The 57671-nt window shown below is 56.1% G+C and carries 53 protein-coding genes and 1 riboswitch (1 of these 54 running past the window's edge); of the genes, 30 read left to right on the top strand and 23 right to left on the bottom strand.

Annotated features, from left to right (window positions below):
* From DOU50_RS16595 to araB, 4 genes are all read right to left on the bottom strand, one after another.
* Window positions 1-1279 (bottom strand): DNA polymerase II (locus DOU50_RS16595; protein ID WP_148769764.1); only part of this gene is annotated, 1279 nt, incomplete at its 3' end.
* 74 nt (window positions 1280-1353) lie between these two features.
* Window positions 1354-2049, bottom strand: coding sequence for an L-ribulose-5-phosphate 4-epimerase (gene araD / locus DOU50_RS16600; protein WP_024907438.1), 696 nt, complete (start codon window positions 2047-2049; stop codon window positions 1354-1356).
* Between the two features lie 86 nt (window positions 2050-2135).
* Window positions 2136-3638, bottom strand: coding sequence for an L-arabinose isomerase (gene araA, locus DOU50_RS16605; protein ID WP_032649842.1), 1503 nt, complete (start codon window positions 3636-3638; stop codon window positions 2136-2138).
* 10 nt (window positions 3639-3648) lie between these two features.
* The gene (araB, locus tag DOU50_RS16610; RefSeq protein ID WP_148769765.1) at window positions 3649-5358 is read right to left on the bottom strand and encodes a ribulokinase; all 1710 of its coding nucleotides are present in this window, start codon (window positions 5356-5358) and stop codon (window positions 3649-3651) included.
* A 337-nt stretch (window positions 5359-5695) separates the two neighbouring features.
* Here araB and araC point away from each other — a divergent pair, with 337 nt between their 5' ends.
* Together araC and DOU50_RS16620 are read left to right on the top strand one after the other, a co-directional pair.
* The gene (gene araC / locus DOU50_RS16615) at window positions 5696-6541 is read left to right on the top strand and encodes an arabinose operon transcriptional regulator AraC (protein ID WP_023310373.1); all 846 of its coding nucleotides are present in this window, start codon (window positions 5696-5698) and stop codon (window positions 6539-6541) included.
* Between the two features lie 128 nt (window positions 6542-6669).
* Window positions 6670-7437 carry a DedA family protein gene (locus tag DOU50_RS16620; RefSeq protein WP_148769766.1) on the top strand — a complete coding sequence of 256 codons (768 nt, stop codon included), beginning with the start codon at window positions 6670-6672 and terminating at the stop codon, window positions 7435-7437.
* 32 nt (window positions 7438-7469) lie between these two features.
* Here the strand turns inward: DOU50_RS16620 and thiQ are convergent, their stop codons facing one another.
* The 4 genes from thiQ to sgrR form a co-directional block, all read right to left on the bottom strand.
* Window positions 7470-8171, bottom strand: a complete 702-nt coding sequence (gene thiQ, locus DOU50_RS16625; protein ID WP_024907442.1) for a thiamine ABC transporter ATP-binding protein ThiQ — start codon at window positions 8169-8171, stop codon at window positions 7470-7472.
* Window positions 8155-9765: a thiamine/thiamine pyrophosphate ABC transporter permease ThiP gene (gene thiP / locus DOU50_RS16630; protein WP_148769767.1), complete on the bottom strand. Its 1611-nt coding sequence runs from the start codon at window positions 9763-9765 to the stop codon at window positions 8155-8157. Before thiP ends, thiQ begins: the two co-directional genes overlap by 17 nt.
* Window positions 9741-10724, bottom strand: a complete 984-nt coding sequence (gene thiB, locus DOU50_RS16635) for a thiamine ABC transporter substrate binding subunit (RefSeq protein ID WP_048989660.1) — start codon at window positions 10722-10724, stop codon at window positions 9741-9743. Before thiB ends, thiP begins: the two co-directional genes overlap by 25 nt.
* Window positions 10725-10755: 31 nt before the next feature.
* A riboswitch (TPP riboswitch) is annotated at window positions 10756-10856 on the bottom strand.
* 36 nt (window positions 10857-10892) lie between these two features.
* Entirely contained in the window at window positions 10893-12548 is a 1656-nt protein-coding gene (gene sgrR, locus DOU50_RS16640; protein WP_024907445.1) for an HTH-type transcriptional regulator SgrR, read from the bottom strand.
* A gap of 88 nt (window positions 12549-12636) precedes the next feature.
* On the opposite strand from sgrR, the gene sgrT reads away from it, so the two are divergent.
* Entirely contained in the window at window positions 12637-12789 is a 153-nt protein-coding gene (gene sgrT, locus DOU50_RS16645) for a glucose uptake inhibitor SgrT (protein ID WP_032644049.1), read from the top strand.
* A 120-nt stretch (window positions 12790-12909) separates the two neighbouring features.
* On the top strand, window positions 12910-14088 hold the full coding sequence (locus DOU50_RS16650) for a sugar efflux transporter (RefSeq protein WP_148769768.1): 1179 nt from the start codon (window positions 12910-12912) through the stop codon (window positions 14086-14088).
* 48 nt (window positions 14089-14136) lie between these two features.
* On the opposite strand, the gene DOU50_RS16655 is transcribed toward DOU50_RS16650, so the two are convergent.
* The 7 genes from DOU50_RS16655 to leuL all read right to left on the bottom strand — a co-directional run bounded on the left by DOU50_RS16655 (window position 14137) and on the right by leuL (window position 20738).
* Window positions 14137-14718 (bottom strand): cytochrome b/b6 domain-containing protein, encoded by a 582-nt coding sequence (locus tag DOU50_RS16655; RefSeq protein WP_148769769.1) that lies wholly within the window; start codon window positions 14716-14718, stop codon window positions 14137-14139.
* Window positions 14719-14824: 106 nt separating this feature from the next.
* Complete coding sequence (locus DOU50_RS16660) at window positions 14825-15715, bottom strand: cation diffusion facilitator family transporter (RefSeq protein ID WP_148769770.1); 891 nt, start codon at window positions 15713-15715, stop codon at window positions 14825-14827.
* 163 nt (window positions 15716-15878) lie between these two features.
* The gene (gene leuD, locus DOU50_RS16665; RefSeq protein WP_032649823.1) at window positions 15879-16484 is read right to left on the bottom strand and encodes a 3-isopropylmalate dehydratase small subunit; all 606 of its coding nucleotides are present in this window, start codon (window positions 16482-16484) and stop codon (window positions 15879-15881) included.
* Between the two features lie 10 nt (window positions 16485-16494).
* Entirely contained in the window at window positions 16495-17895 is a 1401-nt protein-coding gene (gene leuC, locus DOU50_RS16670) for a 3-isopropylmalate dehydratase large subunit (RefSeq protein WP_032649821.1), read from the bottom strand.
* Window positions 17896-17897: 2 nt separating this feature from the next.
* Window positions 17898-18989 carry a 3-isopropylmalate dehydrogenase gene (gene leuB / locus DOU50_RS16675; RefSeq protein ID WP_024907450.1) on the bottom strand — a complete coding sequence of 364 codons (1092 nt, stop codon included), beginning with the start codon at window positions 18987-18989 and terminating at the stop codon, window positions 17898-17900.
* Window positions 18989-20560, bottom strand: a complete 1572-nt coding sequence (gene leuA, locus DOU50_RS16680; protein WP_024907451.1) for a 2-isopropylmalate synthase — start codon at window positions 20558-20560, stop codon at window positions 18989-18991. The genes leuB and leuA overlap by 1 nt, the downstream gene beginning before the upstream one ends.
* Window positions 20561-20651: 91 nt before the next feature.
* Window positions 20652-20738, bottom strand: coding sequence for a leu operon leader peptide (gene leuL / locus DOU50_RS24015; protein ID WP_071787438.1), 87 nt, complete (start codon window positions 20736-20738; stop codon window positions 20652-20654).
* A 606-nt stretch (window positions 20739-21344) separates the two neighbouring features.
* On the opposite strand from leuL, the gene leuO reads away from it, so the two are divergent.
* The 23 genes from leuO (at window position 21345) to mutT (ending at window position 48523) form a co-directional block, all read left to right on the top strand.
* A complete protein-coding gene (gene leuO / locus DOU50_RS16690; RefSeq protein ID WP_050597746.1) occupies window positions 21345-22289 on the top strand; it encodes a transcriptional regulator LeuO in 945 nt (314 codons plus the stop codon).
* A 380-nt stretch (window positions 22290-22669) separates the two neighbouring features.
* Window positions 22670-24394 (top strand): acetolactate synthase 3 large subunit, encoded by a 1725-nt coding sequence (ilvI, locus tag DOU50_RS16695; protein ID WP_061715972.1) that lies wholly within the window; start codon window positions 22670-22672, stop codon window positions 24392-24394.
* Window position 24395: 1 nt separating this feature from the next.
* Window positions 24396-24887: an acetolactate synthase small subunit gene (ilvN, locus tag DOU50_RS16700; protein ID WP_008501994.1), complete on the top strand. Its 492-nt coding sequence runs from the start codon at window positions 24396-24398 to the stop codon at window positions 24885-24887.
* A 179-nt stretch (window positions 24888-25066) separates the two neighbouring features.
* Entirely contained in the window at window positions 25067-26074 is a 1008-nt protein-coding gene (gene cra / locus DOU50_RS16705; RefSeq protein WP_008501993.1) for a catabolite repressor/activator, read from the top strand.
* 601 nt (window positions 26075-26675) lie between these two features.
* The gene (gene mraZ / locus DOU50_RS16710; RefSeq protein WP_021240528.1) at window positions 26676-27134 is read left to right on the top strand and encodes a division/cell wall cluster transcriptional repressor MraZ; all 459 of its coding nucleotides are present in this window, start codon (window positions 26676-26678) and stop codon (window positions 27132-27134) included.
* 2 nt (window positions 27135-27136) lie between these two features.
* Window positions 27137-28078: a 16S rRNA (cytosine(1402)-N(4))-methyltransferase RsmH gene (gene rsmH / locus DOU50_RS16715; protein WP_021240527.1), complete on the top strand. Its 942-nt coding sequence runs from the start codon at window positions 27137-27139 to the stop codon at window positions 28076-28078.
* A complete protein-coding gene (ftsL, locus tag DOU50_RS16720) occupies window positions 28075-28440 on the top strand; it encodes a cell division protein FtsL (protein ID WP_008501989.1) in 366 nt (121 codons plus the stop codon). The genes rsmH and ftsL overlap by 4 nt, the downstream gene beginning before the upstream one ends.
* A 15-nt stretch (window positions 28441-28455) precedes the next feature.
* Window positions 28456-30222 carry a peptidoglycan glycosyltransferase FtsI gene (locus DOU50_RS16725; RefSeq protein WP_024907454.1) on the top strand — a complete coding sequence of 589 codons (1767 nt, stop codon included), beginning with the start codon at window positions 28456-28458 and terminating at the stop codon, window positions 30220-30222.
* Complete coding sequence (gene murE, locus DOU50_RS16730; RefSeq protein WP_032649816.1) at window positions 30209-31696, top strand: UDP-N-acetylmuramoyl-L-alanyl-D-glutamate--2,6-diaminopimelate ligase; 1488 nt, start codon at window positions 30209-30211, stop codon at window positions 31694-31696. The genes DOU50_RS16725 and murE overlap by 14 nt, the downstream gene beginning before the upstream one ends.
* Window positions 31693-33051 carry a UDP-N-acetylmuramoyl-tripeptide--D-alanyl-D-alanine ligase gene (gene murF, locus DOU50_RS16735; protein ID WP_148769771.1) on the top strand — a complete coding sequence of 453 codons (1359 nt, stop codon included), beginning with the start codon at window positions 31693-31695 and terminating at the stop codon, window positions 33049-33051. The genes murE and murF overlap by 4 nt, the downstream gene beginning before the upstream one ends.
* Window positions 33045-34127 (top strand): phospho-N-acetylmuramoyl-pentapeptide-transferase, encoded by a 1083-nt coding sequence (mraY, locus tag DOU50_RS16740; protein WP_008501985.1) that lies wholly within the window; start codon window positions 33045-33047, stop codon window positions 34125-34127. Before murF ends, mraY begins: the two co-directional genes overlap by 7 nt.
* Before the next feature lie 2 nt (window positions 34128-34129).
* Window positions 34130-35446, top strand: a complete 1317-nt coding sequence (gene murD / locus DOU50_RS16745; protein ID WP_148769772.1) for a UDP-N-acetylmuramoyl-L-alanine--D-glutamate ligase — start codon at window positions 34130-34132, stop codon at window positions 35444-35446.
* Complete coding sequence (gene ftsW / locus DOU50_RS16750; protein WP_024907458.1) at window positions 35446-36690, top strand: cell division protein FtsW; 1245 nt, start codon at window positions 35446-35448, stop codon at window positions 36688-36690. Before murD ends, ftsW begins: the two co-directional genes overlap by 1 nt.
* Window positions 36687-37751: an undecaprenyldiphospho-muramoylpentapeptide beta-N-acetylglucosaminyltransferase gene (gene murG, locus DOU50_RS16755; RefSeq protein WP_023334504.1), complete on the top strand. Its 1065-nt coding sequence runs from the start codon at window positions 36687-36689 to the stop codon at window positions 37749-37751. Before ftsW ends, murG begins: the two co-directional genes overlap by 4 nt.
* A gap of 56 nt (window positions 37752-37807) precedes the next feature.
* Window positions 37808-39283 carry a UDP-N-acetylmuramate--L-alanine ligase gene (murC, locus tag DOU50_RS16760; protein ID WP_148769773.1) on the top strand — a complete coding sequence of 492 codons (1476 nt, stop codon included), beginning with the start codon at window positions 37808-37810 and terminating at the stop codon, window positions 39281-39283.
* Window positions 39276-40196: a D-alanine--D-alanine ligase gene (locus tag DOU50_RS16765; RefSeq protein ID WP_032649808.1), complete on the top strand. Its 921-nt coding sequence runs from the start codon at window positions 39276-39278 to the stop codon at window positions 40194-40196. The genes murC and DOU50_RS16765 overlap by 8 nt, the downstream gene beginning before the upstream one ends.
* Window position 40197: 1 nt before the next feature.
* On the top strand, window positions 40198-41040 hold the full coding sequence (gene ftsQ, locus DOU50_RS16770) for a cell division protein FtsQ (protein WP_024907461.1): 843 nt from the start codon (window positions 40198-40200) through the stop codon (window positions 41038-41040).
* Window positions 41037-42293: a cell division protein FtsA gene (gene ftsA, locus DOU50_RS16775; protein ID WP_023334508.1), complete on the top strand. Its 1257-nt coding sequence runs from the start codon at window positions 41037-41039 to the stop codon at window positions 42291-42293. The genes ftsQ and ftsA overlap by 4 nt, the downstream gene beginning before the upstream one ends.
* Window positions 42294-42356: 63 nt before the next feature.
* Window positions 42357-43508, top strand: coding sequence for a cell division protein FtsZ (gene ftsZ, locus DOU50_RS16780; protein WP_008501978.1), 1152 nt, complete (start codon window positions 42357-42359; stop codon window positions 43506-43508).
* 101 nt (window positions 43509-43609) lie between these two features.
* Entirely contained in the window at window positions 43610-44527 is a 918-nt protein-coding gene (gene lpxC, locus DOU50_RS16785; RefSeq protein WP_008501977.1) for a UDP-3-O-acyl-N-acetylglucosamine deacetylase, read from the top strand.
* Between the two features lie 279 nt (window positions 44528-44806).
* Window positions 44807-45310, top strand: coding sequence for a secA translation cis-regulator SecM (gene secM, locus DOU50_RS16790; protein WP_073961640.1), 504 nt, complete (start codon window positions 44807-44809; stop codon window positions 45308-45310).
* Between the two features lie 58 nt (window positions 45311-45368).
* The gene (secA, locus tag DOU50_RS16795) at window positions 45369-48074 is read left to right on the top strand and encodes a preprotein translocase subunit SecA (RefSeq protein WP_024907463.1); all 2706 of its coding nucleotides are present in this window, start codon (window positions 45369-45371) and stop codon (window positions 48072-48074) included.
* Between the two features lie 56 nt (window positions 48075-48130).
* Complete coding sequence (gene mutT / locus DOU50_RS16800) at window positions 48131-48523, top strand: 8-oxo-dGTP diphosphatase MutT (protein WP_024907464.1); 393 nt, start codon at window positions 48131-48133, stop codon at window positions 48521-48523.
* Window positions 48524-48557: 34 nt separating this feature from the next.
* On the opposite strand, the gene yacG is transcribed toward mutT, so the two are convergent.
* The 3 genes from yacG to coaE are packed head-to-tail and all read right to left on the bottom strand — an operon-like array spanning window position 48558 to window position 50125.
* Window positions 48558-48752: a DNA gyrase inhibitor YacG gene (gene yacG, locus DOU50_RS16805; protein WP_024907465.1), complete on the bottom strand. Its 195-nt coding sequence runs from the start codon at window positions 48750-48752 to the stop codon at window positions 48558-48560.
* A 9-nt stretch (window positions 48753-48761) separates the two neighbouring features.
* Window positions 48762-49505 carry a cell division protein ZapD gene (gene zapD / locus DOU50_RS16810; protein ID WP_024907466.1) on the bottom strand — a complete coding sequence of 248 codons (744 nt, stop codon included), beginning with the start codon at window positions 49503-49505 and terminating at the stop codon, window positions 48762-48764.
* The gene (coaE, locus tag DOU50_RS16815; RefSeq protein WP_048989643.1) at window positions 49505-50125 is read right to left on the bottom strand and encodes a dephospho-CoA kinase; all 621 of its coding nucleotides are present in this window, start codon (window positions 50123-50125) and stop codon (window positions 49505-49507) included. The genes zapD and coaE overlap by 1 nt, the downstream gene beginning before the upstream one ends.
* Window positions 50126-50353: 228 nt before the next feature.
* Between coaE and DOU50_RS16820 the strand changes: the two genes are divergently transcribed.
* Window positions 50354-51397 (top strand): GMP reductase, encoded by a 1044-nt coding sequence (locus DOU50_RS16820; protein ID WP_024907468.1) that lies wholly within the window; start codon window positions 50354-50356, stop codon window positions 51395-51397.
* A 43-nt stretch (window positions 51398-51440) separates the two neighbouring features.
* Here the strand turns inward: DOU50_RS16820 and hofC are convergent, their stop codons facing one another.
* From hofC to nadC, 4 genes are all read right to left on the bottom strand, one after another.
* Window positions 51441-52625: a protein transport protein HofC gene (gene hofC / locus DOU50_RS16825; RefSeq protein WP_148769774.1), complete on the bottom strand. Its 1185-nt coding sequence runs from the start codon at window positions 52623-52625 to the stop codon at window positions 51441-51443.
* Window positions 52615-53997: a type II secretion system protein GspE gene (gene gspE, locus DOU50_RS16830; RefSeq protein ID WP_148769775.1), complete on the bottom strand. Its 1383-nt coding sequence runs from the start codon at window positions 53995-53997 to the stop codon at window positions 52615-52617. The genes hofC and gspE overlap by 11 nt, the downstream gene beginning before the upstream one ends.
* A 10-nt stretch (window positions 53998-54007) precedes the next feature.
* Window positions 54008-54445 (bottom strand): prepilin peptidase-dependent pilin, encoded by a 438-nt coding sequence (gene ppdD / locus DOU50_RS16835; RefSeq protein WP_024907471.1) that lies wholly within the window; start codon window positions 54443-54445, stop codon window positions 54008-54010.
* 174 nt (window positions 54446-54619) lie between these two features.
* On the bottom strand, window positions 54620-55513 hold the full coding sequence (nadC, locus tag DOU50_RS16840; protein ID WP_024907472.1) for a carboxylating nicotinate-nucleotide diphosphorylase: 894 nt from the start codon (window positions 55511-55513) through the stop codon (window positions 54620-54622).
* Window positions 55514-55600: 87 nt separating this feature from the next.
* Here nadC and ampD point away from each other — a divergent pair, with 87 nt between their 5' ends.
* Window positions 55601-56152 (top strand): 1,6-anhydro-N-acetylmuramyl-L-alanine amidase AmpD, encoded by a 552-nt coding sequence (gene ampD, locus DOU50_RS16845; RefSeq protein WP_024907473.1) that lies wholly within the window; start codon window positions 55601-55603, stop codon window positions 56150-56152.
* A 9-nt stretch (window positions 56153-56161) separates the two neighbouring features.
* Window positions 56162-57016, top strand: coding sequence for a beta-lactamase regulator AmpE (gene ampE, locus DOU50_RS16850; RefSeq protein ID WP_048989638.1), 855 nt, complete (start codon window positions 56162-56164; stop codon window positions 57014-57016).
* A gap of 18 nt (window positions 57017-57034) precedes the next feature.
* On the opposite strand, the gene DOU50_RS16855 is transcribed toward ampE, so the two are convergent.
* Window positions 57035-57671, bottom strand: partial view of a family 43 glycosylhydrolase gene (locus DOU50_RS16855; RefSeq protein WP_048989637.1) — the 3' portion only. Its footprint extends 314 nt past the window's final position; only the last 637 of its 951 coding nucleotides appear in the window; its start codon lies beyond the right edge, outside the window; its stop codon occupies window positions 57035-57037.

Here is a 57671-nt window from a genome sequence, read left to right on the forward strand (position 1 = left end):
GGTACAGGCTTTTGTAGTCCAGGACCAGAACGGAGTCATACAATCCTGGCCGGGAATCCATGACGTAGCCGCCGGGGCTGGCCTGCGGCGGCACCTCCCCGAGGTTAGGGGCGACATATCCTGCCCGGTGCATTCGGGGAAAATAGAGGTGGCTAAAGGCGGCAACCGAGCCACCGTGCCTGTCGACCGCCAGGCCGTTAACCGTCGCGCGCTCCAGCAGGAACGGCATAATCTCGGTTTTGTGGAATATCTGCGTGACCAGCTCGCAGTCTTTCAGGTTATAGGTGGCGAGCGCGGGCTTGTCTTCGTTAAAGCGCCGGTCGATCTCGTCCATCCTGTCCCAGGGGTTATCGATGGATTTACCTTCGCCAAGCAGCTCCTGCGCCACTGCTTCAAGGGAGAAGGAAGAGAAGCTCCAGAAGGCGGATTTGAGCGCCTCGATGCCGTCAATAATCAGGCGGCCGTTCGCCTGTGCGAAGAAAACGCCGTTCTTAAAACCGTGTTCGCGCCATTCCAGCTCGCTGTTGCCGCGCCCGAGCGTCAGCGGGATGCGGTAGCGCTCGGCGTGTTTTTGCAGCACGCGCAGGTCAAACTGCACCACGTTCCAGCCGATCAGAACATCGGGATCGTAGTCGGCAAACCACTGGTTAAGCTTCTCCAGCAGCTGCGGGCGGCTGTTGACGTACTCAAGCCGGAAATCCAGCGCGGACGCATCGCCATTCGGCGGCCCGAGCATATAGACAACCCGATCGCCGCAGCCTTCCAGGCCAATGCAGTACAGTTCGCCGTGACGGGTAGTTTCGATATCCATGGAGACCCACTTCAGCGGTGGGCGATAGTGCGGATTCGGCTTCAGGCGCGCGTTAACGACGCCGCCGTTTTGTTCGATGCCATCAACCCAGACGGGGGCGGTAATGAACCGCTCCATCAGAAAGCGTTCCGGCGGGCGGATATCGGCTTCGTAGAGCGTCACGCCCGCCTCGCGGAGCAGTTTTTCATAGCGCATCAGCTGGCGATGGGCGCGACAGTAGAGGCCGTAAACCGGCTGGCGGTGGAAATCCTTCAGTTCAAGCGGGGTAATGCGCCAGCCGTTTTCGCCGCGCAGCAGCTGTTTCACCTTCTCGACGTGGACTTCAGGAATAAAGGCCACGGATTCCTGCGGCGGGAGCGTAACGTGCAGCGGACCGTTATCGGTTGCCAGCCAGAACGCGACCTCGGTGCCCTGAGGGGTATCCCGCCAGTGTCGGGTCAGTAAAAAACCTTCTTGCGCCTGCGCCACGCCGTTATCCCAGAAAACAAAACCAGGCCTGATTATAGCCTGGTTAAGATTTTAATGCTGGGTTTATATACAGCTTACTGCCCGTAGTAGGCCTTCGCGCCGTGCTTGCGCAGGTAATGCTTATCCAGCAGGGTTTGCTGCATATCCGGCAGCTGCGGTGCCAGCTGGCGACAGAAGATCCCCATATAGGCGATCTCTTCGAGCACGATGGCGTTATGCACCGCGTCCTCCGCGTTTTTCCCCCAGGCAAACGGGCCGTGGGAGTGCACCAGCACGCCGGGCATCTGCGCCGCGTCGATCCCCTGTTTTTCGAAGGTTTCGACAATCACGTTGCCGGTTTCCCACTCATACTCACCGTTGATTTCTGCATCGGTCATCAGACGCGTGCAGGGAATGGTGCCGTAAAAGTAGTCCGCGTGGGTGGTACCGGTCGCCGGGATGGACTGGCCCGCCTGCGCCCAGATGGTGGCATGGCGCGAATGGGTATGCACGATGCCGCCGATGGTCGGGAATGACCGATAGAGCAGGCGGTGAGTGGGCGTATCGGAGGACGGTTTTTTGTTGCCTTCCACCACTTCGCCGGTCTCGAGGCTGACAACCACCATATCGTCTGCGGTCATCACCGTGTAATCCACGCCGGAAGGCTTAATCACGAACACGCCTTTTTCCCGATCAACGGCGCTGACGTTGCCCCAGGTCAGGGTCACCAGATTATGTTTCGGCAGCGCCAGGTTGGCTTCGAGCACCTGACGTTTGAGATCGTCTAACATAGTTGTCTCCTGCCGGATGGCGCTTCGCTTATCCGGCCTACGAAACCGTAGGCCCGGTAAACGCAGTGCCACCGGGCATTCAGGGCTTAGCGTTTTGAACCGTAATAGACTTCATTCCAGCGCAGCGCGTCTTTGAAGGCGGGCAGGCGGGTATCGTTATCAATCACGGTAAGCTCGATGTCGTGCAGCTCGGCGAACTGACGCATGTCGTTCAGATCCAGCGCGTGGCTGAACACCGTGTGGTGCGCGCCGCCGGCCAGGATCCAGGCCTCTGAGGCGGTTGGCAGGTCAGGCTGTGCTTTCCACAGGGCGTTGGCGACCGGCAGTTTCGGCAGAGAATGTGGCGTTTCAACCGCATCGACGCAGTTCACCAGCAGGCGGAAACGATCGCCAAGGTCGATCAGGCTGGCGTTGATGGCCGGGCCCGTGCGGGTGTTGAAGATCAGACGCGCCGGATCGGCTTTACCGCCGATGCCGAGGTACTGCACGTCGAGGATCGGTTTTTCCTCTACCGCGATGGAAGGACACACTTCCAGCATGTGCGAGCCGAGCACCAGGTCGTTGCCGTTTTCGAAGTGGTAGGTGTAGTCTTCCATAAAGGAGGTGCCGCCCTGCAGACCGGTCGACATCACCTTCATGATGCGAAGCAGAGCGGCAGTTTTCCAGTCGCCTTCGCCCGCAAAGCCATAGCCCTGCTGCATCAGACGTTGTACCGCCAGACCCGGCAGCTGTTTCAGACCGTGGAGATCTTCAAAGGTGGTGGTAAAGGCGTGGAAGCCGCCCTGCTCCAGGAAGCGCTTCATGCCCAGCTCGATGCGCGCCGCGTCCAGCACGTTCTGGCGCTTGTCGCCGTTAATTTGTGCCGCAGGCGTCAGGCGGTAGCTGCTTTCGTACTCGTCTACCAGCGCGCTCACGTCGCCGTCGCTGATTTCATTCACCACCTGCACCAGGTCGCCCACGGCCCAGGTATTCACGGAGAAGCCGAACTTGATCTGCGCGGCCACTTTGTCGCCGTCGGTGACCGCCACTTCACGCATGTTGTCCCCGAAACGTACCACTTTCAGGTGGCGGGTGTCCTGTTTAGAGACCGCCTGACGCATCCAGGAGCCGATACGCTGTTGCGCTTTGCCGTCCTGCCAGTGGCCGGTGACCACCGCGTGCTGCTGACGCATACGCGCGCCGATGAAGCCGAACTCGCGGCCGCCGTGCGCGGTCTGGTTCAGGTTCATAAAGTCCATGTCGATGCTGTCCCACGGCAGGGAGGCGTTGAACTGGGTATGGAACTGCAGCAGCGGTTTGTTGAGGATAGACAGGCCGTTGATCCACATTTTGGCGGGTGAGAAGGTGTGCAGCCACACCACCAGGCCGGCGCATTTATCGTCGTAGTTGGCGTCGCGGCAGATGTGGGTAATTTCATCCGGCGTCGTGCCCAGCGGTTTCAGCACCAGTTTGCACGGCAGTTTGGCTTCCGCGTTCAGCGCGTTAACGACGTGCTCCGCATGTTTCGTCACCTGCTGCAGCGCTTCCGGTCCGTACAGATGCTGGCTGCCAATCACAAACCACACTTCATAATTATTAAAAATGGTCATCATCGTGTCCTTAATGGGTCAGGGTTGCCGTAGTGTCCGCGGTGCTTTTGGCCGGGGCGGCGACAGGGAGATAGTGAAGTTCGGCGCTTTTTGCCCACTGCTGGTAGCGCTGATAAAGCTGTTCAAAGCGTTGTGCCTGCTGGGCTCGCGGCTGAAGGGTGTTTTCGACGGCGCTCGCCATATGCTGCTGCGCGGTCGGAATGTCGGCGTGGACACCAGCGGCCACGGCGGCGAAAATCGCCGCGCCCAGCGCGCAGCACTGATCGGAGGCCACAATCTGCAGCGGACGGTTCAGCACGTCGCAGCAGGCCTGCATGATCACCGGGTTTTTACGGGCGATGCCGCCCAGCGCCATCACGTTGTTCACGTCAATGCCCTGCTCGGTGAAGCACTCCATAATGGCGCGGGCACCGAAGGCCGTTGCGGCAATCAGTCCGCCGAACAGCGCAGGCGCGTCGGTCGCCAGATTGAGATCCGCGATCACCCCTTTCAGGCGCTGGTTGGCAAACGGCGTGCGGCGGCCGTTAAACCAGTCCAGCACCACCGGCAGGTGTTCGAGAGACGGATTTTTGGCCCAGGCTTCGGTGAGCTGCGGCAGAAGCTGCTTTTTGCTCTCTGCTATCTGGGTTTTCAGTTCAGGATGCGCCGCCGCCAGCCGATCCAGCGGCCAGCCCAGCACGCGGCCAAACCAGGCGTAGATATCGCCAAACGCGGACTGACCGGCCTCCAGACCGATGAAGTCCGGCACCACGCTGCCGTCAACCTGGCCACAGATGCCTTTCACCGCGCGGTCGCCGACGGTGGCTTTATCCGCCGTCAGGATGTCGCAGGTGGAGGTCCCGATGACTTTGACCAGCGTGTTTGGCTGCGCGCCCGCGCCCACGGCGCCCATATGGCAGTCAAACGCGCCGCCGGAGATCGCCACATTTTGCGGCAGACCGAGACGCGTCGCCCACTCCTCACATAGGGTGCCAACGGGAATATCGGCGGTAAAGGTGTCGGTAAACAGCGGGTATGTCAGGCTCTTGTTGATGATCGGGTCGAGCTCATCGAAGAACGCGGCCGGAGGCAGGCCGCCCCAGCTTTCATGCCACAGGGATTTATGCCCGGCGCTGCAGCGACCGCGGCGGATATCCTGTGGACGCGTGGTGCCGGAGAGCAGGGCAGGCACCCAGTCGCACAGCTCAACCCATGACGCCGCAGCCTGCGCAACGGTTGCGTCGGCACGGGTGACGTGGAGGATCTTGGCCCAGAACCATTCGCTGGAATAAATCCCGCCGATGTAGCGCGAGTAGTCCGTTTTGCCCGGCTGATGGCACAGGCGGGTAATGGCTTCGGCCTCTTCCACGGCGGTATGGTCTTTCCACAGCACGAACATGGCGTTCGGGTTGTCGGCAAACTCTGGACGCAGCGCCAGCACGCGGCCTTCGGCATCCACAGGGGCTGGCGTGGAGCCGGTGCTGTCGACGCCAATGCCGACAATCTCAGCCCGCTGGGCGTCCGTCAGTTCAGCCAGGACGGTTTTGATCGCCGCTTCCATCGACTCGATATAGTCACGCGGGTGGTGGCGGAACTGGTTGTTTGGCGCATCGCAGTAGCGCCCCTCTTGCCAGCGCGGGTACCACTCAACGCTGGTTGCTATCTCCTGGCCGGACGTACAGTCCACTGCCAGCGCGCGAACCGAGTCGCTGCCAAAATCGAGGCCAATCGCAATTGCCATGGTGTTGCTCCATCGAAAAAAGAGGTATGGAAGAACATTAGAGACTGGGGACAAAAGTCGTCAGGCAGGATCCGCTAATCTTATGGACTAAATTGCTGTTACAACGGAAAGTGTGACGCCGTGCAAATATTCAATGTGGACATTTCTGCCGCACTTATAGACACTTTTGTTACTGCTTATCTGCCTGCTCAGGCGGAGAAATCAGGGGGAAAGGCTGAAACATGGCGGACGTAAAAGCGGCGTGATGCTTTTTGGATCTTTTCGCGGGCCATTTTTAAGCTGCTTTTAATGATATGGACAATTGGTTTCCTTCAGGACCCTTGGGAGAACTGAATCTATGGCCGAAACGCAAAACGATCCCCTGCTGCCGGGATACTCGTTTAACGCGCACCTTGTGGCGGGACTGACCCCTATCGAGGCTGAGGGATATCTCGACTTTTACGTCGACCGACCGCTTGGGATGAAAGGATATATCCTCAACCTGACCGTACGAGGGGAAGGGATCATCAAGAACGGTGACCAGCAGTTTGTCTGCCGTCCCGGCGATATCCTGCTGTTCCCGCCGGGGGAGATCCACCACTATGGCCGTCATCCGGATGCCAAAGAGTGGTATCACCAGTGGGTCTATTTCCGTCCGCGCGCCTACTGGCAGGAGTGGCTTTCCTGGCCGGCTATTTTTGCGCACACCGGTTTTTATCGCCCGGATGAGGTTCATCTGGCGCAGTTTCGCGAGCTTTTTGCGCAGATTATCGAGGCGGGACAGGCCGGTGGTCGTTACGCTGAACTGCTGGCCATTAACCTGCTCGAACAGCTGCTGCTGCGCCGCATGGAAGCGATTAACGAGTCGCTTAATCCCCCGCTGGATAACCGCGTGCGCGACGCCTGCCAGTACATCAGCGACCACCTTGCTGACAGCCAGTTTGATATCGCCAGCGTTGCCCAGCACGTCTGCCTTTCGCCGTCGCGTCTGTCGCATCTGTTTCGCCAGCAGCTGGGCGTCAGCGTGTTGAGCTGGCGCGAGGACCAGCGGATCAGCCAGGCGAAGCTGCTGCTCAGCACCACCCGGATGCCCATCGCCACCGTGGGGCGCAACGTGGGCTTTGAGGATCAGCTCTATTTCTCCCGGGTATTTAAAAAATGTACCGGTGCCAGCCCGAGTGAATTCCGCGCGGGATGTGAATAAACGGTAAAAAAAGATAAACAAACAGGTGAATGCGGGAAGCAACCTGTAAACTATTCAGACAATTGTTGCCTTGACGCGGTGCGGGGCGCTAAGCAGAATCGCTGATTCGTTTTCTGACCGGAATAGTTATGCAGGCATTGCTGGAACATTTTATTACCCAGTCCGTTATGTACTCACTCATCGCCGTGGCGCTGGTGGCGTTTCTGGAGTCGCTGGCGCTGGTTGGGCTGATCCTGCCCGGCACCGTGATGATGGCGGGGCTTGGCGCGCTGATCGGCAGCGGCGAGGTCAATTTCTGGCAGGCGTGGCTGGCCGGGATTATCGGCTGCCTGCTGGGCGACTGGATCTCCTTCTGGCTGGGCTGGCGCTTTAAGAAGCCGCTGCACCGCTGGTCGTTCATGAAAAAGAACAAAGCCTTGTTGGATAAGACCGAGCATGCGCTGCACCAGCACAGCATGTTTACCATCCTCGTCGGCCGCTTCGTTGGGCCAACGCGTCCGCTGGTGCCGATGGTGGCGGGGATGCTGGATCTGCCCGTCGCGAAATTCGTGGTACCGAACATTATCGGCTGCGTCTTCTGGCCGCCGTTCTACTTCCTGCCGGGGATCCTCGCGGGTGCTGCCATTGATATTCCTGACGGTATGCAAAGCGGTGAGTTTAAATGGCTGCTGCTGGGCACGGCGCTGCTGCTTTGGCTGGCGGCATGGCTCTGCTGGCGGCTGTGGCGCAGCGGGAAAGCAAATATCGATCGCCTGACGCGCTACCTCCCGCGTACTCGCCTGCGCTGGCTTGCCCCGCTGACGCTGGGCGTGGCGGCGGTGGCGCTGGTTGCGCTGATTCGTCACCCGCTGATGCCGGTGTACGGTGAGATTTTATTGAAAGTGGTCAGTCGTTAAGGACTATTTCCCTCTCCCCGTGGGAGAGGGCATCAGACCGCGCGAATGCCCAACAGTGAAGACGCCCCCGCTTGACCACTGAGCAGCTCTTCCGTCTTCCCATCCCACGCAATTCGCCCTTCAGCAACGACCACCGATCGCGGCGCAATCCGTGCGGCATCCTCAATACTGTGCGAAACCATCAGCATCGTCAGCTGCTGGCGCTGACAGACCTCCTGCACCAGGGCCAGCATCTCCTGACGCAGCGCGGGATCGAGCGCCGAGAACGGCTCATCCAGCAGCAGTATTGGCTGTTCGCGCACCAGACAACGTGCCAGCGCCACGCGCTGACGCTGGCCGCCGGAGAGCTCGCCCGGCAGCCTGTCGATAAACCCGGTGATCCCCATCTGTGCGGCAATGATCTCCAGCTTATGGCGCTGGTCATCGTTCAGCCTGAGTCCCGGGTGCATTCCCAGCGCGATGTTTTGCCGCACCGTCAGGTGGGTAAACAGGTTGTTTTCCTGAAACAGCATTGAGACAGGACGTTTTGCGGGCGGCGTGTGGGTATGATCCCGGTTATCTATGACGATCGAGCCGCTTGCCGGCTGCAGAAAACCTGCAACCAGATTAAGCAGCGTGCTTTTTCCTGCGCCGCTTGGGCCAAGCACGGCGATCATCTCTCCCTGGCGCACGGAGAGCGTGAAGCGCATCGGCAGATGCTGATAAAGCCAGGTTACATCAGTCAGTTTTAACATCACGCCCCGGAAGTTTCTCGATAACGGTAAATAAGGCAAAGCACAGCAGCAGCAGTAACAGCGCGGTGACCGCGCCGTCCTGACTGCGGTAAGAGCCGATTTGCTGATAGAGCCAGTAGGGCAGCGTGCGGAAATCGTCATTGCCGAACAGCGCCACGACCCCAAAGTCTCCAATAGAGAGCACGCAGGCAAACGCCAGCGCCTGTGCCAGCGGACGTTTTAGCGCGCGCAGTTCGACCACCTTCAGCCGCTGCCAGCCCTGCATGCCCAGCGACTGGCACAGCAAACCGTAGCGGCTGTTGACGTCGCGCATCGGGTTTTCCAGCACCTTGAGCGCATAAGGGATGGCCATTAAGGCGTTGGTAAAGATCACGATGCCGTCGGCGCTTTCCGGCAGGCCGATGGTGCTGTTGAACAGCAAAAAGAAGCCCGTCGCCAGCACGATCCCCGGCATCGCCAGAATCAGCATGCCCGTCAGCTCCAGCATTTGTCCGGCTTTTTGCGCCTGGCGGGCGTAAAGCTCACGGCTGCTCCACAGCAGCATCATGGTCAGGATGACGCACAGTAATCCGGCAGCCAGCGCGATACGCAGTGAGGTCCAGGTGGCCTGCCAGAGGACGGGCTGTTGCAGGACAGACAGGAGATTGAGGTTCAGTCCGTCAACGATAACGGCCAGCAGCGGCGGCAACAGCAGCAGGAGCGCCAGCCCGATCAGGACAAAATCGCTGACGCGGCTGTGCAGGCTGTCCTGCGGATCGCGCCAGCCGGTTATTTGATGACTGCCAGCGGGAATGGCTTTACTCAGCCGCTGGCTCAACAGCACCAGTGCAAGGCAGCATGCCATCTGGACTATCGCCAGCAGCGCGGCGCGACCGGGATCGTAGTCGTAACTCAGCGCCTGGTAAATCGCCAGCTCAATGGTGGTGGCCTGCGGCCCGCCGCCGAGCGACAGCACGGTGGCAAAGCTGGCAAAGCAGAGCATGAAGATTAATGCCGCCACGGGCGGGATCTGGCGGCGCAGCCACGGCCATTCGACAAAGCGGAAGAACGACACGCCGCGCATGCCGAGCTGGGCGGCAACCTGGCGCTGCTCGCCGGGAATGTTCTCCAGCGCCTGCAAGAAGAGGCGCGTTGCCATCGGCATATTGAAAAAGACGTGTGCCAGCAGGATGCCCTGCAGTCCGTAAGGCGAGAATGACCATTCCAGACCAAGCTGGCCGAACAGCGATGCCAGCCAGCCCTGGCGACCGTAAACGCTCAAAATGCCGAATACCGCCACCAGCACGGGCAGTATCAGCGTCATGGCGCACAGGCGCAGCAGGGCCTGCCTGCCGGGAAAACGCCGCCGATACAGGGCGCGCGCCAGAAAAATGGCCGGGATCACCGAGAGCAGGGCAGAAAGAAACGCCTGCCAGAAGGAGAACCGGATCACGTGCCAGAGGTAACTGTCGTGCCAGAGGGCGAGCAGATCGCTCTCTGGCGCGTTGAACCACAGTGCAAGAAAAGCCCCCAGGCTGACCACCACCATCACTATGGCGGCGAGCAGCCCGGGAAGTAGCCAGCCGGGAATCAACGGCTGACGGCGCGTTGCCATTCACTTACCCATGCGGCACGCTGCGCGGCGACCTGCTGCGGCGTAAACTCCAGCGAGGTTGTTGGTTTGGTCAGCTGCTCAAAACCTGCTGGCAGCGCAACGTTAGTGACCGGATACATCCAGTTGCCTGCGGGAATCGCATTCTGGAACGCCGGTGAAACCATGAACTTCAGGAACTTCTCGGCCAGCTCCGGCTGTTTGCTGGCGGCGGTACGCGCGGCCACTTCCACCTGCAGATAGTGCCCTTCAGCGAAATTCGCCGCAGCGTAGTTGTCTTTCTTCTCGGCGATGATGTGGTAGGCCGGAGAGGTGGTGTAGCTCAGCACCAGGTCGCTTTCACCTTTCAGGAACAGACCATAGGCTTCGCTCCAGCCCTTGGTCACGGTGACGGTTTTGGCGGCCAGCTTCTGCCACGCTTCCGGTGCTTTATCCCCGTAGACCTTTTGCATCCACAGCAGCAGACCGAGGCCCGGCGTGCTGGTCCGCGGATCTTCATAAATCACGCGCCATTTCTGGTCACTTTCCACCAGTTCTTTCAGGCTCTTCGGCGGGTTTTTCAGCTTATTTTTGTCATAAACAAAAGCAAAGTAGCCGTAATCGAACGGCACAAAGGTGTCGTTCTTCCAGCCGCCAGGCACGTTAACGGCATCGGCCGCGACGCCGCTTTTGGCAAACAGTTTGGTTTGCGAGGCGGCTTCCAGCAGGTTGTTATCCAGCCCGAGCACCACGTCGGCCTTGCTGTTTTTCCCTTCCATGCGCAGACGGTTGAGTAGCGAAACGCCATCTTCCAGCGCCACGAACTTCAGCTCGCAGTTGCAGTCGGCTTCAAAGGCTTTTTTGACTACCGGGCCAGGGCCCCAGTCGGCAGAGAAGGAGTCATAGGTGTAGACCGTCAGGACGGGCTTCGCAAAAGCAGGCAGCGCAAACAGCGCCAGCAGGGGGAGAACTTTTTTTAACACTTTGCACCTCAAAGTTGAGTGGCAAAGGATTTTGAGCGACAGCCTCAAATCCCTTCGCCGGCGTTATCCGGATCAGGTTCGACGGGTATTATCTCAGCGCACATCAGTGATGCAGCACCCCGTTGAGAACGGCGCTATTGTAATGATTTGGTGAATATTACGAAAGCGTTATGGCTCCGGCGGTGCAAACCAGGCGGATTTAAAATCAAACCAGCCCAGGGTATTCATCCGCAGGCCGCGCATGCTGCGCTGGCCCTGGATCATCAGCCAGTGGTGGATCAACGGGACGATGGTCTGTTCGGCCAGTAGCTGCTGGCACCACACGGCAAGATTCATCTCGCCCGCGCGCCACTGGGCGGCATCCTGCTGCCAGTCACGGTCGATGCAGTGCTGGATCAGTGGGACTTCATACAGGTGCGAGAAGAGCGAGAAATCGAGCGGCAGGGTGAAGTTGGCGCTGTTAAGCCAGATATCACTGGTGATATCCCCCTGGTGCCACTCGTCATAGTCAACTTCCCTGACCTCCAGCGTTACTCCTTCGGCTGCCAGCAGTCGGGTCATGATTCTGGCGATAAAACGATGCTCCACGTGCTCGCGGTAGTAGGTTAGGGTGATGGACTCCAGCCCTGCGGGCTTGTCGCAGTGCGACGGGCGGGCGTGGTGCCAGCGCGGAAGCAGGCCGTAGGCCGGGAACCAGTATGTCTGGTACTGCGCTTCCGCATGGTAGATCAGATTGGCAGGGGACAACACGTGGCTGATCCACTTGCGGACGGCCTGGTTTGCCCCGCGGTGGGTGCGGCGGTCAAAGAGGAGATAGTAGCATCCCTCCTCCAGGCGACTCTCCACGGCTTTTTCTCCCGTGGTGGGGCCTTCAAGCGTCAGCCCGCAGCTCAGGTCTTCATTGAGATCCGGCAATACCCACACGTTGACTTCGTCGATCAGCGCCCGATAGCCAAAGTAGTCATCGAACGCGCGGATTTTCAGCTGGTTGCTGTTATTGCGGGACACGGAGTAGGGCCCGGTGCCAATCGGCAGGCTGGCAAAATTGTTCATCGATTCCCACTCGCCGGGCAAAATCATCGACGGCACGTAGCCCAGCAGCCAGGGAAGCCACTTATCCTGCTGCGACAGCTCGATATCCAGCGTCCAGGCCGTGGGGGAGTGGATACGCGAAATATGCGAGTAGAGCGGCAGCCTTCGGACACGTTCCAGAGAGGCGATGACGTCGTGCATCTCCAGCTCGCGACCATGGTGAAAGTGAATGCCGGGGCGTAAAAAGAAGCGCCAGTGAAGCGGAGAAAGTTGCTGCCAGTGGTGCGCGATATCCGCTTCCAGTTCCCCGTTTTCCTCATTTATCCGCGTCAGACCGCTGAAGATTTGCCGGGCCATATGGGTTTCTGAGCGGCGTAACGCCGTGCCGGGCAGCAGATTTTTCATTGGACGATAGTAGAGCACCCGCAGGATGTGCCGCCCCTGACGAAAACTGCGTCCGAGATGGGAAACCAGCATCTGGCGCACGGCGGCTTTGTCGCCCACCAGCTGGACCAGCTGATCGATGCGGTCCTGCTCGAGCAGGTCTTCCGCGCGCTGCTGCTGTAGCGCCAGCCCGGTATAGAGAAAGGTCAACCGCGAACGTTTGCCGCGTCCCGCCTCAGCTTCCCAGCTTAACCAACCCTGTTGCTGCATGGTGTTGAGCAGCGTGCGCATATGACGGCGGGAACAGCTAAGCAGGTCAGCCAGCTCGTTGAGCGTGGTCTCCTGCGATTGCCCCTCGCAGCACTGCCAGAGGCGGATAAACTGTTGTTGCAGACGACCGGAAGGCATAAAAGAGGAACTCCTGACAAAAAACCAGCAATTTATTTATCCCTATATTAGGCCAATAATTCTCCTCGATGAAGTGAGGAGGTAAATTATGAAGAGGTCTACCGCACGTCAGTTTTATCAGCAGTACTTTTCAGCGACAAAAGGATCGTCCTGGCTGGCCCGCCAGTGTGCAGAGCAACGGCTGAAAACGTTAGAAGAATTGATGCAGTGGGACGTTACAACACCGACCTCTTCCCGCTAACTCGCCTCGATCATGTGTGACTGAGTATTGGTGCTTATCACCCGCCAGCAAAATGTTTTTGCTGGCTTTTTTCGTTTATTCTTTCACCCGATTTTGATTCGCTTTCACAAGGACTTGCGCATGCTGTGGTTGATGACGATGGGGCGACGCCTGAACGGCGTGTATGCCGCTTTTATGCTGGTGGCCTTTATGATGGGCGTGGCGGGGGCGCTGCAGGCGCCGACGCTGAGCCTGTTTCTCAGCCGCGAGGTGGGGGCACAGCCGTTTTGGGTCGGCCTGTTTTATACCGTTAACGCCATTGCCGGGATCCTGGTCAGCCTCGCGCTGGCGAAACGATCGGACAGCCAGGGCGATCGCCGCAGGCTGATCCTCTTTTGCTGCACCATGGCGGTGGGCAACGCGCTGCTCTTCGCCTTTAACCGTCATTATCTGACGCTCATTACCTGCGGCGTGCTGCTGGCGTCACTGGCGAACACCGCCATGCCGCAGCTGTTCGCGCTGGCCCGGGAATATGCGGATAGCTCGGCGCGGGAAGTGGTGATGTTCAGCTCGGTGATGCGTGCCCAGCTCTCGCTGGCGTGGGTCATTGGTCCGCCGCTGGCCTTCATGCTGGCGCTGAACTATGGCTTTACCGCTATGTTTTCCATCGCGGCCGGGATTTTTGTCATCAGTCTGGCGCTGATAGCCTTCGCACTGCCGTCCGTGGCGCGCGTCGAACAGACAGCGGATAAACCGCTCACCCAGGTGAGCGGCTGGCAGGACAAAAACGTCCGCATGTTGTTTATTGCCTCCACGCTGATGTGGACCTGCAACACCATGTACATCATCGACATGCCGCTGTGGATCAGCAGCGATCTGGGCTTACCGGACAAGCTCGCGGGGATCTTAATGGGCACCGCTGCCGGGCTGGAAATTCCGGCGATGATTCTGGCGGGCTATTACGTTAAGCGCTTTGGGAAGCGTCGGATGATGATCGTCGCCGTGGCGGCCGGGGTGCTGTTTTACGCGGGACTGATCCTTTTCCATTCGCGTGAAGCGCTGCTTGCGCTGCAGCTGTTTAATGCTGTGTTTATTGGCATCGTTGCCGGGATCGGCATGCTCTGGTTCCAGGATTTAATGCCCGGTCGTGCCGGCTCGGCGACAACGCTTTTTACCAACAGTATTTCAACCGGGGTGATTCTGGCAGGCGTGATTCAGGGGGCGCTGGCGCAAAGCTATGGGCATGCGTCTGTCTACTGGATGATTGTGGCGCTTTCTGTCGTGACGCTTCTGCTGACCTGCCGCGTAAAAGACGTGTGATCGGATGAATGAAACGGAGCCCGGGAACGCCGGGCTCTGCGAACCGTTTTATTCTGAACACTGATATTTACGCTGCGCGCGTAGCGTCAGGTACATATGAACGAGGCCCATGAAACCGTGTGCCCAGAAATATGTCTCAACAAAGACCGTCAGAAATTTATGCAAATTTAAGGCGGATTCTGTGACGGACGAAACGGGTCCGAGCGTGGCGTTCAGCACGAACCAGGCCGCGCCGCAGAGTGCAACGCCCAGCAGCGCCAGCACGCCCAAACCTTGCACCGTTGCCGCCATACCGCCGGCATGCGCCTCAGGAAGCTGGCGCTGCGTGAGGGTGCGAATATCGTCAACGATTCCGCGAAAATCCAGCGCCAGCCAGGCGAAGTAATATTTAAATCCGCGCTGGGTTAACATCCATGCCATCATGGCAATGCCACAAAAAATTAAACCAAACCCGGAAATAATATGCATCCAGGTGACAATTCCGTTCAGCCCGGAGTCGTGGAGGGCTTCACTTTCGGTGAAATTAGAATTGATGATCTGGACCAGCACCAGTACGGCCACAAGAATGTGCAGTACGCGAAGAAAGGGTGTTTCTTTATGGGGAAGCGTATTGCGTAGCGTTGGGTTCATCGCTTTTTACCTCAATAATGAGAGAGCTGATGCGATGCAGTGTGACGCAGATTAATTAACGAAACCTTAACGGTGGGTTGCGTCACGCTGTATTTATGCGTTCCGATTAGCGAGCAGGATCAATATGCGTCATCACGTTCAGCACATTGAATTTTTGCATCACGTTGTTTCTGGCATTGACGGCAATCTGATGCCCTTCTTTTACGCTTAATTCGCCGTTAACTTCCAGATGGACATCGACAAGGGCTAAATCGCCCATCTTGCGGGTTTTTAAATCATGGAGTCCGGTGACACCCTCGGTGGAGAGAAGACAGGTTTTGATATCATGCTCCAGCTCGGGTTCAAGCGAACGGTCCATCAGGTCGTGCAGGGCATCGGCAGAGAATTTGTAACCCATATGGGCGATAAATATCCCAACAATCAGGGCCGCAATCAGGTCCATCGCGTGAAAACCCACTAAATTCCCGGCAATACCGATGGCGACAACCACTGACGAGGCTGCGTCAGAGCGGGCATGCCAGGCATTGGCTATCAGCAGCGAGGACTGAATACGTTTTCCCGTGGCATACATGTATCTGAACAGGCTTTCCTTCACCACCAGCGCCAGTATCGCCACCCACAGAGCGGCCCCTTTCACCAGCTGATGCGTCTCGGGGTGAAGCAGTTTATTCCCTGCGGACCAGAGCATCCCGATTCCCACAAGCAGCAGAATAGCGCCAATAATGAGCTTTGCACCGTTTTCGAAACGCAGATGACCGTAATGATGATCGATATCAGAGGCTTTCTGACTCTTTTTATTTGCAATCAGAACGACAAAGTCAGAGGATAAATCGGAAAGAGAATGAATCCCATCAGCAATTAATCCCTGTGAGCCTGAGAATATTCCTGCAACTATCTGAAAACCGGTGAGTAAACTATTTGTTATCACGCTCACTATTGTGCATTTTTGTATTTCATGAGAACGGAGATGAGACTCATTGCTATTTTTCTTTTTCATGATGATTTCCGCTGCCTGCTGATTGAGCGATTATTCTGCGCAGGGAACATTAAATTGACATTAAATATAACGTCATTATTGGCTGGGTTTGCGAAGTATTTACAGAAAGAAGATGGGCATTGGGATAAAACACAGCCTGCAGAGCACACTGCAGGCCGGAGGATTATTTCATAAATGCGGGTTGTTTTTGTTCGTAAGTGGCAATCGCCGCTTCGTGCTGGAGAGTTAAACCAATGCTGTCCAGACCGTTCAGCATGCAGTGACGGCGGAAGGCATCAATGCTGAAGCTGTAGGACTTATCCCCGGCTTTCACCACTTCGGCTTCCAGATCCACTTCAAACGAAATGCCCGGATTCGCCTTAACCAGCGCGAACAATTCGTCGACCTGTTCATCGCTCAGCGTCACCGGCAGAAGCTGGTTGTTGAAGCTGTTGCCGTAAAAAATATCTGCGAAGCTTGGGGCAATGACCACCTTAAAGCCGTAGTCGGTGAGCGCCCATGGCGCGTGTTCCCGGGATGAGCCGCAGCCAAAGTTTTCCCGCGCCAGCAAAATGGAGGCGCCTTTGTATTCCGGGAAGTTCAACACGAATTCCGGATTAGGCACTTCGCCCTTATCGTCGAGGAAACGCCAGTCGTTAAACAGGTGCGCGCCGAAACCGGTACGCGTCACCTTCTGCAGAAATTGTTTTGGAATAATAGCGTCAGTATCGACGTTAGCGGCGTCCAGCGGGACAACCCGGCCCGTATGTTGGGTAAATTTCTCTGCCATGATTGTCTCCTTATTTCAGGCTGCGAATATCGGCGAAATGGCCGGTGACTGCCGCAGCGGCGGCCATTGCCGGGCTGACCAGATGGGTGCGTCCACCGCGGCCCTGGCGGCCTTCAAAGTTACGGTTACTGGTAGAGGCGCAGCGCTCACCCGGATTCAGGCGGTCATTGTTCATCGCCAGACACATGGAGCAGCCAGGCAGACGCCACTCGAAGCCCGCTTCGATAAAGATCTTATCCAGACCTTCGGCTTCCGCCTGGGCCTTCACCGGACCGGAGCCAGGAACCACCAGCGCCTGCACGCCTGGTGCCACTTTACGACCTTTGGCAATTTCGGCGGCGGCACGCAAATCTTCGATACGGGAGTTGGTGCAGGAGCCGATAAACACTTTATCAATGGCGACATCGGTCAACGGCACGCCGGGCTTCAGCCCCATATAGGCCAGCGCTTTTTCCGCACTGGCGCGCTCGACCGGATCGGCGAAGGAGGCCGGGTCAGGGATGCTGTCGTTGACGGAAATCACCTGACCCGGGTTGGTGCCCCAGGTCACCTGAGGCGCAATCTCTTCTGCCTGCAGCGTGACAACGGTATCAAACGTTGCCCCATCGTCGGTTGTCAGGGTTTTCCAGTAGGCTACCGCGTCGTCAAAATCCTGACCTTTCGGCGCGTGCAGACGACCCTTCACATAGTTGAAGGTGGTTTCGTCCGGCGCGACCAGCCCCGCTTTTGCGCCCATCTCAATGGCCATGTTGCACAGGGTCATGCGACCTTCCATGCTCAGTGCCTGAATAGCGTCGCCGCAGAACTCAACGACGTGGCCGGTACCGCCTGCGCTGCCGGTTTTACCGATGATGGCCAGGACGATGTCTTTCGCGGTAATGCCAGGTGCCGCTTTACCCTTCACCTCAATCTTCATGGTTTTGGCGCGGCCCTGCTTCAGGGTCTGCGTTGCCAGCACATGTTCCACTTCGGACGTGCCAATCCCGAATGCCAGAGCGCCAAACGCGCCGTGGGTCGCGGTATGGGAGTCACCGCAGACGATGGTCATGCCCGGCAGGGTGATCCCTTGCTCAGGCCCCATCACGTGGACGATGCCCTGATACGGATGGTTCAGGTCGTACAGCTCAACGCCAAATTCATTGCAGTTCTTAATCAACTCCTGCATCTGGATACGGGCCATCTCACCCGAGGCGTTAATGTCTTTGGTCTGGGTGGAAACGTTGTGATCCATCGTCGCGAAGGTTTTACCCGGCTGACGTACCGGACGCTTGTGCGCGCGCAGGCCGTCAAATGCCTGAGGTGAGGTCACTTCGTGTACCAGATGACGGTCAATGTACAGCAGCGGGGTTTCGTTTGGTGCCTCGTAAACAACGTGCGCATCGAACAACTTTTCATATAACGTCTTAGCCATGATTACACCCCTTCAGCGACATAGCGGGCAATGATGTCGCCCATTTCATCGGTACTGACTGCCGCCGTGCCGCGTGCTAAATCGCCGGTACGGACGCCTTCTTCTAACGCCCGGTTAATGGCGTTCTCAATTGCGGTTGCCGCATCGCCTGCATCCAGGCTGTAGCGCAGCAGCAGGGCCAGGGAGAGGATCTGCGCAATCGGGTTGGCAATGTTTTTGCCTGCGATATCCGGCGCGGAGCCGCCCGCAGGCTCGTACAGGCCAAAGCCTTCTTCATTCAGGCTTGCGGATGGCAGCATGCCCATCGAGCCGGTGATCATCGCGCACTCGTCAGAGAGAATATCGCCGAACAGGTTGGAGCACAGCAGCACGTCAAACTGGGACGGATCCTTAATCAGCTGCATGGTCGCGTTGTCGATGTACATGTGCGACAGCGCGACGTCCGGGTACTGCTTAGCGACTTCGCTGACGATCTCGCGCCACAAAATGGAGGACTGCAGCACGTTCGCTTTATCAATGGAGGTCACCTTATGGCGGCGTTTGCGCGCCGACTCGAACGCGATGTGGGCGATACGTTCGATTTCGAAACGGTGATACACCTCGGTATCGAACGCTTTTTCATGCTGACCGCTGCCTTCGCGCCCTTTTGGCTGACCAAAGTAGATCCCGCCGGTCAGTTCACGCACGCAGAGAATGTCGAAACCGTTGGCGGCGATATCCGCGCGCAGCGGGCAGAACTCTTCCAGACCCTGATACAGCTTCGCCGGACGCAGGTTGCTGAACAGCTTGAAATGTTTACGCAGCGGCAGCAGCGCGCCGCGCTCTGGCTGCTCTGCTGGCGGCAGGTGTTCCCATTTCGGGCCACCGACGGAACCAAACAGCACGGCATCGGCATTTTCGCAGCCTTCCACGGTCGCTTTCGGCAGCGGCGTACCGTGGTTATCAATCGCAATACCGCCCACGTCGTAGTGGCTGGTGGTGATTTTCATCGCAAAACGCGTACGAACGGCTTCCAGTACTTTCAGCGCCTGTGCCATCACTTCCGGACCAATACCGTCGCCCGGTAACACAGCAATATGGTAATTCTTCGACATTACACGGTTTCCTTGTTGTTCTCTTTATTCTGAGCTTTGCGTTGCAACTCTTTTTCGACTTCGGCGGCGCGCCAGATGTTGTTCAGAACATGCACCATCGCTTTCGCGGAGGATTCAACGATATCGGTCGCCAGGCCCACGCCATGGAAGCGGCGGCCATTGTGGGTAACAACAATGTCGACCTGACCCAGTGCATCTTTGCCGTGGCCTTTGGCCGTCAGGTCATACTTCACCAGCTCCACGTCGTACTCGGTGACGCGGTTAATCGCCTGGTAGATGGCATCCACAGGGCCGTTACCGTTCGCGGCCTCTGCTTTAATTTCATCACCGCAGGCCAGCTTGACCGAGGCGGTGGCGATGTTGCTGGAGCCGGACTGCACGTTGAAGTAATCCAGACGGAAGTGCTCTGGCTCTTCCTGCTGCTTGTTAATAAAGGCCAGCGCTTCCAGGTCGTAGTCGAACACCTGACCTTTTTTGTCGGCCAGCTTCAGGAACGCGTCGTACAGCTGATCCATGTTGTAATCGCTGTCCTTATAGCCCATCTCTTCCATACGGTGTTTAACCGCCGCGCGACCGGAACGGGAGGTCAGGTTCAGCTGCACCTGGTTCAGGCCGATGGATTCCGGGGTCATGATTTCGTAGTTTTCGCGGTTCTTCAGGACGCCATCCTGGTGAATACCGGAGGAGTGCGCGAAGGCGCCAGTGCCGACAATCGCTTTGTTAGCCGGAATGGGCATGTTGCAAATCTGGCTGACGGTCTGGCTGGTGCGCCAGATTTCGTTGTGATTGATGCGGGTATGCACGTCCATGATGTCTTTGCGCACTTTGATCGCCATGATCACTTCTTCCAGCGAACAGTTGCCCGCGCGTTCGCCGATACCGTTCATCGCACCTTCTACCTGACGCGCACCTGCGTGGACGGCGGCGATGGCATTACCCACGGCCAGACCCAAATCATCGTGGGTGTGGACGGAGATAATTGCCTTATCAATATTGGGTACGCGGTCGTACAGTCCGGTAATGATGTTGGAGAACTCAAACGGCATGGTGTAGCCGACGGTGTCAGGGATGTTGATGGTTTTCGCACCCGCGTTGATGGCGGCTTCCACGACGCGCGCCAGGTCTTCGATTGGCGTACGGCCCGCATCTTCACAGGAGAATTCAACGTCATCGGTGTAGTTGCGTGCGCGTTTCACCATATACACCGCGCGCTCAATCACTTCATCCAGCGTGCTGCGCAGCTTGGTGGCGATGTGCATAGGTGAGGTTGCAATAAAGGTGTGGATACGGAACGCTTCGGCCACTTTCAATGACTCGGCAGCAACGTCGATGTCTTTCTCTACGCAGCGCGCCAGGGCGCAAACGCGGCTGTTTTTAATGGTGCGGGCGATAGTCTGGACGGATTCGAAATCACCCGGAGACGAGACCGGGAAACCGACCTCCATCACGTCGACACCCATACGTTCGAGAGCCAGCGCGATCTGCAGTTTCTCTTTTACACTCAGGCTTGCCTGCAATGCCTGTTCACCGTCACGTAAAGTAGTATCGAAAATAATGACTTGCTGGCTCATGGGTTAGGTCCTTGTCAGTCTTAGGGCGCCTTGCTACGAGCATAAAAAAACCCGCGCAGTGGCGCGGGTTTTTAGTCTTACTGGTGACGATTCAACGCTGAATTTCGCCCGCCAGTCTACCGCGCACAGTGAATGCGTTTAGTAGTAGTAGACCGGTGAAACGAATGGTGCGAATCATGAATCGTGCTCCGTTAAATTCAATATGCTTTTAGTGGTACTGGATACGGCCGTTCATGTCAACCCCTGACGATGAAAACGGGCCCGACAGACGGAATCAGCAGGGTATTCACTTTAGCTAATTGTGCTGGTTTTAGCTTTCGCGACCCGACTAATTGTCTAATTTTGGACTTAAGAAAAGAGTTGCAGAAACAAATAAATATAATTGTTTAAAAATGAGTGAAATGTCCTGAAGAGAATGCGTTGTGATTAAAAGGTTTTAATATCATTAAGTTATAAATGCAGTGAATCTGTTCCATAATGCTGAAAAGCGAACAGATATAACAGGTTGTTAACTAACTGTAGGGCGATAGCAATAACAGTTTAATAATACTTAAGTCATCATTAACCTGATGGCAATTGTATATTTGTTTGGTTTATGGTTTCATTCAAATCCTAAAGTCAAACATATCATTTGCGCTCATTAATTTTCGTTATTATAGAGTCTTTATATATTCCGAATTTTAAATAATTCTCTTTTGCTGATCGTGTTTGCATGGTAAATCATATTTTCGAGATGATTACCGTACGTGAGCAAAGGGAGTGTAGCGTGACAGTGGAGTCAGAAGTGTCAGAAAATAATATTAAACAACCTCAAGCTACTGATGGGATTAAACCGCAGTTACGCACGGTGGATCTTAATCTTCTGACGGTGTTTGATGCTGTCATGCAGGAACAGAATATTACCCGCGCGGCCCAGGCCTTGGGGATGTCACAACCTGCTGTGAGTAATGCCGTTGCCAGGCTTAAGGTCATGTTTAACGACGAATTGTTTGTTCGTTACGGAAGAGGGATCCAGCCTACGGCGCGCGCATTCCAGCTGTTCGGCTCCATCCGCCAGGCGTTGCAGTTGGTACAAAACGAGCTGCCGGGCTCGGGCTTTGAACCCTTAAGCAGCGAGCGCGTATTCCATCTTTGCGTCTGTAGCCCATTAGATAATTATTTAACGTCGATTATTTATAATAAAGTTGAAGAGATCGCACCAAATATCAATCTTGTTTTTAAATCATCCCTGAATCAAAACACGGAACATCAGTTACGCTATCAGGAGATTGAATTCGTTCTGGGGTATGAAGAGTTCCGTCGTCCAGAATTTTCCTGTGTGCCGCTGTTTAAAGATGAAATGGTTCTCGTCGCCAGTAAAAAACATCCGCGCCTGAATTCTCCGCTGCTAGAAAGCGATGTTTATAACGAGCAGCACGCCGTTGTTGCACTCGACAGATATGCTTCCTTTAGCCTGCCGTGGTATGACACTGCGGATAAACAGGCGAGCGTGGCGTATCAGGGCATGGCCATGGTTAGCGTATTAAACGTGGTCTCCCAGACGCAACTGGTGGCGATTGCGCCGCGCTGGCTGGCAGAAGAGTTTTCTGACCCGTTAAACCTGCAAATTTTACCTCTGCCGCTCAAGCTAAATAGCCGTACCTGTTATCTTTCCTGGCATGAAGCGGCGGGTCGGGATAAAGGGCATCAGTGGATGGAAGAGTTGCTGGTTGGCATCTGTCGCCGGTAAGCGCATCAGGATAAATCGCATCGGTTTATGTGATTTATCCTGAGTTCTTTTAGATAATTGCTATTTTATTCTGTGGTGCTTTTTTTCGGGCTGCTCTCCGGCACGCAAAAATAGATGATTTCCTGCATTGTCGCGCTTTTCAGCGATGATTTATCACCCCATCCTCTATTCCCAGAGGAATTAACCATATCTCCTGTTAACGCCTGCTTTTTCTGCTTTACGCGCCGTTTATCTACCCGGGTTTGCTAATTGCCTGCCTCATAACGAGCGGTTAAGGTAAAGAACACTCTGCAAAATATAAGATTGGTTTATCCCAATCGTAAGACGGTGCGGAAATGAATTCGGCAGTCCGTCTATAACAAAATGCCTGGAGGCAAAGCATGGAGATGTTGTCTGGCGCGGAAATGGTCGTTCGGTCGCTGATCGATCAGGGCGTAAAGCAAGTGTTCGGCTACCCTGGCGGTGCGGTCCTCGATATTTATGATGCGCTGCATACGGTAGGGGGCATTGACCATGTTCTGGTACGTCACGAGCAGGCGGCGGTGCACATGGCTGACGGCCTGGCGCGTGCGACGGGTGAAGTGGGCGTGGTGCTAGTCACGTCCGGCCCCGGCGCGACAAACGCCATTACCGGCATTGCGACGGCCTATATGGACTCTATCCCGCTGGTGATCCTCTCCGGGCAGGTGGCAACCTCACTGATTGGCTACGATGCTTTTCAGGAGTGCGACATGGTCGGGATTTCGCGTCCCGTTGTGAAGCACAGCTTCCTGGTCAAGCAAACAGAAGACATTCCCGGCGTACTGAAAAAAGCCTTCTGGCTGGCGGCGAGCGGACGTCCAGGACCGGTGGTGGTCGATCTGCCTAAAGATATCCTGAACCCGGCAAACAAGCTGCCTTATGTCTGGCCGGAATCGGTCAGCATGCGCTCTTATAACCCAACAACGCAGGGGCATAAAGGACAGATCAAGCGGGCATTGCAAACGCTGCTGGCAGCCAAAAAACCGGTGGTCTATGTTGGTGGCGGGGCGATCAACTCTGCCTGCGAAGTCCAGCTTCGTGAACTGATTGAAAAACTTAACCTGCCAGTTGCATCGTCATTGATGGGGCTGGGGGCATTCCCTGCCACCCATCGTCAGGCGCTGGGGATGCTGGGTATGCACGGTACCTATGAAGCCAACATGACGATGCATCATTCCGATGTCATCTTTGCCGTCGGCGTGCGCTTTGACGATCGCACCACCAACAACCTGGCAAAGTATTGCCCGAACGCCACCGTGCTGCACATTGATATCGATCCTACGTCAATTTCAAAAACAGTGGCGGCTGATGTGCCGATCGTCGGTGATGCCCGTCAGGTTCTGGAGCAAATGCTGGACCTGCTGACCCAGGAGAGTGCAACCCAGCCGCTGGATGAGATCCGCGACTGGTGGCAGCAGATTGAACAGTGGCGCGCGCGTCAGTGCCTGAAATATGACACGCAAAGCGAAAGCATTAAGCCGCAGGCGGTCATCGAAGCGGTGTGGCGACTGACGAAAGGTGAAGCGTACGTAACCTCAGACGTAGGGCAGCACCAGATGTTTGCCGCCCTGTATTACCCGTTTGATAAACCGCGACACTGGATCAACTCCGGTGGTTTAGGAACCATGGGCTTTGGTCTGCCTGCCGCGCTGGGCGTGAAGCTGGCGTTGCCGAATGAAACCGTCGTCTGCGTGACCGGTGATGGCAGTATTCAGATGAACATTCAGGAGCTGTCTACCGCGCTGCAATATGAACTGCCGGTACTGGTGCTGAACCTGAATAACGGGTATCTCGGTATGGTGAAGCAGTGGCAGGATATGATCTACTCTGGCCGTCATTCTCAGTCATACATGAAATCGCTGCCGGACTTTGTTCGTCTTGCTGAAGCTTACGGCCATGTAGGCATGCGGGTAACCGATCCGGCTGAGCTGGAAGCGAAGCTCGCGCAAGCGCTTGAGCACGTTAAAAACAACCGCCTCGTCTTTATGGATGTGATTGTTGATGGGACCGAACACGTTTATCCGATGCATATTCGTGGTGGTGGTATGGATGAAATGTGGTTAAGCAAAACGGAGAGAACCTGATATGCGCCGGATATTATCTGTTTTACTGGAAAACGAGTCTGGCGCACTGTCGCGCGTCATTGGTCTTTTTGCACAGCGCGGCTATAACATTGAAAGCCTGACCGTTGCTCCGACGGAAGACCCTACGCTATCGCGCATGACGATCCAAACCGTCGGCGATGCCAAAGTGCTTGAGCAGATTGAGAAACAGCTGCATAAGCTGGTCGACGTCCTGCGCGTGAGCGAGCTGGGGCAGGGGGCCTACGTTGAACGAGAGGTTATGCTGGTGAAAATCCAGGCCAGCGGCTACGGGCGTGAAGAAGTTAAACGCAATGCGGATATTTTCCGCGGACAGATTATTGACGTCACCCCTTCTCTTTATACGGTTCAGCTGGTTGGGACAAGCGACAAGCTGGATGCTTTCCTGGCATCAGTGCGGGATGTCGCAAAAATTGTCGAGGTCGCGAGATCGGGTGTAGTCGGTCTGTCACGCGGCGAGAAAATCATGCGTTAGTTGTCAAAAAGGTTCGCCTCTTTCTGCCCGGTCACCAAAGCCGGGCTTTTTTTTGCGTAATCAGCCGACAACGCAGATAAAAGCGGTTGCCGCGAAGGCTTTTCTGCGTTTAGATGTTAAAAGATTTAACCATAACCTTGACAGGGCCATGGACTCTTTTCTTTTTTTAAGGGGCAATTGTGAAACTGGATGAAATCGCCCGGCTAGCCGGCGTGTCACGAACAACGGCCAGCTATGTGATTAACGGTAAAGCAAAGCAGTACCGTGTTAGCGACAAGACCGTTGAAAAAGTTATGGCGGTGGTTCGTGAGCATAACTACCATCCGAATGCTGTCGCAGCCGGTCTGCGTGCCGGGCGTACCCGCTCTATTGGTCTGGTGATCCCTGACCTGGAAAACACCAGCTATACCCGTATCGCCAACTATCTTGAACGTCAGGCGCGTCAGCGCGGCTATCAGTTGCTGATTGCCTGCTCAGAAGACCAGCCCGATAACGAGATGCGCTGTATTGAGCATCTGCTCCAGCGTCAGGTGGATGCCATTATCGTGTCGACCTCCTTGCCGCCAGAGCATCCGTTCTACCAGCGCTGGGCGAATGACCCGTTCCCAATTGTGGCGCTGGATCGCGCGCTCGATCGCGAGCATTTCACCAGCGTCGTGGGTGCGGATCAGGATGATGCAGAAATGCTGGCCGCAGAGTTGAGAACGTTCCCCGCTGAAACGGTGCTGTATCTTGGCGCGTTGCCCGAGCTTTCCGTGAGCTTCCTGCGCGAGCAGGGATTCAGAACCGCCTGGAAAGACGATCCGCGCGAGGTTCACTACCTCTATGCCAACAGCTACGAGCGTGAAGCCGCCGCGCAGCTGTTCGAGAAATGGCTGGAAACGCATCCGATGCCTCAGGCGTTGTTCACCACGTCGTTTGCGTTGTTGCAGGGCGTCATGGACGTGACCTTACGCCGGGAAGGTAAACTGCCCTCCGATCTGGCGATTGCCACGTTCGGGGATAACGAGCTGCTTGACTTCCTCCAGTGCCCGGTGCTGGCGGTAGCACAGCGTCACCGCGATGTGGCTGAACGCGTGCTGGAGATTGTGCTGGCAAGCCTGGATGAGCCGCGCAAGCCGAAACCGGGCCTGACGCGTATCAAACGTAATCTCTACCATCGCGGAATTTTAAGCCGCCAAAAATGAAAATGACCGGGGCGGCGAAATCTGCCCCCCTTTTGTTGCGATAATTCGTGCAGATAATTCCCGGAGAGAAATTAGGATAATTCTTGAGGGATCTTAATCACCTATTTTTCTTAATTCATTCTGGCTTTTAAATTGTCTTTTTAAGAACGTCCGGTCGATTTTAAACGGCTTTCTTTGTATTATTTTGTTACAAACCCTTTTCGGTCGATGAATAATCAGACGTTTTTCCTCCTCCTTTGCCAGCTTACGTGGCAACCGCTGCGCTTACCGGGTGCCTGGGTGAATCTGGCGCTGTTATCCCCTGAGAATCTGTCATAAAATGCTGCCCGCGTCGCAAACTGACACTTTATATTTATCTGCGATGATATTGAGTGAGCTTTAACGCTAGTGTGCATATTCGGTTTTTTTCTTACAAATATTCATAACGTTAATTTTGCCTCGCCAGTTGTGCAGTTATTAACCAGGACTGTTTATCTCTGTAAATAGAGGGCTTCCGAGTCCTTATATGGAGAGTCCTGGCTTGACAAGCTTTTCCCTCGCTCCGTAAACTCCTTTAGGTGGGAATTTGTGGGTTAAAGTGGTGAGGAGGGGTGAGACTGGCATGTTCCGTGGAGCTACGTTAGTCAATCTCGACAGCAAAGGGCGTTTATCGGTACCAACCCGATACCGCGACCAGCTGATTGAGAACGCTGCGGGTCAAATGGTTTGCACCATTGACATTAACTCCCCCTGCCTGCTGCTTTACCCCTTGCCTGAATGGGAAATTATTGAGCAAAAGCTGTCGCGACTGTCGAGTATGAACCCGCAGGAACGCCGCGTACAGCGGCTGTTATTGGGGCATGCCAGTGAATGTCAGATGGATAACGCTGGGCGATTACTGATTGCCCCTGTGTTGCGGCAACATGCCGGTCTGACCAAAGAAGTGATGCTGGTCGGGCAGTTCAACAAGTTTGAACTGTGGGATGAAACGACCTGGTATCAACAGGTCAAGGAAGATATCGACGCTGAGCAGTCTGATTCCGCAACATTATCGGAACGGCTGCAGGACTTGTCTCTATAAATATGATGGAAAATTATAAACATAAAACGGTGTTACTGGACGAGGCCGTAAACGGCCTGAATATTCGTCCGGATGGCATCTACATTGATGGCACTTTTGGTCGCGGTGGTCACTCACGTTTGATTCTCTCCCAGCTTGGAGAGGAAGGACGTCTGCTGGCAATCGATCGCGATCCGCAGGCTATTGCCGTTGCACAGACCATCAATGACCCACGCTTTTCCATCGTGCATGGACCTTTCTCTGCGCTCGCGGATTATGTCGCTGAGCGCGGCCTGACGGGCAAGATCGACGGGATTCTTCTCGATCTTGGCGTCTCTTCACCCCAACTTGATGATGCTGAACGTGGTTTCTCCTTTATGCGTGATGGTCCGCTGGACATGCGGATGGACCCGACGCGCGGTCAATCTGCCGCTGAGTGGCTACAGACCGCTGACGAAGCCGATATTGCATGGGTCATCAAAACGTTCGGCGAAGAGCGCTTTGGCAAACGTATTGCGCGCGCCATCGTTGAGCGCAATCGCATTGAGCCAATGACCCGCACCAAAGAGTTGGCCGAAGTGATCGCGGCGGCGACACCGGTGAAGGATAAGCACAAACATCCCGCGACCCGTACCTTCCAGGCGGTTCGCATCTGGGTAAACAGTGAACTGGAGGAAATAGAGCTGGCGCTAAAAAGCTCGCTCGACGTGCTTGCCCCGGGTGGGCGGTTATCCATCATCAGCTTCCATTCGCTGGAAGACCGTATTGTGAAACGCTTTATGCGTGAACAAAGCCGCGGTCCACAGGTGCCAGCGGGGCTGCCGATGACGGAAGAACAACTCAGGAAGCTGGGTGGCCGTCAGTTGCGAGCATTAGGCAAGTTGATGCCGGGCGAAGAAGAAGTGGCAGAGAATCCACGCGCCCGTAGTTCAGTGCTGCGTGTTGCAGAGAGGACGAACGCATGATCGGCAGAGTGACAGAGACCCTAAGCAAAGTTAAGGATTCGTTAGGAAGCAACGAGCGCCATGCCTTGCCTGGCGTGATCGGCGACGATCTTTTGCGGTTTGGGAAACTGCCACTCTGTCTGTTCATTTGCATCATTGTCACGGCAGTTACGGTGGTGACCACCGCCCACCATACACGTTTATTGACTGCGCAACGCGAGCAGATGGTACTGGAACGCGATGCGCTGGATATTGAATGGCGAAATCTGATCCTTGAAGAAAACGCGCTCGGCGATCATAGCCGGGTTGAACGGATCGCAACGGAAAAGCTGCAACTGCAGCATGTTGATCCTTCGCAGGAAAATATCGTAGTACAAAAATAAGGGAAAACGCGACGCATGAAAGCAGCGGCAAAAACGCTAAAACCAAAACGTCAGGAAGAACAGGCCAACTTTGTCAGTTGGCGTTTTGCGTTGCTTTGCGGCTGCATTTTACTGGCGCTGGGTTTCCTGCTGGGCCGCGTGGCCTGGCTACAAATCGTCGCCCCTGACATGCTGGTACGCCAGGGCGATATGCGCTCTCTGCGCGTCCAGGAAGTGTCGACATCCCGCGGGATGATCACCGACCGCTCGGGTCGTCCGCTGGCGGTGAGCGTGCCGGTGAAGGCTATCTGGGCCGATCCGAAAGAACTGCATGATGCTGGCGGCATCACGCTTGATAACCGGTGGAAGGCCCTTGCGGATGCGCTGAAGATGCCGCTGGACCAGTTATCTTCACGCGTGAATACCAACCCGAGAGGGCGCTTTATCTATCTGGCGCGTCAGGTGAATCCTGACATGGCGGACTACATCAAAAAATTGAAGCTGCCGGGGATCCATCTTCGCGAAGAATCCCGCCGGTACTATCCATCCGGCGAAGTGACTGCTCACCTCATTGGCTTTACTAACGTTGATAGCCAGGGGATTGAGGGCGTTGAAAAAAGCTTTGATAAATGGCTGACCGGTCAGCCCGGTGAGCGCATTGTGCGTAAAGACCGCTATGGTCGCGTGATCGAGGATATTTCCTCAACGGACAGCCAGGCAGCACACAACCTTGCGCTGAGTATCGATGAGCGGTTACAGGCGCTGGTTTACCGCGAGCTGAACAACGCCGTGGCCTTTAACAAAGCGGAATCGGGCAGTGCCGTGTTAGTTGATGTCAACACGGGTGAAGTGCTGGCGATGGCCAATAGCCCGTCCTACAACCCTAACAATCTTACCGGTACGCAAAAGGATATTATGCGTAACCGTACCATCACCGACGTGTTCGAACCGGGTTCGACCGTTAAGCCGATGGTCGTCATGACTGCACTTCAGCGCGGTATCGTTAATGAAAATACCGTACTGAATACCATTCCTTACCGAATTAACGGTCACGAAATCAAAGACGTGGCGCGCTACAGCGAATTGACCCTGACCGGGGTGTTACAGAAGTCGAGTAACGTCGGTGTTTCAAAGCTGGCGTTAGCGATGCCGTCCTCAGCGTTAGTAGAGACTTACTCACGTTTTGGGCTTGGAAAGGCGACCAATTTGGGGTTGGTCGGAGAACGCAGTGGCTTATATCCTCAAAAACAACGGTGGTCTGACATAGAGAGGGCCACCTTCTCTTTCGGCTACGGGCTAATGGTGACACCGTTACAGTTAGCGCGAGTCTACGCAACGATCGGCAGCTATGGCGTCTATCGTCCGCTGTCGATTACCAAAGTTGATCCACCGGTTCCCGGTGAGCGTATCTTCCCGGAATCGACCGTCCGTACTGTTGTTCATATGATGGAAAGCGTGGCGCTGCCCGGCGGCGGCGGCGTGAAGGCGGCAATCAAAGGTTATCGCATCGCTATCAAGACCGGTACGGCGAAAAAAGTGGGGCCGGATGGCCGCTATATCAACAAATACATTGCCTATACCGCAGGCGTTGCGCCTGCAAGCAATCCGCGTTTTGCGCTGGTGGTCGTGATTAACGATCCACAGGCGGGTAAATACTACGGCGGCGCCGTCTCCGCGCCTGTGTTCGGGGCTATCATGGGCGGCGTGTTACGTACCATGAACATTGAACCAGATGCGCTGGCGACGGGCGAAAAAAGTGAATTTGTAATTAATCAAGGCGAGGGTACAGGTGGCAGATCGTAATTTGCGCGACCTTCTCGCTCCGTGGGTGCCAAATGCACCGGAGCGAGCACTGCGAGAGATGATACTGGACAGCCGCGTGGCTGCTTCTGGCGATCTTTTTGTGGCGGTGGTCGGTCATCAGGCGGACGGGCGTCGTTATATCCCGCAGGCGATTGCGCAAGGTGTGGCTGCCATTATTGCTGAGGCTAAAGATGAGGCAACCGACGGTGAGATCCGTGAAATGCACGGGGTGCCGGTTATCTATCTCAGCCAGTTAAACGAGCGTCTTTCCGCACTGGCGGGGCGTTTTTATCACGAACCTTCCGACCAGCTGCGCCTGGTTGGCGTGACGGGTACCAACGGTAAAACCACCACCACGCAGCTGATGGCGCAGTGGGCCCAGCTGCTGGGTGAAACCGGTGCGGTGATGGGGACCGTGGGTAATGGCCTGCTGGGCAAAGTGAGCCCGACGGAAAACACCACCGGTTCCGCGGTAGACGTACAGCATGTGCTTGCCGGTCTGGCAGGGCAGGGGGCAACCTTTGCTGCGATGGAAGTCTCTTCGCACGGTCTGGTACAGCACCGCGTCGCGGCGCTGAAATTTGCCGCTTCCGTGTTTACCAATCTGAGCCGCGATCATCTTGATTATCATGGTGATATGGAGCATTACGAAGCCGCGAAATGGCTGCTGTTCTCTACTCACCATTACGGACAAGCCATCATCAACGCCGACGACGAAGTGGGCCGCCGCTGGCTGGCGAAGCTGCCGGATGCGGTTGCAGTGTCGATGGAAGACCATATCAATCCGAACTGCCACGGCCGCTGGCTGAAGGCGGTTGAAGTGAATTACCACGACAGCGGGGCGACAATCCGCTTTGCCTCTTCCTGGGGTGAAGGCGAAATTGAAAGCCGCCTGATGGGCGCGTTTAACGTCAGCAACCTGCTGCTGGCGCTGGCGACGCTGCTCGCGCTGGGTTATCCAATGGCTGAGCTGCTGAAAACCTCAGCGCGTCTGCAGCCGGTTTGCGGCCGTATGGAAGTGTTCAGCGCGCCGGGCAAGCCGACCGTTGTGGTTGATTATGCCCACACGCCGGACGCGCTGGAAAAAGCGCTGGAAGCGGCGCGCCTGCACTGCACAGGGAAGCTCTGGTGCGTGTTTGGCTGCGGCGGCGATCGCGACAAAGGCAAACGCCCGCTGATGGGGGCTATTGCCGAGCAGTTTGCAGATATTCCGGTAGTCACCGATGACAACCCGCGTACGGAAGAGCCGCGCGCCATCATCAATGACATTCTGGCGGGCATGCTGGACGCGGGCCGCGCTCGCGTGGTGGAAGGCCGTGCGGAAGCCGTGACTAACACCATCATGCAGGCGCGGGAGAATGATGTAGTCCTGCTGGCGGGTAAAGGCCATGAAGATTATCAGATCGTTGGCAATCGCCGTCTGGACTACTCGGACCGCGTAACGGCAGCACGTCTGCTGGGAGTCGTGGCATGATTAGCATCACGTTAAGCCAGGCCGCTGCCATTCTGCAGGGCGACCTGCACGGGCAAGACCTGACGATTGATGCCGTCACGACGGACACCCGCAAAATCTCCGCAGGCTGTCTGTTTGTGGCGCTGAAAGGCGAGCGTTTTGACGCGCATGATTTTGCTGAACAGGCCAAAGAGAACGGCGCCGGTGCGCTGCTGGTCAGCCGCAAGCTGGATATCGATCTGCCGCAAATTGTGGTGAAAGATACGCGTCTCGCGTTCGGTGAGCTGGCCGCCTGGGTCCGTCAGCAGGTCCCTGCGCGCGTTGTCGCCCTGACGGGATCATCAGGCAAGACGTCGGTGAAAGAGATGACGGCGGCGATCCTCAGCCAGTGCGGGAATACGCTTTATACCGCGGGCAACCTCAATAATGACATCGGCGTGCCGATGACATTACTCCGCCTGACCAAAGAACATGAATTTGCGGTGATCGAGTTAGGGGCAAACCACCAGGGCGAAATCGCCTGGACCGTGAGCCTGACTCGCCCGGAAGCCGCACTGGTGAATAACCTCGCGGCTGCGCATCTGGAAGGCTTTGGCTCGCTGGAAGGCGTAGCAAAAGCCAAAGGTGAGATTTACACCGGCCTGCCGGATGACGGTATCGCCATCCTGAACGCCGATAACAACGACTGGCTGAACTGGCAGAGCATTATTGGTTCGCGTAAAACCTGGCGCTTCTCGCCGAATGCGGTCAACAGTGATTTTACCGCGACCAATATCCACGTGACGTCGCACGGCACAGAATTCACCCTCACCACCCCAACGGGTGGTGTCGATGTGCTGCTGCCGCTGCCGGGTCGCCATAACATCGCCAATGCGCTTGCGGCGGCGGCGTTGTCGACGGCGGTGGGCGCGTCGCATGAAGCGATTAAAACCGGGCTGGCGAACCTGAAAGCCGTGCCGGGACGTCTGTTCCCGATTCAGCTTTCGGAAAATAAGCTGCTGCTGGATGACTCCTACAACGCGAACGTTGGCTCGATGACGGCGGCGGTGCAGGTGTTATCTGAAATGCCGGGCTATCGCATCATGGTGGTTGGCGATATGGCAGAGCTGGGCGACGAAAGCGAAGCCTGTCATATCCAGGTCGGTGAAGCGGCGAAAGCGGCGGGGCTGGACTGTGTGCTGAGCGCAGGAAAACTGAGCCAGGCGATTAGCTATGCCAGCGGCGTTGGCGAGCATTTTGCTGACAAAGCCGCGTTGATAGAGCGCCTTAAAGCGTTGATTGCAGAAAAACAAATTGTGACTGTGTTAGTGAAAGGTTCACGTAGTGCCGCCATGGAAGAGGTTGTGCACGCATTACAGGAGAACGGGACATGTTAGTTTGGCTGGCCGAACATTTGGTCAAATATTATTCAGGCTTTAACGTCTTTTCATATCTGACGTTTCGCGCCATCGTCAGCCTGCTGACTGCGCTGTTCATCTCGTTGTGGATGGGCCCGCGCATGATTGCCCGTCTGCAAAAACTCTCTTTCGGTCAGGTTGTACGTAACGACGGTCCGGAATCGCACTTCAGCAAACGCGGTACGCCGACCATGGGCGGGATCATGATCCTGACCGCCATCGTCGTTTCCGTGCTGCTGTGGGCCTATCCCTCCAACCCGTACGTCTGGTGCGTTCTGACGGTACTGGTGGGTTACGGGATCATCGGTTTTGTTGATGACTACCGCAAAGTTGTTCGTAAAGACACCAAAGGCCTGATTGCCCGCTGGAAATATTTCTGGATGTCGGTGATTGCGCTGGGCGTGGCCTTCGCGCTGTATCTGGCCGGGAAAGATACGCCAGCCACCGAGCTGGTCGTGCCGTTCTTTAAAGACGTGATGCCACAGCTGGGGCTGTTCTACATCCTGCTGGCCTACTTTGTGATTGTCGGTACCGGCAACGCCGTAAACCTGACCGACGGTCTGGATGGCCTGGCCATTATGCCAACCGTCTTTGTGGCCGCCGGTTTTGCGCTGGTGGCATGGGCGACCGGTAACATGAACTTTGCGAACTACCTGCACATCCCTTATCTGCGCCACGCGGGTGAGCTGGTGATCGTCTGTACGGCGATCGTCGGCGCGGGGCTGGGCTTCCTGTGGTTCAACACCTATCCGGCGCAGGTCTTTATGGGGGACGTCGGTTCTCTGGCTTTGGGCGGTGCGCTCGGCATTATCGCCGTACTGCTGCGTCAGGAGTTCCTGCTGGTGATCATGGGCGGCGTGTTTGTGGTTGAAACCCTGTCGGTGATTTTGCAGGTCGGTTCCTTCAAGCTGCGCGGTCAGCGCATCTTCCGTATGGCGCCGATTCACCACCACTATGAACTGAAAGGCTGGCCGGAGCCGCGCGTGATTGTGCGCTTCTGGATTATTTCGCTGATGCTGGTGCTGATTGGCCTGGCAACGCTGAAGGTACGTTAATCATGGCAGATTACCAGGGCAAAAAAGTCGTTATCATCGGGCTGGGCCTTACGGGGCTCTCCTGCGTGGACTTTTTCCTCGCGCGTGGCGTGACGCCGCGCGTGATGGATACGCGTGTCTCTCCGCCGGGTCTGGACAAACTGCCTGAACAGGTTGAACGCCACCTTGGTGGTCTGAATGATGACTGGCTGCTGGCAGCCGATCTGATTGTCGCCAGCCCGGGTATGGCGCTGGCGCATCCTTCACTGAGCGCTGCCGCGGATGCGGGCGTTGAGATTGTCGGCGATATTGAGCTGTTCTGCCGCGAAGCGCAGGCGCCCGTTATCGCCATTACCGGTTCTAACGGTAAAAGCACCGTCACTACCCTGGTGGGTGAAATGGCGAAAGCGGCGGGCATGAACGTCGGCGTTGGCGGTAACATTGGTTTACCCGCTCTGATGCTGTTGGATAAAGGCTGTGAGCTGTATGTTCTCGAGCTTTCCAGCTTCCAGCTGGAAACAACCTCCAGCCTGCACGCTGCGGCTGCGACAATCCTCAACGTGACTGAAGATCACATGGACAGATATCCATTTGGTCTGCAGCAGTATCGTGCCGCCAAGCTGCGCGTTTATGAGAATGCCAAAGTCTGCGTAGTGAATGCCGATGACGCGCTGACCATGCCGGTGCGTGGCGCAGACGATCGCTGCATCAGCTTCGGTATCACGATGGGGGATTACCACCTGAACCGCCAGCTGGGCGAAACCTGGCTGCGCGTGAAGGGTGAAAAAGTGCTGAACGTGAAAGAGATGAAGCTCACTGGTCAGCACAACTATACCAATGCCCTGGCGGCGCTGGCGCTGGCAGATGCAGTAGGGCTGCCACGCTCCTCCAGCCTGAAAGCATTAACCACGTTTTCTGGGCTGGCACACCGTTTCCAGCTGGCGCTGGAGCACAACGGCGTACGCTGGATCAACGACTCTAAAGCCACCAACGTGGGCAGCACGGAGGCCGCGCTGAACGGCCTGCACGTTGACGGCACGCTGCATTTGCTGCTGGGTGGCGACGGTAAATCAGCGGATTTCTCCTCCCTGAAACCGTATCTTTCCGGTGATAACGTCCGTCTGTACTGCTTCGGCCGTGACGGCAGCGAGCTGGCTGCAGTGCGCCCTGAGGTCGCCGAGCAAACCGAAACCATGGAACAGGCGATGCGGCTGATTGCTCCTCGCGTGAAGCCAGGCGATATGGTGCTGCTCTCTCCGGCCTGCGCCAGCCTCGATCAATTCAAGAATTTCGAACAGCGTGGTGATGTCTTTACCCGCCTGGCGAAGGAGTTAGGCTGATGCGTTTATCTCTCCCTCGCCTGAAAATGCCGCGCCTGCCAGGATTTGGGATCCTGGCATGGCTGTTTGCGGCGCTCAAAGGCTGGGTGATGGGCTCTCGTCAAAAAGATAACGACAGCCTGGTCATGTACGATCGCACGCTGTTCTGGCTCACGATGGGGCTGGCAGCGGTCGGCTTTATTATGGTGACGTCCGCCTCAATGCCCGTCGGGCAGCGTCTGGCGAACGATCCTTTCCTGTTTGCCAAGCGTGATGGTCTGTACATCATCCTGGCGTTTTGCCTGGCGCTGGTGACCTTGCGTCTGCCAATGGAGTTTTGGCAGCGGCACAGTACGGCGATGCTGATCGCCTCGATTATTATGCTGCTGATCGTACTGGTGGTGGGGAGCTCTGTTAACGGGGCATCGCGCTGGATCGCCTTTGGCCCGCTGCGTATTCAGCCTGCGGAATTTACCAAGCTCTCCCTGTTCTGCTACCTGGCTAACTACCTGGTGCGTAAGGTAGATGAAGTGCGTAACAACCTGCGCGGCTTCTTAAAACCGATGGGCGTGATTCTGGTGCTGGCGGTATTACTGCTGGCGCAGCCTGACCTCGGTACCGTTGTCGTGCTGTTCGTTACCACCCTGGCGATGCTGTTCCTGGCGGGCGCGAAGCTGTGGCAGTTCATCGCTATCATCGGAATGGGGATTTCGGCGGTTGTGCTGCTGATCCTCGCCGAGCCTTACCGTATTCGCCGTGTAACCTCGTTCTGGAACCCGTGGGAAGATCCGTTCGGCAGCGGTTATCAGCTGACTCAGTCGCTGATGGCCTTTGGTCGCGGCGAAGTCTGGGGACAGGGTCTGGGTAACTCGGTACAGAAACTGGAGTATTTACCGGAAGCGCACACTGACTTCATCTTCTCCATTATTGCGGAAGAACTGGGTTATATCGGTGTGGTATTAGCGCTATTAATGGTATTCTTCGTCGCTTTCCGCGCCATGTCCATCGGCCGGAAAGCGCTGGAGATCGATCACCGCTTCTCAGGATTCTTAGCCTGTTCAATTGGTATCTGGTTTAGCTTCCAGGCATTGGTTAACGTCGGGGCCGCAGCGGGTATGCTGCCGACCAAAGGTCTGACGTTGCCGTTGATCAGTTATGGTGGTTCCAGTCTGTTGATTATGTCGACGGCCATCATGTTTTTGTTGCGTATAGATTATGAGACGCGTCTGGAAAAAGCCCAGGCGTTTACACGAGGTTCACGATGAATCAACCGAAGCGGTTAATGGTGATGGCAGGCGGTACCGGCGGACACGTGTTCCCGGGACTGGCGGTTGCGCACCATTTAATGGATCAGGGCTGGCAGGTACGCTGGCTGGGAACCGCAGACCGCATGGAAGCCGATCTGGTACCGAAGCACGGTATCGAGATCGACTTTATTCGTATTTCCGGCCTTCGGGGCAAAGGCCTCAAGGCAATGCTGCTGGCACCGGTGCGTATTTTTAACGCCTGGCGTCAGGCGCGCACCATCATGAAGCGCTTTAAGCCGGATGTGGTGCTGGGCATGGGCGGCTATGTCTCGGGTCCTGGCGGGCTGGCGGCGTGGTCGTTAGGTATTCCCGTTGTGCTGCATGAGCAGAACGGTATTGCCGGTCTGACCAACAAGTGGCTGGCGAAAATCGCCACCAAAGTTATGCAGGCGTTTCCCGGCGCGTTCCCGAAAGCGGACGTGGTAGGTAACCCGGTGCGTGTGGACGTGCTGGCGCTGCCGCTGCCGGACGCTCGCCTGACGGGCCGTGAAGGGCCGGTGCGTGTACTGGTCGTCGGCGGCTCTCAGGGCGCGCGTATCTTAAACCAGACGATGCCGCAGGTTGCCGCAAAGCTGGGGGATGCCGTGACGATCTGGCACCAGAGCGGAAAAGGTGCTCAGCAGACCGTTGAGCAGGCTTATGCAGACGAAGGTCAGCCGCAGCATAAAGTCACCGAGTTTATCGACGACATGGCGGCAGCGTATGCCTGGGCCGATGTCGTGGTCTGTCGTTCAGGCGCCCTGACGGTGAGCGAGATCGCCGCCGCCGGTCTGCCTGCCCTGTTTGTGCCGTTCCAGCACAAAGACCGACAGCAGTACTGGAATGCGTTGCCGCTTGAGAAAGCTGGCGCGGCGAAAATTTTTGAACAGCCACAATTTACCGCCGACGCGGTCGCCACCACCCTGGCGGGCTGGAACAGAGACGCACTGCTGGAGATGGCGCAACGCGCGCGCGCGGCCGCTATCCCTGATGCGACGGAACGGGTGGCAAAAGAAGTGAGCCTGGCAGCCCAGGCTTAACCCTCGCAGCGCGTGAAGCGCGGCACGAATTTTAAGTAGTCGATGGCGTTTAGAGAATGAATACACAACAACTGGCAAAACTGCGTTCAATCGTGCCCGAGATGCGTCGCGTCCGGCACATTCACTTTGTTGGCATCGGTGGTGCTGGCATGGGCGGTATTGCCGAAGTGTTAGCTAACGAAGGCTATCAGATCAGCGGGTCTGACCTGGCGCCAAACCCTGTTACGCAGCAACTGGCGTCGCTTGGGGCGACTATCTATTTCAACCATCGTCCGGAAAACGTGCGCGATGCGAGCGTGGTGGTGGTCTCAAGCGCCATCTCCTCTGACAATCCGGAAATCGTTGCCGCGCATGAAGCGCGCATTCCGGTGATCCGCCGTGCAGAAATGCTGGCGGAACTGATGCGTTTCCGTCACGGCATCGCTATTGCCGGGACCCACGGTAAAACCACGACCACGGCGATGGTCTCCAGTATTTATGCGGAAGCGGGTCTCGATCCGACCTTCGTCAACGGCGGTCTGGTCAAAGCCGCAGGCGTACATGCGCGTCTGGGCCACAGCCGTTATCTGATTGCCGAAGCGGATGAGAGCGACGCGTCGTTCCTGCACCTGCAGCCAATGGTGGCGATTGTCACCAACATCGAAGCTGACCATATGGATACCTACCAGGGCGACTTCGAAAACCTAAAGCAGACCTTCATCAACTTCCTGCACAACCTGCCGTTCTATGGACGCGCGGTGATGTGCGTAGACGATCCGGTGATCCGCGAGCTGCTGCCGCGCGTGGGTCGTCAAATCACCACTTACGGCTTCAGCGAAGACGCTGACGTTCGCGTGGAAGAGTACAAACAGATTGGTGCGCAGGGGCATTTCACGCTGGCGCGTCAGGACAAAGAACTGCTGCACGTCATGCTGAATGCGCCAGGTCGTCATAACGCCCTCAATGCCGCAGCGGCAGTGGCCGTCGCGACGGAAGAAGGCATTGATGATGATGCGATTCTGCGCGCGCTGGAAAGCTTCCAGGGCACCGGCCGTCGCTTCGACTTCCTCGGTGAATTCCCGCTGGACGCCGTGAACGGTAAAGTCGGCACAGCGATGCTGGTGGACGACTACGGCCACCATCCGACCGAAGTGGACGCCACCATCAAAGCCGCACGTGCAGGCTGGCCTGACAAGAATCTGGTGATGATCTTCCAGCCGCACCGCTTCACGCGTACGCGCGATCTGTACGACGATTTCGCCAGCGTCCTTTCACAGGTAGATACACTGTTAATGCTGGATGTTTATTCAGCGGGCGAAACTCCGATTCCGGGCGCAGACAGTCGTTCTTTATGTCGCACCATCCGTGGACGCGGTAAAGTTGACCCTATTCTGGTTTCTGACCCTGCACAGGTGGCGGAAATTCTGGCTCCGGTCCTGACAGGTAACGATTTGATTCTGATTCAGGGCGCGGGAAATATCGGCAAAATCGCCCGTACCTTAGCTGAAATCAAACTGAAGCCGCAAACTCAGGAGGATGAGCATCATGGCTGATAAGATTGCTGTCCTGTCTGGCGGCACCTCCGCCGAGCGTGAGGTTTCCCTGAATTCCGGCGCGGCTGTGCTCGCGGGCCTGCGTGAAGGGGGCGTCAATGCGCACCTGGTCGACCCAAAAGAGGTCGACGTGACGCAATTAAAAGCCATGGGTTTCGATAAAGTCTTTATCGCTTTGCATGGTCGCGGCGGTGAAGATGGCACCCTGCAGGGGCTTCTGGATTTGATCGGCATGCCGTACACCGGCAGCGGCGTGATGGCCTCCGCTATCTCTATGGATAAACTGCGCAGCAAACTCCTGTGGCAGGGCGCTGGGTTACCCGTTGCGCCATGGGTTGCACTGACGCGTCGCGAATTTGAATTGGGCCTGCCGGATAGCGTTAATACACGCATTGCTGAACTGGGCTTACCGGTTATTGTAAAGCCCAGCCGGGAAGGCTCCAGTGTGGGAATGTCCAAAGTCGACAAAGCTGAAGATCTTTCGTCCGCTTTAGCACTGGCATTTCAACATGATGAAGAAGTTCTGATTGAAAAATGGCTCAGCGGGCCAGAATTTACCGTCGCGATGCTTGGCGAAGAAATTTTACCGTCAATCCGCATCCAACCCGCTGGAGTCTTCTATGATTATGAGGCGAAGTATCTCTCTGATGAGACGCAATATTTCTGCCCTTGTGGTCTTGAAGCCGAGCGTGAAGCAGATTTACAGTCCCTGGTGCTTAAAGCCTGGCATGTTCTGGGATGCCGCGGCTGGGGACGCATCGACGTGATGCAGGACAGTGATGGGCAATTTTATTTGCTGGAAGCCAATACCTCTCCGGGAATGACCAGTCACAGCCTTGTGCCGATGGCTGCGCGTCAGGCGGGGATGAGTTTCTCGCAGTTAGTCGTACGCATTCTGGACCAGGCGGGCTGATATGTCTCAGGCTGCATTGAACACGCGCAACCGCGATGACGAGGACGAATACACCTCTTCACGCCGCAGTAATGGAACGCGTCTTGCAGGCATCATTTTCCTGCTCGGGGTGTTGTGCACTGTGTTTATCAGCGGCTGGATGGTCCTGGGCTGGATGGAAGATGCGCAGCGGTTGCCGCTCTCTAAGCTGGTGGTCACCGGCGAGCGCCACTACACGCGTAACGACGATATTCGTCAGTCAATACTGGCGCTGGGCTCGCCTGGCACCTTTATGACGCAGGACGTCAATATTATCCAGAGCCAGATAGAACGTCTGCCATGGATAAAACAGGCGAGCGTAAGAAAGCAATGGCCTGATGAATTGAAGATTCATCTGGTTGAATATGTGCCCATTGCGCGTTGGAATGATCAGCACATGGTTGACGTAGACGGAAATTCCTTCAGCGTCCCGACCGATCGTGTCAACAAGCAAAATTTACCGATGTTGTATGGCCCTGAAGGCAGCGAAAACGAAGTGTTACAGGGTTTTCGCGAAATGGGTCAGGTGCTGGCGAAGGACAGGTTTACGTTAAAAGATGCTGCCATGACGGCGCGCCGTTCCTGGCAACTGACGTTAACGAACGGCATTAAGCTCAACCTGGGACGCGGAGACACAATGAAGCGTCTGGCGCGTTTTGTCGAACTTTACCCGGTTTTACAGCAGCAGGCACAGACTGACGGCAAACGGATAAGCTACGTTGATTTGCGCTATGACTCAGGCGCAGCAGTCGGTTGGGTACCGGCTCCGGTCGAGGAACCTAATCAGCAACAGAATCAGGCACAGGTACAGGCAGAACAACAATGATCAAGGCGACGGACAGAAAACTGGTAGTTGGACTGGAGATTGGCACCGCGAAGGTTGCCGCTTTAGTAGGGGAAGTTCTGCCCGACGGTATGGTCAATATCATTGGCGTAGGCAGTTGCCCGTCCCGTGGTATGGATAAAGGTGGGGTAAACGATCTTGAATCGGTGGTGAAATGCGTTCAGCGCGCCATCGATCAGGCTGAATTGATGGCAGATTGCCAGATTTCTTCTGTCTATCTGGCCCTTTCTGGTAAGCACATTAGCTGCCAGAACGAAATTGGTATGGTGCCGATTTCTGAGGAAGAAGTCACGCAGGAAGACGTTGAAAACGTCGTGCACACGGCGAAGTCCGTGCGCGTCCGCGATGAGCATCGCGTGCTGCATGTCATCCCGCAGGAATATGCGATTGACTACCAGGAAGGGATCAAGAACCCGGTCGGTCTTTCTGGCGTACGTATGCAGGCAAAAGTGCACCTGATCACATGTCACAACGATATGGCGAAGAACATTGTAAAAGCCGTTGAACGTTGTGGCCTGAAAGTTGACCAACTTATTTTCGCGGGTCTGGCGGCAAGTTATTCCGTGCTGACCGAAGATGAACGTGAACTGGGTGTCTGTGTGGTCGATATTGGTGGTGGTACAATGGATATTGCCGTATATACCGGCGGTGCGTTGCGCCACACCAAAGTGATCCCGTACGCAGGGAACGTCGTGACCAGCGATATTGCTTACGCTTTTGGTACGCCGCCGAGCGATGCAGAAGCGATTAAAGTGCGCCACGGCTGTGCGCTGGGGTCTATTGTTGGCAAAGATGAGAGCGTTGAAGTGCCGAGCGTTGGTGGTCGTCCACCGCGCAGCCTGCAGCGCCAGACGTTGGCAGAGGTGATTGAGCCGCGCTATACCGAGCTGCTCAACCTGGTCAACGAAGAGATTTTACAGTTACAGGAACAGCTTCGTCAGCAGGGCGTTAAACATCATCTTGCGGCGGGGATTGTATTAACCGGCGGCGCAGCGCAAATTGAAGGTCTTGCGGCCTGTGCACAGCGCGTGTTCCATACGCAGGTGCGTATTGGTGCGCCGCTGAATATCACCGGTTTAACGGATTATGCTCAGGAGCCGTATTATTCAACGGCCGTGGGCCTGCTCCACTACGGGAAGGAATCTCATCTCAGTGGTGAAGCAGAAGTGGAAAAACGCGTCTCAGTGGGGTCGTGGGTCAAACGACTGAACAACTGGTTGCGAAAAGAGTTTTAATTTTTTTAAGAGACCGGAGAGAATTAGCGGTCTCGGGCGACAGGCACAACGGAGAGAGAAATTATGTTTGAACCTATGGAACTGACCAACGACGCGGTGATTAAAGTCATCGGCGTCGGTGGCGGCGGCGGTAACGCCGTAGAGCATATGGTGCGTGAACGCATTGAGGGTGTTGAGTTCTTCGCAGTTAACACCGATGCACAGGCACTGCGTAAAACGGCTGTAGGCCAGACTATCCAGATCGGCGGTGGTATCACCAAAGGGCTGGGAGCAGGGGCTAACCCGGAAGTGGGTCGCAATGCGGCTGAAGAAGATCGTGAAGCCCTGCGCGCTGCACTGGAAGGTGCGGACATGGTCTTCATCGCAGCAGGTATGGGTGGCGGTACCGGTACCGGCGCAGCACCTGTTGTGGCTGAAGTGGCAAAAGATTTAGGTATCCTGACCGTTGCTGTCGTGACCAAGCCTTTCAACTTTGAAGGCAAGAAGCGTATGGCGTTCGCGGAGCAGGGTATCACCGAGCTGTCCAAGCATGTGGACTCGCTGATCACCATCCCGAACGATAAGCTGTTGAAAGTTCTGGGTCGCGGTATCTCCCTGCTGGACGCATTCGGTGCAGCAAACGACGTGCTGAAAGGTGCGGTTCAGGGTATCGCTGAACTGATTACCCGTCCTGGCCTGATGAACGTTGACTTTGCAGACGTTCGCACCGTGATGTCCGAAATGGGCTACGCGATGATGGGCTCTGGCGTGGCGAGCGGTGAAGACCGTGCAGAAGAAGCGGCTGAAATGGCTATCTCTTCTCCACTGCTGGAAGATATCGATCTGTCTGGTGCGCGCGGCGTGCTGGTCAACATTACCGCTGGCTTCGACCTGCGTCTGGATGAGTTCGAAACCGTGGGTAACACTATCCGTGCGTTCGCCTCTGACAACGCTACCGTGGTAATCGGTACTTCCCTTGACCCTGAAATGAACGACGAGCTGCGTGTTACCGTTGTTGCGACCGGTATCGGTATGGACAAACGTCCTGAGATCACCTTAGTGACCAACAAGCAGACTCAGCAACCGGTAATGGATCGTTACCAGCAGCACGGTATGTCTCCTCTGACTCAGGAGCAGAAACCGGCCGCGAAAGTGGTGAATGACCCAACGCCGCAAACGGCGAAAGAGCCAGATTATCTGGATATCCCGGCGTTCCTGCGTAAGCAAGCTGACTAAGAATTGGCTGGAATTAGGGGATTTGCGCTCTTTGTGCTAAACTGGCCCACCGTTAGTGATATACACTCTCGGTTGGATAGTTAATTTGGCGAGATTATACGATGATCAAACAAAGGACACTTAAACGTATCGTTCAGGCGACTGGTGTCGGTTTACATACCGGCAAGAAAGTCACGCTGACGTTACGCCCTGCGCCGGCCAATACCGGGGTCATCTATCGTCGCACCGACTTGAATCCACCGGTAGATTTTCCGGCCGATGCCAAATCTGTGCGTGATACTATGCTCTGTACTTGTCTGGTGAACGAGCATGACGTGCGGATTTCTACCGTAGAGCACCTGAACGCCGCCCTGGCGGGTCTGGGTATCGACAACATTATTGTTGAAGTCGATGCGCCAGAAATCCCGATTATGGATGGCAGTGCTGCACCGTTCGTCTATCTGTTGCTGGATGCCGGCATCGAAGAACTGAACTGCGCGAAGAAATTTGTACGCATCAAAGAGACCGTTCGCGTCGAAGATGGCGACAAGTGGGCTGAATTCAAACCGTACAATGGTTTCTCGTTGGACTTTACCATCGACTTTAACCATCCGGCGATTGACTCCAGCACCCAACGCTATGCGATGAACTTCTCTGCTGATGCGTTTATGCGCCAGATCAGCCGAGCCCGTACATTTGGCTTCATGCGTGATATCGAATATCTGCAGTCCCGCGGCCTGTGCCTGGGCGGCAGCTTCGATTGTGCCATCGTTGTTGACGATTATCGCGTACTGAACGAAGACGGCCTGCGTTTCGAAGATGAATTCGTTCGTCACAAAATGCTGGATGCTATCGGCGACCTGTTCATGTGTGGTCACAACATCATTGGTGCATTTACCGCGTTCAAATCCGGTCATGCGCTGAACAACAAACTGTTGCAGGCCGTCCTGGCAAAACAGGAAGCCTGGGAATATGTGACCTTCGAAGACGAAGCTGAACTGCCGCTGGCTTTCAAAGCACCAAGCATGGTTCTGGCGTAACGGTTCAAACCGTTTCGTAAAAAAATCGACTGGTTAACCTGGTACTCTCTCCGACCAGGAAGACCAGTCGTTTTTATTTTTATCCTTCTTCGTTTGCCCCGGCGTTATCTCTCGTTTGTCTTACGCAGAAAATGTGTGCGTTAGCTGCATTCTTGACCGTTTTTCCCCGCGGCGGCACCTCATTCCTGCTGATGTACATTAGCTTTAGTGGTACTATCTGGGCGCTAAAAAGAATAACTGAACTCAGCCTCTGCAAGGCTGGCTTATTGGGTGGAGCAGGTGAGCGGAATACTGACGCGCTGGCGACAATTTGGCAGACGTTACTTCTGGCCGCATCTCTTATTAGGGATGGTCGCGGCGAGTTTCGGCTTGCCTGCGCTCAGCAACAGTGCCGAAGCGGCGACGCCCGCGAAAACCTCTACCACCAAACACGATCTCAACACGCGGGTTAACTTTACAAACCTCGCGTGGCTTGAAGCCAGCCGCCGCCCGAATTTCTCCGTTGATTACTGGCACCAGCACGCTATCCGCACGGTTATCCGTCATCTCTCCTTCGCGATGGCACCACAGGCCATGCCTGTTGCGGAAGAGACGCTTCCGGTGCAGGCACAGCATCTTGCGCTGCTGGACACGCTCAACGCGCTGCTCACGCAGGACAGCCAGCCGCCGGTTATGGTTCGCCAGACGACGCAGCTCGCGCTCGTTCCGCCTGTCTCATTCTCTGTTTCAACCTGGATTAGCCAGACTCACGGCATTCGTGCCGGGCCGCAACGCCTCAGCTAAATTAACTTTTTCAATACCTTAATTTATCTGCCCACGATGGGGCGTTTGAGAATTTATTATGCTAATCAAATTGTTAACTAAAGTTTTTGGTAGTCGTAACGATCGTACCCTGCGCCGTATGCGCAAAGCTGTTGCCGTCATCAACGGTATGGAACCGGCGATGGAGAAGCTCTCTGATGATGAGCTGAAAGCGAAAACGGCGGAATTCCGTGCGCGTCTGGAAAAAGGCGAAACCTTAGAAAGCCTGATCCCGGAAGCGTTTGCTGTTGTGCGTGAAGCGAGTAAGCGCGTATTCGGCATGCGTCACTTCGACGTTCAGCTGCTGGGCGGTATGGTGCTTAACGAGCGCTGCATCGCGGAAATGCGTACCGGTGAAGGTAAAACCCTGACCGCAACGCTGCCGGCTTACCTGAACGCGCTGACCGGTAAAGGCGTTCACGTGGTAACCGTCAACGACTATCTGGCGCAGCGTGACGCCGAAAACAACCGTCCACTGTTCGAATTCCTCGGTATGACCGTCGGCATCAACATGTCCGGCCTGCCTGCGCCAGCCAAGCGTGAAGCGTATAACGCGGACATCACCTACGGCACCAACAACGAATACGGCTTCGACTACCTGCGTGACAACATGGCGTTCAGCCCGGAAGAACGCGTACAGCGTAAACTGCACTATGCGCTGGTGGATGAGGTGGACTCCATCCTGATCGATGAAGCGCGTACTCCGCTTATCATCTCCGGCCCGGCTGAAGACAGCTCCGAGATGTACCGTAAGGTCGACAAAATCATTCCACACCTGCTGCGTCAGGAGAAAGAGGACTCGGATACCTTCCAGGGTGAAGGCCACTTCTCCGTTGATGAAAAAGCGCGCCAGGTGAACCTGACCGAACGTGGTCTGGTGAAAATTGAAGAGCTGCTGGTCGCTGAAGGCATTATGGAAGAGGGCGAGTCTCTGTACTCCCCGAGCAACATTATGCTGATGCACCACGTGACCGCCGCGCTGCGTGCCCACGCGCTGTTCACCCGCGACGTCGACTACATCGTAAAAGACGGCGAAGTGATCATCGTCGATGAGCACACCGGCCGTACCATGCAGGGACGTCGCTGGTCTGACGGTCTGCACCAGGCTGTGGAAGCCAAAGAAGGCGTGGATATTCAGAATGAAAACCAGACGCTGGCGTCTATCACCTTCCAGAACTACTTCCGTCTGTACGAGAAGCTGGCGGGGATGACCGGTACTGCCGATACCGAAGCGTTTGAATTCAGCTCTATCTACAAGCTGGATACCGTGGTCGTTCCAACCAACCGTCCGATGATCCGTAAGGATATGCCGGACCTGGTGTACATGACCGAAGCGGAAAAAATTCAGGCGATCATCGAAGATATTCGCGACCGTACTGCCAATGGCCAGCCGGTTCTGGTGGGGACCATCTCCATCGAGAAATCCGAAGTGGTTTCGCACGAGCTGACGAAAGCGGGTATCCAACACAACGTTCTTAACGCCAAATTCCACGCCAAAGAAGCGGACATCGTTGCGCAGGCGGGTTATCCGGCTGCCGTAACCATCGCCACCAACATGGCGGGTCGTGGTACCGACATTATGCTGGGCGGTAGCTGGCAGGCTGAAGTGGCGGAGCTGGAAAACCCAACGCCAGAACAGATTGCCCAGATCAAAGCCGACTGGCAGGTTCGTCATGACGCCGTTCTGGCGTCCGGCGGTCTGCACATCATCGGTACAGAACGTCATGAATCCCGTCGTATCGATAACCAGCTGCGTGGTCGTGCGGGTCGTCAGGGTGATGCCGGTTCATCCCGGTTCTACCTGTCTATGGAAGATGCGCTGATGCGTATTTTTGCCTCCGACCGCGTGTCCGGCATGATGCGTAAGCTGGGGATGAAACCTGGCGAAGCTATTGAGCACCCGTGGGTCACCAAAGCGATCGCTAACGCACAGCGCAAAGTGGAAAGCCGTAACTTCGATATTCGTAAGCAGCTGCTGGAATATGATGACGTGGCTAACGATCAGCGCCGTGCGATCTACACCCAGCGTAACGAACTGCTGGACGTGTCCGATGTGAGCGAAACCATCAACAGCATTCGTGAAGATGTGTTCAAAGCCACCATCGACGCGCATATTCCACCGCAGTCTCTGGAAGAGATGTGGGATATTGAAGGCCTGCAGGAACGTCTGAAAAATGACTTTGACCTCGAACTGCCAATCAAAGAGTGGCTGGACAAAGAGCCTGAGCTGCACGAAGAGACCCTGCGTGAACGTATCTTTGAAACCGCGCTGGACGTTTACAAGCGTAAGGAAGAGGTTGTTGGCGCTGAAATGATGCGTCACTTCGAAAAAGGCGTGATGCTGCAGACTCTGGACTCCCTGTGGAAAGAGCACCTGGCGGCGATGGACTACCTGCGTCAGGGTATCCACCTGCGTGGCTATGCGCAGAAAGATCCGAAGCAGGAATACAAGCGTGAATCCTTCTCCATGTTTGCGTCTATGCTGGAGTCACTGAAGTACGAAGTGATCAGCACCCTGAGCAAGGTTCAGGTGCGTATGCCGGAAGAAGTGGAAGCGATGGAGCAGCAGCGTCGTGAAGAAGCCGAGCGTCTGGCACAAATGCAACAGCTGAGTCATCAGACCGACGACAGCGAAGCCGCAGCGGCGATCGCCGCGCAGACCGGCGATCGTAAAGTGGGTCGTAACGATCCGTGCCCGTGTGGTTCCGGTAAAAAGTACAAGGCGTGCCACGGCCGTCTGAGCTAAGTTCATAAAAAACAAAAAGGCGCAGACATCTGCGCCTTTTTTATGGAAGTAACAATATGAAAATACTGCAAATTGCCGTCGGGATTATTCGCAACCCGCAAAACCAAATCTTCATCACCCAGCGTGCTGCCGACGCCCATATGGCGAACAAGTGGGAGTTTCCGGGCGGTAAAATCGAGTCAGGTGAAACACCGGAAGAGGCGCTGGTTCGGGAACTTCAGGAAGAGGTGGGGATCACTCCGCTTGGCGCTACGCTGTTTGATAAGCTTGAGTACCAGTTTCCGGACAGGCACATCACGCTGTGGTTCTGGCTAGTGGAAAACTGGGAAGGTGAACCCTGGGGAAAAGAGGGGCAGCCGGGTAACTGGGTGGCGCTTCAGGCAAGTGATGCCGAAAAATTCCCGCCAGCTAATGAACCTGTGATCCTGCGGTTAGTCGCACAACCGTAGGCCTGCTGAGCGACGCGCCAGCAGGCTTTACAGATTACTGCTGGGTTTCACTCCAGTCGTCGCTGTCGGAGAGATCGCCTTTACTCGGAATGCGTTTCTCTTCCGCCGCCCATTCGCCCAGGTCAATAAGCTGGCAGCGTTTGCAGCAGAATGGGCGGAACGGACTCACTTCGCCCCAGACAACGGTTTTGCCACAGGTAGGGCAGTTTACGGTGGTGACATCAGACATCGGCACTCCTTAACAACAGGCCAGTTCAAAATCGAGACGTTCCGGCACGGTGCCATTTTCACTGTCCAGCGGCATAAAGCGAATCGCAAAGCGGCTCTTATGCCCGGAAATCTGTGGGTAAAGCTGTTCGCCAAGAGACAGATTGAGACGCAGAAGATCGGCATCATCACCGTTATCCTGGAAGAAACCATTCAGGCTGGTTTGCTTGCGGAACGGTGCAGAGTTACGAATCAGATCGAGGATCAGCGACAGCGTCTGGTGCATCGGCTCCAGGCTTGCCAGCCAGCTGTTCACCTGCGCGTCACGCTGCGCCTGTGGCATATGTAGCCACATATGCAGCGTCGGCAGGTCGAAGCTACAGCAGCCGCCAGGGATGCTCAGACGCTGGCGGACCAGGCCAATCAGGCGGTCTTCACGCAAAAACTGCCCGACGCGCGGCGCGGCCATCAGGATGCTGCTGCTGGTTTTAAGCTGCTGACGAAGGGAATCGATACGGCTTACATCCACCCCCGGAACCTCAGCCCATGCCTGTAATTTACGCTGCTGGCGCTCCAGCTCTTTGAGTAATTCTGTGCGGACATCGCCGCGTTCAATCACATCCAGCAGATCGCCTACGTTGCGGAAGAAGTGCAGCGCCGTAGCGTGATCGTTAACCGGCAGATGTTGTGAAAGCTGCTGAATGAGGAATTCGATGCGCAGCCAGGTGCGCATTTTTTCGTTGAGCGGATGCTCAAAAAGGATGTGTGTCGACATTATGGTTTTTCCTGTGCAACGGCCTGCGCGGCAAACGTCAGATACTGCGCGTGCAGACGGGCAACATCCGATGCAATGGCATCTGGTGCGCCGTTATTATCAATGACATCATCCGCCACGGCAAGGCGCTGAGCGCGCGTAGCCTGAGCGGCAAGAATGTGTTCAGCATGCTCCCGCGAGACATGGTCGCGCGTCATGGTTCTCTGGATTTGCGTTTCGGGAGAGACATCAATCACCAGCACCCGATCGGCTTTCTTCTGCAGCTGATTTTCAACCAGTAGCGGAACCACCCATAAGACATAGGGCGAGCGGGCCGCAGCGATCTGACGCTGAGTTTCCAGGTGGATGATGGGGTGGAGAAGGCTATTAAGCCAGGCTTTTTCCGCGGAATCGGAAAAAATGCATTCGCGAAGCTGACGGCGATTCAGTGTGCCATCGGCATTGATGATGGCCTGACCAAAATGTTCTGCGATGGCCTTTAGCGCGGGTGTATTGGGCTCTACCACCTGGCGGGCAATGATATCGGCATCGATAATCGTGATACCCAAACGAGAGAAAGCGTCCGCAACGGTACTTTTACCACTACCGATGCCGCCAGTTAATGCGACGATATACCCCATTAAATCAAATCCTGGGAATTATTCATTTTTAAAATCAGTTGATTAAAATTCTTACGTGCGCCAGCCACTGTTTAGCCCCGTTTACCGGCTTTTTACCAGGTAAATTTATAGGATTGTAGCGTAAAAAAAGAGAATTTCGCAGTCTTGCGGAGCAGGTATTAGTGCGTATGATAACGTCACTGGAGTTGTGCTTTTAACATATTTGCCTCTAACCCCAGGAATCCGCACATGCGTATCGAAGAAGATCTGAAGTTAGGTTTCAAAGACGTTCTTATCCGCCCTAAACGCTCTACACTGAAAAGTCGCTCAGACGTTGAACTCGAACGTCAATTCACCTTTAAGCATTCCGGTCAGACCTGGTCTGGCGTGCCGATCATCGCTGCCAACATGGATACTGTGGGAACCTTTGAGATGGCCACCGCCCTGGCACAGTTCGACATTCTCACCGCCGTGCACAAACATTACAGCCCTGAAGAGTGGAATGCGTTTGTTGCGTCCGCGTCTGCTGATGTGGTGAAGCATGTGATGGTCTCTACCGGCACCTCCGATGCGGATTTCGAGAAGACCAAACAGATCCTGAAGGCTAACCCGGCACTCAACTTCGTTTGCATTGATGTGGCGAATGGTTACTCCGAGCACTTCGTGCAGTTCGTCAGCAAGGCGCGCGAGGCCTGGCCGACGAAAACCATCATCGCGGGCAACGTGGTGACCGGTGAAATGTGTGAAGAGCTGATCCTTTCCGGTGCAGATATCGTGAAAGTAGGTATTGGCCCGGGCTCCGTATGCACCACACGCGTCAAAACCGGCGTCGGTTATCCGCAGCTCTCCGCCGTCATTGAATGTGCCGACGCGGCGCACGGGCTCGGCGGCCAGATCATCAGCGACGGCGGTTGCACCATGCCGGGTGATGTTGCGAAAGCCTTCGGTGGCGGTGCGGACTTCGTGATGCTCGGCGGTATGCTGGCAGGCCACGAAGAGAGCGGTGGTACCGTGGTTGAAGAGAACGGCGAGAAATTTATGCTGTTCTACGGCATGAGCTCTGAATCCGCGATGACCCGTCACGTCGGTGGCGTGGCAAAATACCGTGCGGCAGAAGGCAAAACCGTGAAGCTGCCTCTGCGCGGCCCGGTTGAATACACCGCGCGCGATATCCTCGGCGGCCTGCGCTCGGCCTGCACCTACGTTGGGGCATCCCGCCTGAAAGAGCTGACGAAACGTACAACGTTTATTCGCGTTCAGGAACAGGAAAACCGCGTATTCAATAGCCTGTAATGGTTTTCGCTGGCGCATGCCCATGCGCCAGCACTGTTTTGCGCTAACCCGCGCTCATCGCATCCCCCAGATGGAAAATCGGCAGGTACATTGCCACCACCAGCGTACCGATAATGACCCCCGTCACAATCAGAAGCACTGGCTCGAGAAGTGCCGCCAGGCTATCTGCCCGTTGAAAGGTCTGTTCCGTGTGATGTCGGGCGAGGTTTGCCAGCATGATGTCCAGCGCACCTGACATTTCGCCGGTTCGTAAAAGCTGAATGCACAGCGGGGTAAAGATGGCCGCTTTCTGAAAGGATGACCAGACGGGGAGGCCTTTTTCAATGTCCTCTCGCACGCCGCGAAGTATTCCCTGCCAGTACCGGCTCTCAACAGTTTCCTCTGCACTCGCCAGGCCCTGTAAAAAGGGGATGCCCGCCTGTTGCGTGAGTGACAGCACGGTAAAGATATGTCCCAGTTTTTGACCTTTTGCCAGTGCGCCGCACACGGGAGTGAGCATCAGGATGCGCTGCCAGCGAGGGTTCTGCCGCAGAGTCCAGGCGGTGGCTAAGGGCGCGAGTAACGCGGCGAACAACGCAAGGGCATATAACCGCATAAATGCGGCCATCCCCATGACCATTTGCGTCAGCAGCGGAAGCGGAGTGCTAAACGTTTTGTAGATCGCGGCAAACTCGGGCAGGACCAGGGTGACCATCGCCAGCACAACCACTACAGCCAGCGTCAGGACGATCGCCGGGTAGCGCAGCGCCTTTTTCACTTTCGCACTGAGCTGCTGCTGCGCTTTTTGCTGCTGCGCGAGCTGGCGACAGCACTCCTCCAGCTTCCCTGTGAGCTCACCGGTTTTCACCATCGAGACATGCAGTGGGCTAAAAACGGCTGGCCACTTTTTTAGCGACTCAGAAAAGGGAGCTCCCTCACTAAGCTCATCGGCAATGCTTTGCAGCAGCGCCTGCCACGGTTTTAACGGATGTTGTTCTGCCAGCATCTGCAGGCTGTGGGACAATGTCAGCCCGGCCTGCAGAAGCGTTGCGAGCTGGCGAAACATCTCGTAGCAGTGGTGTGGCCGCCAGCGGTGTCTCTGAGCGCATCGGGTCAGCGTCAGAGGATGGAGGCCGCTGTGCATCAGCCGGGTGAAGGCGGCATTGCGGTCTGTGGCCCAGAGAGTCCCGCTTCGGGGTTCTCCTTCCAGGGTGAGCGCTCGCCAGCGCCAGAGCTGATTAGCAGCCATCCGGCATGCCCAGGACGCGCACCAGCTCTTCGATCGTGGTCATCCCCTGTTCGACGGCCATGCAGCCGTGCTCAAAAAGAGAAATCATTCCCGCCTGCCGGGCGCTCGCCTCTATCACTTCTGTTCCCGCCCCGCTGGCAATGGCCTGCCGCAGGGCATTGTCGATCGCGAGTACCTCAAAAATGGCCACGCGGCCATAAAAACCGTGATAACAACGCTCACAGCCGATGGGCTGCCAGCGTGGAAGCGGTCTGGACCATACGGCGCGCGGTAATTCAGCATGCTCGCTGGCTTCCCGGCAACAGTGCCGGCACAGACGCCGGACCAGCCGCTGGGCAATCACCATCGACAGCGCGGAAGATATCATCCAGCGCGCCACGCCCATCTGCTCCAGGCGAGTCAGGGCTTCCGTCGTCGAGTTGGTGTGCAGCGTTGATAGCACCAGGTGCCCGGTCTGGGCAGCATTAATGGCAATCCCTGCCGTTTCACCGTCACGAATTTCGCCGACCATAATGATGTCTGGATCCTGGCGTAGCAGCGCCCGCAGCACGCTCTGGAATGTTAAACCCGCCCGGGGATTAATCTGCGTCTGGTTTAATCCCGCAAGGGGGATTTCAATGGGATCCTCCACGCTACAGATGTTGACGTCAGGGGTGTTACGCGCCTGCAGCGCGCTATACAGCGTCACGGTTTTGCCGCTGCCGGTAGGGCCGGTAACCAGAATTAGCCCCTGCGGCTGTTGGAGGGCCTCATTAAAACAGGCCAGTTGTTCAGCACTCATGCCAAGCGCTTTTGGCTCAAGGGCCTGCTGAACCTGATGCAGGAGACGCAGCACAATTTTCTCGCCGCCGCTGCAGGGAAGCGTCGCGATCCGAAACGAGACCGGCGCGTTCGCCAGCTCAATCGTAAACTGACCGTCCTGTGGCAAACGACGCTCTGCAATATCCAGGTTACCCAGCACTTTTAAACGCGCGCTGAACTGGCTTGCCAGCGAGGCGGAAAGCGGAGGCTGGGGGCAAAGAACCCCGTCGATGCGTAAACGGATCTGGCACGCGTGCTCCATCGGTTCGATATGAATATCAGAGGCGCGCTGGTTGATTGCCTGCTGCAGCGTGTGGTTGAGGATATCTACCGTTGAGTGCGTTAGCGAAACAACGGGCAGATGGGATTGTGACGTTAGCTGTCGCTGTTTTTCCATGCGCTCAGCGCTCCAGCACTCAATATCAATTCGTTTCTGGGTGGCGAAACGCAGCGCCTCCATCAGTTCAGCCGCGGGGTTGCCTACAACGGCGATGCTGACCATGTCACTGTCGCTGTTGAGCAGCAGAGCGTGATGGCGCAGGCAAAGCGCCACGAGTTGATCGGTATTCATTTTCCGCTCCTCAGTTATTGTCGAAGCGGAAAACGTCTTCGCAGGCCTGCTTCAGGGCGCTGTCAGCACTGATGCTGCAGTCACGCGTCCAGCCCGTCATACCGTTGCCGTCGCTCCACCGTGGCGTCATGGTTACCGTCAGCCCGTTAAGACTCTCCTGTCCTGTTAAGGTCACGACCCCTTTCGCTACGCTCATTCCTGAAACGTAGCGTGTCGTGGTGGGGGAAGGGATGCCGTTGCTGCCGGCATCGCAGCTTTCCACACCACCGTGATCCAGCGCGCAAAGCTCGATGGCGGTGCGGTAGGGAACGAAGGTTTGCAGCATATCGGTCAGCGCCGCCTTGCGCAGGTAATTCTGATAGGCGGGGACGCCGATGGCGCTCAGAATCGCAATAATGCCAATGACCACCATCAGCTCAATGAGTGTGAAGCCTTGTTGTCTGTCCATATCTGCTCCTTATGCAAAGTGGCGCTACTTTGTCAGCGGGAAAGAACAGAAACGAGGGGCAAAAAAGGGAACGGGAAGGGGGCTTCAGAGAATTTATTCAGTATTGCAGGGAAGAACAGCGGATCTGCGAGCGGGGCAGAAATTCCCCTCTCCGGGTGGAGAGGGGAGAATGCGTTATTTAAAGCGCATTGAGAGGTCGAGAGCGCGAACGTGTTTGGTTAGCGCACCGACGGAGATGTAATCCACGCCGGTTTCGGCGAATTCACGGATCGTTTCGAAAGTGACGTTCCCGGATACTTCAAGCTGAGCCCGGCCGTTTGTCAGTTTTACCGCCTCGCGCATCTGCTCTGTTTCGAAGTTATCGAGCATGATGATATCGGCCCCGGCCTTAATCGCCTGCTCCAGCTCGTCCAGGTTTTCCACTTCCACTTCAACCGGCACATCCGGGTGCAGCCAGAAGGCTTTCTCCACCGCCTGACGCACGGAGCCAGAGGCAATAATGTGGTTCTCTTTAATCAGGAAGGCGTCGGACAGGCCCAGACGATGGTTTGCGCCCCCGCCGCAGAGCACCGCATATTTCAGCGCGGTGCGCAGGCCCGGCAGCGTTTTGCGGGTATCCAGCAGCTGAGTGCGGGTACCGGCCAGCAGGTCAACGTAGCGACGCACTTCGCTGGCAACGCCAGAGAGCGTTTGTACAAAATTGAGCGCGGTACGTTCGCCGGTCAGCAAGACGCGGGAAGGTCCGTCCAGCTCGAACAGCGGCTGGTTGGCCTTGACTGCATCGCCGTCTTCCACGTGCCATGTTACCTGCACATCGTCGCCTGCCAGTTGAGTAAAGACCTCTTCAACCCAACGCTTACCGCAAAAAACACCGTCTTCACGGGTGATGATGACCGCGTGGGAGCGCGTCTCTTTTGGCAATAATTGTGCGGTAATATCCTTTTCAGCATTAACGTCACCGCCCAGATCTTCTTTCAAAGCATGGGAGACGCTTGCCGGAATATCCATATTAATACGTTCCAGAAGCGCTTCACGTCGGTGGTCGGGGTTGTAGCGGCGAGGCGGCATGATAAAACTCCAAATTGGTAACGAATCATAATATTGAAACATGCTACTCTGAACCGAGTCATTGCACCATACAGAAGGAGTTCCAGCATGTTGTTAGAAAACGGATGGCTGGTGGATGCGCGGCATGTGCCCTCGCCGCACCACGATTGCCGCCCGGAGGATGAAAAGCCCACACTGCTGGTGGTTCATAATATTAGTCTCCCGCCGGGTGAATTTGGCGGCCCGTGGATCGATGCGTTATTCACGGGAACGATTGATCCCGATGCTCATCCCTTTTTTGCTGAAATTGCGCATCTGCGCGTATCGGCTCACTGCCTGATTCGTCGCGATGGTGAAGTGGTTCAGTATGTTCCCTTTGATAAGCGCGCCTGGCATGCCGGGGTGTCGATGTATCACGGGCGCGAACGGTGCAACGATTTTTCTATCGGGATCGAACTGGAAGGCACGGATACGACGCCTTATACCGATTCACAGTATCAACAGCTAGCGGCCGTGACCCGCACGCTTATCGGACTCTACCCGGCTATCGCCGACAATATCACGGGGCACAGTGATATTGCCCCGGAGAGAAAAACCGATCCCGGCCCGGCCTTTGACTGGCCCCGGTTTCGCGCCATGCTCACCGCGTCGTCAGAATAAGGAGATACCATGACGTTGTTTACCATGCTGCTGGTTATCATCGCTGAACGCCTGTTCAAGCTCGGCGAGCACTGGCATCTGGATCACCGGCTGGAGGTGTTTTTCCGCCGGATTAAGCACTTTTCCATGCTGCGCACCCTGCTGATGATGGCGGGCGTGATGGTGATTACATTCCTGCTCCTGCGCTCGCTGCACGGACTCTTTTTCAACGTGCCGCTGCTGGTGGTGTGGATCCTGCTTGGGGTGCTGTGCATTGGTGCGGGCAAGGTGCGTTTGCACTATCACGCTTACCTGAAAGCCGCCTCCCGCGATGATGCCCATGCGCGCGGTGCTATGGCGAGCGAGCTGACGATGATCCACGGCGTGCCGCCGGACTGCGACGAGCGCGAATTTCTGCGCGAGCTGCAGAACGCGCTGCTGTGGATTAACTTCCGCTACTACCTGGCACCGCTGTTCTGGTTCGTGGTGGGCGGCCCGTGGGGGCCGGTACTGCTGATGGGGTATGCGTTCCTGCGCGCCTGGCAGACCTGGCTTGCCCGTTATCTGACGCCGCATGAACGTTTGCTGTCCGGCATCGATGCCATCCTGCACGTGCTCGACTGGCTCCCGGTTCGTCTGGTGGGCGTGGTGTATGCGTTAATTGGTCATGGTGAGAAAGCGCTGCCCGCGTGGTTTGCTTCGCTGGCTGACCGCCATACTTCGCAGTATCAGGTGTTAACGCGTCTGGCGCAGTTCTCGCTGGCGCGTGAGCCGCATACCGACAAGATTGAAACACCGAAAGCCGCTGTCTCCATGGCGAAGAAAACGTCGTTTGTGGTGGTGGTGATCGTGGCACTGCTGACGATTTACGGCACGCTGGTGTAAGCCAGCGCGCCGCAAAGACTACAGCGTATCCGCGGGCGGGATGCCGAAATCAGGCATCCCGTTTTCATTCCAGCGGACGAGCTTCAGGCGGGTGTGGCGGTTCGGATCGTACAGCGGATCGTCCTCAATTTCGGTGTAATTACGCGCGTGATACACCAGCACGTCTTCCCCTTCCTGCGTTTGCGTAAAGCTGTTGTGTCCCGGGCCGAACTGGCGGTTTTCATAGCTGGTAACGAACACCGGACGCGGGGATTTGTGCCAGTTTGCCGGGTTTTTCGGATCGGCATTCAGGTCTATCCACAGTAGCCCCATGCAGTAGTTCTCGTCGGTGGCGCTGGCGGAATAGCTGATAAACAGCTTATCGCCGTGAACCAGCACCGCCGGGCCTTCGTTAACCCAAAATCCGCGACACTCCCAGTCATACTCCGGCTTGCTGAGCATCACCGGCTCGCCTTTTAGCGTCCACGGGTTCGCCATTTCGCACAGGTAAAGGTTGGAGTTCCCGGTGATATCCGGCGCTTTTTGCGCCCACAGATACCAGCGTTTCCCCTGATGTACAAAGGTGGTAGCGTCCAGAGCAAAGGTATCGAACGGGGTTTTGATTTGCCCTTTTTCCACCCACGTGCCGGTAAGCGGATCGCTGTCGGTACATTCA

The sequence above is a fragment of the Enterobacter sp. C6 genome (assembly GCF_008122455.1).
Taxonomy (GTDB): Bacteria; Pseudomonadota; Gammaproteobacteria; order Enterobacterales; family Enterobacteriaceae; genus Enterobacter; species Enterobacter pseudoroggenkampii.

Bases quoted from the DNA above. Each gene is read 5' to 3' on its own strand.
- araD (WP_024907438.1), bottom strand. From the start codon at position 2,049: ATGTTAGACGATCTCAAACGTCAGGTGCTCGAAGCCAACCTGGCGCTG.
- araA (WP_032649842.1), bottom strand. From the start codon at position 3,638: ATGACCATTTTTAATAATTATGAAGTGTGGTTTGTGATTGGCAGCCAG.
- araB (WP_148769765.1), bottom strand. From the start codon at position 5,358: ATGGCAATTGCGATTGGCCTCGATTTTGGCAGCGACTCGGTTCGCGCG.
- araC (WP_023310373.1), top strand. From the start codon at position 5,696: ATGGCCGAAACGCAAAACGATCCCCTGCTGCCGGGATACTCGTTTAAC.
- DOU50_RS16620 (WP_148769766.1), top strand. From the start codon at position 6,670: ATGCAGGCATTGCTGGAACATTTTATTACCCAGTCCGTTATGTACTCA.
- thiQ (WP_024907442.1), bottom strand. From the start codon at position 8,171: ATGTTAAAACTGACTGATGTAACCTGGCTTTATCAGCATCTGCCGATG.
- thiP (WP_148769767.1), bottom strand. From the start codon at position 9,765: ATGGCAACGCGCCGTCAGCCGTTGATTCCCGGCTGGCTACTTCCCGGG.
- sgrR (WP_024907445.1), bottom strand. From the start codon at position 12,548: ATGCCTTCCGGTCGTCTGCAACAACAGTTTATCCGCCTCTGGCAGTGC.
- sgrT (WP_032644049.1), top strand. From the start codon at position 12,637: ATGAAGAGGTCTACCGCACGTCAGTTTTATCAGCAGTACTTTTCAGCG.
- DOU50_RS16650 (WP_148769768.1), top strand. From the start codon at position 12,910: ATGCTGTGGTTGATGACGATGGGGCGACGCCTGAACGGCGTGTATGCC.
- DOU50_RS16655 (WP_148769769.1), bottom strand. From the start codon at position 14,718: ATGAACCCAACGCTACGCAATACGCTTCCCCATAAAGAAACACCCTTT.
- DOU50_RS16660 (WP_148769770.1), bottom strand. From the start codon at position 15,715: ATGAAAAAGAAAAATAGCAATGAGTCTCATCTCCGTTCTCATGAAATA.
- leuD (WP_032649823.1), bottom strand. From the start codon at position 16,484: ATGGCAGAGAAATTTACCCAACATACGGGCCGGGTTGTCCCGCTGGAC.
- leuC (WP_032649821.1), bottom strand. From the start codon at position 17,895: ATGGCTAAGACGTTATATGAAAAGTTGTTCGATGCGCACGTTGTTTAC.
- leuB (WP_024907450.1), bottom strand. From the start codon at position 18,989: ATGTCGAAGAATTACCATATTGCTGTGTTACCGGGCGACGGTATTGGT.
- leuA (WP_024907451.1), bottom strand. From the start codon at position 20,560: ATGAGCCAGCAAGTCATTATTTTCGATACTACTTTACGTGACGGTGAA.
- leuL (WP_071787438.1), bottom strand. From the start codon at position 20,738: ATGATTCGCACCATTCGTTTCACCGGTCTACTACTACTAAACGCATTC.
- ilvI (WP_061715972.1), top strand. From the start codon at position 22,670: ATGGAGATGTTGTCTGGCGCGGAAATGGTCGTTCGGTCGCTGATCGAT.
- ilvN (WP_008501994.1), top strand. From the start codon at position 24,396: ATGCGCCGGATATTATCTGTTTTACTGGAAAACGAGTCTGGCGCACTG.
- mraZ (WP_021240528.1), top strand. From the start codon at position 26,676: ATGTTCCGTGGAGCTACGTTAGTCAATCTCGACAGCAAAGGGCGTTTA.
- rsmH (WP_021240527.1), top strand. From the start codon at position 27,137: ATGATGGAAAATTATAAACATAAAACGGTGTTACTGGACGAGGCCGTA.
- ftsL (WP_008501989.1), top strand. From the start codon at position 28,075: ATGATCGGCAGAGTGACAGAGACCCTAAGCAAAGTTAAGGATTCGTTA.
- DOU50_RS16725 (WP_024907454.1), top strand. From the start codon at position 28,456: ATGAAAGCAGCGGCAAAAACGCTAAAACCAAAACGTCAGGAAGAACAG.
- murF (WP_148769771.1), top strand. From the start codon at position 31,693: ATGATTAGCATCACGTTAAGCCAGGCCGCTGCCATTCTGCAGGGCGAC.
- mraY (WP_008501985.1), top strand. From the start codon at position 33,045: ATGTTAGTTTGGCTGGCCGAACATTTGGTCAAATATTATTCAGGCTTT.
- murD (WP_148769772.1), top strand. From the start codon at position 34,130: ATGGCAGATTACCAGGGCAAAAAAGTCGTTATCATCGGGCTGGGCCTT.
- ftsW (WP_024907458.1), top strand. From the start codon at position 35,446: ATGCGTTTATCTCTCCCTCGCCTGAAAATGCCGCGCCTGCCAGGATTT.
- murG (WP_023334504.1), top strand. From the start codon at position 36,687: ATGAATCAACCGAAGCGGTTAATGGTGATGGCAGGCGGTACCGGCGGA.
- murC (WP_148769773.1), top strand. From the start codon at position 37,808: ATGAATACACAACAACTGGCAAAACTGCGTTCAATCGTGCCCGAGATG.
- DOU50_RS16765 (WP_032649808.1), top strand. From the start codon at position 39,276: ATGGCTGATAAGATTGCTGTCCTGTCTGGCGGCACCTCCGCCGAGCGT.
- ftsQ (WP_024907461.1), top strand. From the start codon at position 40,198: ATGTCTCAGGCTGCATTGAACACGCGCAACCGCGATGACGAGGACGAA.
- ftsA (WP_023334508.1), top strand. From the start codon at position 41,037: ATGATCAAGGCGACGGACAGAAAACTGGTAGTTGGACTGGAGATTGGC.
- ftsZ (WP_008501978.1), top strand. From the start codon at position 42,357: ATGTTTGAACCTATGGAACTGACCAACGACGCGGTGATTAAAGTCATC.
- lpxC (WP_008501977.1), top strand. From the start codon at position 43,610: ATGATCAAACAAAGGACACTTAAACGTATCGTTCAGGCGACTGGTGTC.
- secA (WP_024907463.1), top strand. From the start codon at position 45,369: ATGCTAATCAAATTGTTAACTAAAGTTTTTGGTAGTCGTAACGATCGT.
- mutT (WP_024907464.1), top strand. From the start codon at position 48,131: ATGAAAATACTGCAAATTGCCGTCGGGATTATTCGCAACCCGCAAAAC.
- yacG (WP_024907465.1), bottom strand. From the start codon at position 48,752: ATGTCTGATGTCACCACCGTAAACTGCCCTACCTGTGGCAAAACCGTT.
- zapD (WP_024907466.1), bottom strand. From the start codon at position 49,505: ATGTCGACACACATCCTTTTTGAGCATCCGCTCAACGAAAAAATGCGC.
- coaE (WP_048989643.1), bottom strand. From the start codon at position 50,125: ATGGGGTATATCGTCGCATTAACTGGCGGCATCGGTAGTGGTAAAAGT.
- DOU50_RS16820 (WP_024907468.1), top strand. From the start codon at position 50,354: ATGCGTATCGAAGAAGATCTGAAGTTAGGTTTCAAAGACGTTCTTATC.
- hofC (WP_148769774.1), bottom strand. From the start codon at position 52,625: ATGGCTGCTAATCAGCTCTGGCGCTGGCGAGCGCTCACCCTGGAAGGA.
- gspE (WP_148769775.1), bottom strand. From the start codon at position 53,997: ATGAATACCGATCAACTCGTGGCGCTTTGCCTGCGCCATCACGCTCTG.
- ppdD (WP_024907471.1), bottom strand. From the start codon at position 54,445: ATGGACAGACAACAAGGCTTCACACTCATTGAGCTGATGGTGGTCATT.
- nadC (WP_024907472.1), bottom strand. From the start codon at position 55,513: ATGCCGCCTCGCCGCTACAACCCCGACCACCGACGTGAAGCGCTTCTG.
- ampD (WP_024907473.1), top strand. From the start codon at position 55,601: ATGTTGTTAGAAAACGGATGGCTGGTGGATGCGCGGCATGTGCCCTCG.
- ampE (WP_048989638.1), top strand. From the start codon at position 56,162: ATGACGTTGTTTACCATGCTGCTGGTTATCATCGCTGAACGCCTGTTC.